This window comes from Aeromonas crassostreae (assembly GCF_054052445.1).
Genome location: NZ_JBSTYM010000003.1, coordinates 1 through 57,671 on the forward strand (window position 1 = coordinate 1; position 57,671 = coordinate 57,671).

General features: G+C 63.4%; 47 protein-coding genes and 1 other RNA gene (1 of these 48 running past the window's edge). 34 read left to right on the top strand and 14 right to left on the bottom strand.

Annotation, left to right across the window (positions count from 1 at the left end; translation table 11 throughout):
- The first annotated feature begins 38 nt into the window (after window positions 1-38).
- From ACW5W4_RS03055 to ACW5W4_RS03065, 3 genes are all read left to right on the top strand, one after another.
- Window positions 39-3,302, top strand: a complete 3,264-nt coding sequence (locus ACW5W4_RS03055; RefSeq protein ID WP_456688357.1) for a VWA domain-containing protein — start codon at window positions 39-41, stop codon at window positions 3,300-3,302.
- An 87-nt stretch (window positions 3,303-3,389) separates the two neighbouring features.
- Complete coding sequence (locus tag ACW5W4_RS03060) at window positions 3,390-3,947, top strand: hypothetical protein (protein WP_456688358.1); 558 nt, start codon at window positions 3,390-3,392, stop codon at window positions 3,945-3,947.
- Between the two features lie 54 nt (window positions 3,948-4,001).
- Window positions 4,002-4,703 (top strand): SIMPL domain-containing protein, encoded by a 702-nt coding sequence (locus ACW5W4_RS03065; RefSeq protein ID WP_456688359.1) that lies wholly within the window; start codon window positions 4,002-4,004, stop codon window positions 4,701-4,703.
- Between the two features lie 62 nt (window positions 4,704-4,765).
- Here ACW5W4_RS03065 and serA read toward each other — a convergent pair whose 3' ends face one another.
- From serA to ACW5W4_RS03085, 4 genes are all read right to left on the bottom strand, one after another.
- Window positions 4,766-5,998, bottom strand: coding sequence for a phosphoglycerate dehydrogenase (gene serA / locus ACW5W4_RS03070; RefSeq protein WP_111873025.1), 1,233 nt, complete (start codon window positions 5,996-5,998; stop codon window positions 4,766-4,768).
- A 439-nt stretch (window positions 5,999-6,437) separates the two neighbouring features.
- On the bottom strand, window positions 6,438-7,091 hold the full coding sequence (gene rpiA / locus ACW5W4_RS03075) for a ribose-5-phosphate isomerase RpiA (RefSeq protein WP_456688360.1): 654 nt from the start codon (window positions 7,089-7,091) through the stop codon (window positions 6,438-6,440).
- A gap of 181 nt (window positions 7,092-7,272) precedes the next feature.
- On the bottom strand, window positions 7,273-7,863 hold the full coding sequence (locus ACW5W4_RS03080; protein ID WP_456688361.1) for a 5-formyltetrahydrofolate cyclo-ligase: 591 nt from the start codon (window positions 7,861-7,863) through the stop codon (window positions 7,273-7,275).
- Between the two features lie 102 nt (window positions 7,864-7,965).
- Entirely contained in the window at window positions 7,966-9,315 is a 1,350-nt protein-coding gene (locus tag ACW5W4_RS03085; RefSeq protein WP_456688362.1) for a Na+/H+ antiporter NhaC family protein, read from the bottom strand.
- A 282-nt stretch (window positions 9,316-9,597) separates the two neighbouring features.
- Here ACW5W4_RS03085 and dapB point away from each other — a divergent pair, with 282 nt between their 5' ends.
- The gene (gene dapB, locus ACW5W4_RS03090; protein WP_456688363.1) at window positions 9,598-10,410 is read left to right on the top strand and encodes a 4-hydroxy-tetrahydrodipicolinate reductase; all 813 of its coding nucleotides are present in this window, start codon (window positions 9,598-9,600) and stop codon (window positions 10,408-10,410) included.
- A gap of 268 nt (window positions 10,411-10,678) precedes the next feature.
- On the opposite strand, the gene ACW5W4_RS03095 is transcribed toward dapB, so the two are convergent.
- The gene (locus tag ACW5W4_RS03095; RefSeq protein WP_456688364.1) at window positions 10,679-11,038 is read right to left on the bottom strand and encodes a hypothetical protein; all 360 of its coding nucleotides are present in this window, start codon (window positions 11,036-11,038) and stop codon (window positions 10,679-10,681) included.
- Here ACW5W4_RS03095 and carA point away from each other — a divergent pair.
- The 5 genes from carA (at window position 11,030) to ACW5W4_RS03120 (ending at window position 20,014) form a co-directional block, all read left to right on the top strand.
- On the top strand, window positions 11,030-12,160 hold the full coding sequence (gene carA, locus ACW5W4_RS03100) for a glutamine-hydrolyzing carbamoyl-phosphate synthase small subunit (RefSeq protein WP_456688365.1): 1,131 nt from the start codon (window positions 11,030-11,032) through the stop codon (window positions 12,158-12,160). The two genes, ACW5W4_RS03095 and carA, sit on opposite strands and share 9 nt — an antisense overlap.
- A 16-nt stretch (window positions 12,161-12,176) precedes the next feature.
- Window positions 12,177-15,401 carry a carbamoyl-phosphate synthase large subunit gene (gene carB, locus ACW5W4_RS03105; RefSeq protein ID WP_456688366.1) on the top strand — a complete coding sequence of 1,075 codons (3,225 nt, stop codon included), beginning with the start codon at window positions 12,177-12,179 and terminating at the stop codon, window positions 15,399-15,401.
- A gap of 521 nt (window positions 15,402-15,922) precedes the next feature.
- Window positions 15,923-17,581 (top strand): 2-isopropylmalate synthase, encoded by a 1,659-nt coding sequence (gene leuA, locus ACW5W4_RS03110; protein ID WP_456688367.1) that lies wholly within the window; start codon window positions 15,923-15,925, stop codon window positions 17,579-17,581.
- A gap of 224 nt (window positions 17,582-17,805) precedes the next feature.
- Window positions 17,806-18,711, top strand: coding sequence for a GGDEF domain-containing protein (locus ACW5W4_RS03115; RefSeq protein ID WP_456688368.1), 906 nt, complete (start codon window positions 17,806-17,808; stop codon window positions 18,709-18,711).
- A gap of 142 nt (window positions 18,712-18,853) precedes the next feature.
- The gene (locus ACW5W4_RS03120) at window positions 18,854-20,014 is read left to right on the top strand and encodes a DUF1615 domain-containing protein (protein ID WP_456688369.1); all 1,161 of its coding nucleotides are present in this window, start codon (window positions 18,854-18,856) and stop codon (window positions 20,012-20,014) included.
- A 92-nt stretch (window positions 20,015-20,106) separates the two neighbouring features.
- Here ACW5W4_RS03120 and ACW5W4_RS03125 read toward each other — a convergent pair whose 3' ends face one another.
- Window positions 20,107-21,141, bottom strand: a complete 1,035-nt coding sequence (locus tag ACW5W4_RS03125) for a DUF1176 domain-containing protein (RefSeq protein ID WP_456688370.1) — start codon at window positions 21,139-21,141, stop codon at window positions 20,107-20,109.
- A 633-nt stretch (window positions 21,142-21,774) separates the two neighbouring features.
- Here ACW5W4_RS03125 and ACW5W4_RS03130 point away from each other — a divergent pair.
- Complete coding sequence (locus ACW5W4_RS03130) at window positions 21,775-22,890, top strand: sensor domain-containing diguanylate cyclase (protein WP_456688514.1); 1,116 nt, start codon at window positions 21,775-21,777, stop codon at window positions 22,888-22,890.
- Here ACW5W4_RS03130 and ACW5W4_RS03135 read toward each other — a convergent pair.
- Window positions 22,887-23,441 (bottom strand): DUF4256 domain-containing protein, encoded by a 555-nt coding sequence (locus ACW5W4_RS03135; protein WP_456688371.1) that lies wholly within the window; start codon window positions 23,439-23,441, stop codon window positions 22,887-22,889. The genes ACW5W4_RS03130 and ACW5W4_RS03135 overlap by 4 nt on opposite strands.
- 30 nt (window positions 23,442-23,471) lie before the next feature.
- Window positions 23,472-24,377 carry an autotransporter domain-containing protein gene (locus ACW5W4_RS03140; RefSeq protein ID WP_456688515.1) on the bottom strand — a complete coding sequence of 302 codons (906 nt, stop codon included), beginning with the start codon at window positions 24,375-24,377 and terminating at the stop codon, window positions 23,472-23,474.
- 358 nt (window positions 24,378-24,735) lie between these two features.
- On the opposite strand from ACW5W4_RS03140, the gene ACW5W4_RS03145 reads away from it, so the two are divergent.
- The 5 genes from ACW5W4_RS03145 to ACW5W4_RS03165 all read left to right on the top strand — a co-directional run bounded on the left by ACW5W4_RS03145 (window position 24,736) and on the right by ACW5W4_RS03165 (window position 29,387).
- A complete protein-coding gene (locus ACW5W4_RS03145; RefSeq protein ID WP_456688516.1) occupies window positions 24,736-26,022 on the top strand; it encodes a DEAD/DEAH box helicase in 1,287 nt (428 codons plus the stop codon).
- 128 nt (window positions 26,023-26,150) lie between these two features.
- Window positions 26,151-26,789 (top strand): DUF2913 family protein, encoded by a 639-nt coding sequence (locus tag ACW5W4_RS03150; protein ID WP_456688517.1) that lies wholly within the window; start codon window positions 26,151-26,153, stop codon window positions 26,787-26,789.
- Window positions 26,790-27,075: 286 nt separating this feature from the next.
- Window positions 27,076-28,128: a M35 family metallo-endopeptidase gene (locus tag ACW5W4_RS03155; RefSeq protein WP_456688372.1), complete on the top strand. Its 1,053-nt coding sequence runs from the start codon at window positions 27,076-27,078 to the stop codon at window positions 28,126-28,128.
- Between the two features lie 40 nt (window positions 28,129-28,168).
- Window positions 28,169-28,627: a protease gene (locus ACW5W4_RS03160; RefSeq protein ID WP_456688373.1), complete on the top strand. Its 459-nt coding sequence runs from the start codon at window positions 28,169-28,171 to the stop codon at window positions 28,625-28,627.
- A 286-nt stretch (window positions 28,628-28,913) separates the two neighbouring features.
- The gene (locus ACW5W4_RS03165) at window positions 28,914-29,387 is read left to right on the top strand and encodes an SRPBCC family protein (protein WP_456688374.1); all 474 of its coding nucleotides are present in this window, start codon (window positions 28,914-28,916) and stop codon (window positions 29,385-29,387) included.
- 74 nt (window positions 29,388-29,461) lie between these two features.
- On the opposite strand, the gene ACW5W4_RS03170 is transcribed toward ACW5W4_RS03165, so the two are convergent.
- Together ACW5W4_RS03170 and suhB are read right to left on the bottom strand one after the other, a co-directional pair.
- Complete coding sequence (locus ACW5W4_RS03170) at window positions 29,462-30,442, bottom strand: Gfo/Idh/MocA family protein (protein WP_456688375.1); 981 nt, start codon at window positions 30,440-30,442, stop codon at window positions 29,462-29,464.
- A 173-nt stretch (window positions 30,443-30,615) separates the two neighbouring features.
- Complete coding sequence (gene suhB / locus ACW5W4_RS03175) at window positions 30,616-31,419, bottom strand: inositol-1-monophosphatase (protein ID WP_041999362.1); 804 nt, start codon at window positions 31,417-31,419, stop codon at window positions 30,616-30,618.
- A gap of 212 nt (window positions 31,420-31,631) precedes the next feature.
- Here suhB and ACW5W4_RS03180 point away from each other — a divergent pair, with 212 nt between their 5' ends.
- Window positions 31,632-32,096, top strand: a complete 465-nt coding sequence (locus ACW5W4_RS03180; protein ID WP_456688376.1) for a hypothetical protein — start codon at window positions 31,632-31,634, stop codon at window positions 32,094-32,096.
- Here the strand turns inward: ACW5W4_RS03180 and ACW5W4_RS03185 are convergent.
- Complete coding sequence (locus ACW5W4_RS03185; RefSeq protein ID WP_456688377.1) at window positions 32,093-32,710, bottom strand: TetR/AcrR family transcriptional regulator; 618 nt, start codon at window positions 32,708-32,710, stop codon at window positions 32,093-32,095. The genes ACW5W4_RS03180 and ACW5W4_RS03185 overlap by 4 nt on opposite strands.
- Window positions 32,711-32,799: 89 nt before the next feature.
- On the opposite strand from ACW5W4_RS03185, the gene ACW5W4_RS03190 reads away from it, so the two are divergent.
- The 7 genes from ACW5W4_RS03190 (at window position 32,800) to emrD (ending at window position 40,490) form a co-directional block, all read left to right on the top strand.
- Window positions 32,800-33,411: a glutathione S-transferase family protein gene (locus ACW5W4_RS03190; protein ID WP_456688378.1), complete on the top strand. Its 612-nt coding sequence runs from the start codon at window positions 32,800-32,802 to the stop codon at window positions 33,409-33,411.
- 62 nt (window positions 33,412-33,473) lie between these two features.
- Window positions 33,474-34,136 carry a glutathione S-transferase family protein gene (locus ACW5W4_RS03195; protein ID WP_456688518.1) on the top strand — a complete coding sequence of 221 codons (663 nt, stop codon included), beginning with the start codon at window positions 33,474-33,476 and terminating at the stop codon, window positions 34,134-34,136.
- Between the two features lie 200 nt (window positions 34,137-34,336).
- Complete coding sequence (locus tag ACW5W4_RS03200; RefSeq protein WP_456688379.1) at window positions 34,337-35,863, top strand: ABC transporter substrate-binding protein; 1,527 nt, start codon at window positions 34,337-34,339, stop codon at window positions 35,861-35,863.
- Window positions 35,860-36,822 carry an ABC transporter permease gene (locus tag ACW5W4_RS03205; RefSeq protein WP_456688380.1) on the top strand — a complete coding sequence of 321 codons (963 nt, stop codon included), beginning with the start codon at window positions 35,860-35,862 and terminating at the stop codon, window positions 36,820-36,822. The genes ACW5W4_RS03200 and ACW5W4_RS03205 overlap by 4 nt, the downstream gene beginning before the upstream one ends.
- 2 nt (window positions 36,823-36,824) lie before the next feature.
- On the top strand, window positions 36,825-37,631 hold the full coding sequence (locus ACW5W4_RS03210) for an ABC transporter permease (RefSeq protein WP_456688381.1): 807 nt from the start codon (window positions 36,825-36,827) through the stop codon (window positions 37,629-37,631).
- Window positions 37,628-39,052: an ABC transporter ATP-binding protein gene (locus tag ACW5W4_RS03215; protein WP_456688382.1), complete on the top strand. Its 1,425-nt coding sequence runs from the start codon at window positions 37,628-37,630 to the stop codon at window positions 39,050-39,052. Before ACW5W4_RS03210 ends, ACW5W4_RS03215 begins: the two co-directional genes overlap by 4 nt.
- Before the next feature lie 241 nt (window positions 39,053-39,293).
- The gene (gene emrD / locus ACW5W4_RS03220; RefSeq protein ID WP_456688383.1) at window positions 39,294-40,490 is read left to right on the top strand and encodes a multidrug efflux MFS transporter EmrD; all 1,197 of its coding nucleotides are present in this window, start codon (window positions 39,294-39,296) and stop codon (window positions 40,488-40,490) included.
- 93 nt (window positions 40,491-40,583) lie between these two features.
- On the opposite strand, the gene ACW5W4_RS03225 is transcribed toward emrD, so the two are convergent.
- Window positions 40,584-41,474 (bottom strand): LysR family transcriptional regulator, encoded by an 891-nt coding sequence (locus ACW5W4_RS03225; protein WP_456688384.1) that lies wholly within the window; start codon window positions 41,472-41,474, stop codon window positions 40,584-40,586.
- A gap of 158 nt (window positions 41,475-41,632) precedes the next feature.
- Here ACW5W4_RS03225 and ACW5W4_RS03230 point away from each other — a divergent pair, with 158 nt between their 5' ends.
- Together ACW5W4_RS03230 and ACW5W4_RS03235 are read left to right on the top strand one after the other, a co-directional pair.
- A complete protein-coding gene (locus ACW5W4_RS03230) occupies window positions 41,633-42,421 on the top strand; it encodes a formate dehydrogenase accessory sulfurtransferase FdhD (RefSeq protein WP_456688385.1) in 789 nt (262 codons plus the stop codon).
- On the top strand, window positions 42,408-44,699 hold the full coding sequence (locus tag ACW5W4_RS03235; protein ID WP_456688386.1) for an FdhF/YdeP family oxidoreductase: 2,292 nt from the start codon (window positions 42,408-42,410) through the stop codon (window positions 44,697-44,699). Before ACW5W4_RS03230 ends, ACW5W4_RS03235 begins: the two co-directional genes overlap by 14 nt.
- A 74-nt stretch (window positions 44,700-44,773) precedes the next feature.
- On the opposite strand, the gene ssrS is transcribed toward ACW5W4_RS03235, so the two are convergent.
- Window positions 44,774-44,956, bottom strand: a non-coding RNA gene (gene ssrS / locus ACW5W4_RS03240) — 6S RNA.
- 17 nt (window positions 44,957-44,973) lie between these two features.
- A complete protein-coding gene (gene zapA / locus ACW5W4_RS03245) occupies window positions 44,974-45,330 on the bottom strand; it encodes a cell division protein ZapA (protein WP_408796979.1) in 357 nt (118 codons plus the stop codon).
- Between the two features lie 172 nt (window positions 45,331-45,502).
- Here zapA and ACW5W4_RS03250 point away from each other — a divergent pair, with 172 nt between their 5' ends.
- The 9 genes from ACW5W4_RS03250 to ACW5W4_RS03290 form a co-directional block, all read left to right on the top strand.
- The gene (locus tag ACW5W4_RS03250; protein ID WP_456688387.1) at window positions 45,503-46,072 is read left to right on the top strand and encodes a UPF0149 family protein; all 570 of its coding nucleotides are present in this window, start codon (window positions 45,503-45,505) and stop codon (window positions 46,070-46,072) included.
- A 153-nt stretch (window positions 46,073-46,225) separates the two neighbouring features.
- Window positions 46,226-47,470: a 2-octaprenyl-6-methoxyphenyl hydroxylase gene (gene ubiH, locus ACW5W4_RS03255; protein ID WP_456688388.1), complete on the top strand. Its 1,245-nt coding sequence runs from the start codon at window positions 46,226-46,228 to the stop codon at window positions 47,468-47,470.
- A 3-nt stretch (window positions 47,471-47,473) separates the two neighbouring features.
- A complete protein-coding gene (locus tag ACW5W4_RS03260) occupies window positions 47,474-48,706 on the top strand; it encodes an FAD-dependent 2-octaprenylphenol hydroxylase (protein ID WP_456688389.1) in 1,233 nt (410 codons plus the stop codon).
- A 385-nt stretch (window positions 48,707-49,091) separates the two neighbouring features.
- The gene (gene gcvT, locus ACW5W4_RS03265; protein ID WP_456688390.1) at window positions 49,092-50,189 is read left to right on the top strand and encodes a glycine cleavage system aminomethyltransferase GcvT; all 1,098 of its coding nucleotides are present in this window, start codon (window positions 49,092-49,094) and stop codon (window positions 50,187-50,189) included.
- A 74-nt stretch (window positions 50,190-50,263) separates the two neighbouring features.
- Window positions 50,264-50,653 (top strand): glycine cleavage system protein GcvH, encoded by a 390-nt coding sequence (gcvH, locus tag ACW5W4_RS03270; protein WP_456688391.1) that lies wholly within the window; start codon window positions 50,264-50,266, stop codon window positions 50,651-50,653.
- Between the two features lie 144 nt (window positions 50,654-50,797).
- Window positions 50,798-53,677, top strand: a complete 2,880-nt coding sequence (gene gcvP / locus ACW5W4_RS03275) for an aminomethyl-transferring glycine dehydrogenase (protein ID WP_456688392.1) — start codon at window positions 50,798-50,800, stop codon at window positions 53,675-53,677.
- Window positions 53,678-54,249: 572 nt separating this feature from the next.
- Window positions 54,250-55,788, top strand: coding sequence for a type I restriction-modification system subunit M (locus ACW5W4_RS03280; RefSeq protein ID WP_456688393.1), 1,539 nt, complete (start codon window positions 54,250-54,252; stop codon window positions 55,786-55,788).
- Complete coding sequence (locus ACW5W4_RS03285; RefSeq protein ID WP_456688394.1) at window positions 55,778-57,013, top strand: restriction endonuclease subunit S; 1,236 nt, start codon at window positions 55,778-55,780, stop codon at window positions 57,011-57,013. The genes ACW5W4_RS03280 and ACW5W4_RS03285 overlap by 11 nt, the downstream gene beginning before the upstream one ends.
- A 1-nt stretch (window position 57,014) precedes the next feature.
- Window positions 57,015-57,671, top strand: the 5' portion of a protein-coding gene (locus ACW5W4_RS03290) for a UPF0149 family protein (RefSeq protein ID WP_456688395.1). It continues 81 nt past the right edge of the window; the window shows 657 of its 738 coding nt (coding positions 1-657); its start codon is at window positions 57,015-57,017; the stop codon falls past the right edge of the window.

Below are 57,671 nucleotides of genomic sequence, written 5' to 3' on the forward strand. Positions count from 1 at the left end.
TCTTCGATGACATTGGCAACAGTGTCACGGTGACCGGGGTGAGCGGCGTGAGCTCGGCGGCGGAGGACCTGCAGATACGCATCATGGATGATACACCACTGGCGAAAGACAACACTGTGGTGGTCGCAGAGGCAGGTCTACCTCCCTTCAATCTGGTCCTGGTAGTCGACACCTCGGGTAGTATGTTGTGGCGGATTGGAACGACGACCAATGGCTCTCCAAATCGCTTGGAGCTGGCAAAGGATGCGTTGAATCACATGATCGATTCCTATGTGGCGTTGGGGGTCCCCTTGACCATCACAGTGATCGATTTCGCCAGCAATGCTGTCTTGATCCCACAGACGAATGATCCCGATGTGGCCAAGGCCAGTATCTCCGCCTTGCCTACGGATGGCGGTGGCACCAATTACAACGCACCCCTTGTATTGGCACAGAGCCAACTCACGGCAGATCTGGCCAACCCTGCATTGGCCGGTTATGAGACCAAAGTTTACTTCTTGTCAGATGGTGCCCCTAACGAGGGCAATGTACCCGCTGGTTGGACGAGCTTTGTGAATGATAACAACGTGGAAGTGTATGCCGTTGGCCTCAATGTCAGTGGCAACGCCTCTGCCATCGGTCAACTGGCTCTGGTGGAGGATAACGGTGATGCTGTGACCCTGGTCGATAATATCAATGATCTCGATGCCACCTTGCAGGCCACTGTACCGCTACCGCTGAGCGGCAATGTGATCACGGATGTTGACGCTGGCGCCGGGGTGGACACAGTGGGTGCCGATGGCCCAGGGACTGTGTCGGAGGTCAGCTTCACAGTGACAGACCCGTCTGCTTATGTAGGGAAGGCCGATAGCATCGATGGCAATGTGGTGACCTTCCTGGTGCAAGGGGGGACGACCGGCCCCATGGTAACCCCTGCGGGAGGGCAGTTGGTTGTGAACGCCGATGGTTCCTACTCCTATACCGCCCCCAACGATGTGGCCGTTGATACACAAGAGGTATTTACCTACACCATTGTGGACTCGGATGGTGATGAATCCAGTGCTCAGCTAACCATACTGGTGCTGGATACCACGCCTATTATCGCGTCTGTTTTTGAAGACGGTTTGCCTACGGGCTTGCCGGGCAATGACCTTGCCCTGACAACAGTCGGTGGTTCTCTTGTCCACATGGTGGTCGACAGTGTGGGGGTCAGCTTCGGGATAGGTACAACGGCGGGCTTGCCCGCGCTGATGTCTGGCGGGGTGGTGATAACCTACAGCATCAGCCACAGTGTCGGGTTCGATACGCTGACGGCCATGGCCGGCAGTGACCCCATCTTCACCCTGGTGGTTGAGAGCAATGGGGATTACACCTTCACCCTGCAAGGCGCCATTGACCATGCTCAGGGAGATGGGAATGATTTGGAGCTGAAGGCGCTCAATCTCACCAGTGCGATCACGGCTCATGAAGGGGTGGATGGCGTGACCCTGATCCGTGACTTCATCGTGCAGGTGGAAGATGACGTGCCGGTCGTGATGACACCAGCCATGGGGATTTTGTTGAATCAGGCTGGCGTGACAGGCACGTTTCTGCTTGACGGTGATGGCACGCTCTCGAACAACTATGGTGCCGATGGTGGAACCATCCGTTTTGACGGTTCACTGCACGGCAGTAACAGCGGAATGACATCGGGTGGTTTGCCCATTTTCTACACGCTATCTGCGAATGGCACCCTACTGACGGCCGCCACGGCAGCCGGGACCGTGTTCATCGCCACTTTGCAACCGACGTCAGCGACCTACCAGATCCAGATGATCGGAGCGGTCGATGGCGGACAAACCGAGATCGACTTCAATAACGGTGGTTATGATTTCGTCGGTGGCAATGCGTCCTGGGCAGGTTTCTATACGGAGGAGGATGACAACAGCCAGGATCTGCTGTTAACGGCCATGGCGGGGGGAGGCGATGGCAGCACTGTCAATACAACGGCCAATACCGGCGGGATCGGTGGCGGGGCATCCGTCGGCTCTGGTGAGGCGATGCGGATCGACTTCGTCGTCGATCTGGCTGGCTCCCCGGTCAGCGGAGGGTCTTACGGCGACCCAGCCAACCAGACCCACGCCTTCGAGGCCCATTATGATGTCAATGGTGCCTCCGCCTTGTTCACCGCGATCGGACGTGGGGGATCCAGTGTAAGACTGGTCGCCCGTCAGGATGTCGACAATGACAACGACATTGGTGATGGCAACAGAGAGTCGCTGACCGCAGTGGCAATCAGCTTCAACGGTTCGACCAGGATTGTCAGCATCGCCGCCGGCATGTCACAGACTGTTGTGGTGGGTGGTCGTAGCTTCACGGTGAACTTCAGCGATGATATGCCCGGAATGGGGGTGGTTTATGTGGCGACAGTGGTGGGGGTTGTTTCCAACACCAGGCTGGCGGCATATACCGCAGATGGCTATAACAGCCTGGAGTTTCACCATGCTGCGGGGAGTGACTTCAAGATTGGGGACTTTGGTTCCAGCGTCACGACACCCGGGATTCCGGTCAATTTGCAACTGCCGGTTACCTTGACGGATGGTGATGGGGATCAGGTCCATGGCAGCATTGGCTTGAGTCTACTGCCAGAAGCTCCCTTTACCCTCGATTACACCGATGAGGCCAGTGGGGTCAATGCTACTCTGGCCAGCACCCAGGGGCATGCGATCGGTTCTGATCACAACGACATCATCACGGGCAATGCGGCGGATAACATCCTTTCGGGCGGGGAGGGCAACGATACGTTGTCTGGATTGGGGGGCAAGGACCTGTTGGACGGCGGGGCAGGCAACGATACCCTGTCAGGCGGGGAGGGGGACGACATCCTCTATGGTCAGGCAGGCAACGACATCCTGGATGGCGGCATAGGTGACGACACCCTGATCGGAGGCCTGGGTGCCGACACCCTGATCGGGGGCACAGGCCGGGATACCTTCAAGTGGCTTGCCGGTGAGGCGGATGGCAGCACAGATATCCTCACCGACTTTACTCTGGGAGCAGGCAGTAACGGCGACGTGCTGGATCTCTCCCAACTGCTGGTCGATGTGCCGCTCAGTGCCGACAACAACGTGCTGGCCAATACGCTCAACAGCTATCTGACGTTTGACACCGATAACCATACCCTGACCATAGACACCAATGGCAGTGTGGCGGGAGGGGATCAACTGATCCTCAGTTTCCAGAATGCACCCGACTTGAACCAGGGAGGCGCTCTGAGCAGCAATCAGGATATCATCCGGCAGCTGCTCGAGGATGGTAACCTCAAGGTGGACCCCAATCCGTGATGGGGGGAGAGGGGGCAGGTTGCCTGCCCCCTGTCGCTTGAGGGAGAAGGGCGTTAAGATAGGCGACACTGAGGCGGTGAGGACGGTATGGAGCCATTTAACTGGGTTGACATCGATGGCATTCGCTATAGCTGGGACGGGCAGGGCAGCATCAGTTGCTTCGGCCGCTTTGCCTATCAGACCCAGCTCGATGGCAGCAGCCTGAACGGACTCGAGATAGAGAACGAGGATGGCGAGGTCGCGGGGGTATTGAACGTGGACTTCGCCGCCATGAGTCTCTCTTTCGTTCCCTATGTGGGAGTGGAGCCACCTCATCTGGTGCTGCTGTTTGGTGATGGAGTGGGTCAGCAGGAGGCTTCCCTGCAGAGCCTGACCGCCTTGCCCCACGATCTGCTGGCCAGTGCCGCTCCCCTCGATTGGTCATCCTGGGGCGAGTCGGGTGGGGCGATAGAGGGGCTTCCCCCGAGTGAAGGACACGTTCTGTCGTGGGACTCGTTTCACTTCGATGAAGAGTCATCACTGCCCGAACTGACCGGCGCACCTGCCCAGCCCCAGCCTATGGTTCCTGCCCCGGACGAGATCAGTATCAGCCTGGACATGAGCAATCATGTGCTCGACATGCTGCCCCCCTACCACGATGTATGAATCCGTGCCTGCCACGGGCATAATGCCGCCATCATCCTGATTGAGGTATTAGCTATGTGGCGTTCAGTTCTCTCCCTGTGTCTGTTTTGCAGCAGTGCCGCCTGGGCGGTTGCGCTCCCCGAGGCCCCGCACCTGCTGGTGAGCGGCTATGCCGAGCAGAAGGTGGAGCCCGACATGCTGACCCTGCGGGTCGCCGTCACGGCGCTGGAGAAGAAGGGTATAGCTGCCAAGCAGCAGGTCGACAGCCGGGTGGCCGCCTTCTTCGGCCAGCTCGAGGGGTTGGGGATCAAGCGCAGCGATGTGGAGGCCGGCAATCTGGTGATCTCACCGGAATACCAGTATCCGCAAAACCGCAAGGCGGAGCTGGTCGGTTACCGCGCCCAGCGCCAGCTGGCGGTCAAGCTCTATCAGCTCGACAAGCTGAGTCAGTTGATGGATACCGCCCTCAAGTCCGGGCTCGAGTCCGTGTCCCAGATTGAGTTTGGCCTCAAGGATCCTCTGGCTGCCCGTGAGCAGGCCAGGATCAGTGCGGTGGAAGATGCCCGTGCCAAAGCGCAGTCGCTGGCCAAGGCATTCGGTGTGACCCTGGGCAAGGTGTACAGCATAGAGTACCGCAGTGCGACGCCGACCCCTGTGTATGCCCGTGGCCTCAAGATGGGGGCCATGGCGGCGGCGCCCGAGGCGGCCGATGCCAGTTACGAGCAGCACGAGATCAGCATCAGCGACAATGTGGAGGCCGTGTTCCTGCTCGACTGAACAAGACACGACTGACAAAAAGGGCTCCTCAAGAGGAGCCCTTTTTCATGGTACCTGTGGGATCAGTGCAGGATACGGGCCCGCAGGGTACCGGAGATCTCCTTGAGCTTGGCCAGCGCCTTCTCGCTGTGCTCTGTCTCCACGTCGATCACCACATAGCCTATCTCGCTGCTGGTCTGCAGGTATTGGCCGGCGATGTTGATCCCCTCTTCGGCGAAGATCTGGTTGATCTGGTTCATGACGCCGGGCTGGTTGCGGTGAATGTGCAGCAGGCGGCTGGAACCCTTGTGGCCGGGCAGGGAGACCTCGGGGAAGTTGACCGCCGACAGGGTGGAGCCGTTGTCGGAGTACTTGACCAGCTTGCTGGCCACTTCCAGGCCGATGTTCTCCTGAGCCTCCTGGGTCGAGCCACCGATATGGGGGGTGAGCAGCACGTTGTCCAGGCCGCGCAGGGGAGTGACGAACTCCTCGTCGTTGGACTTGGGCTCGCTCGGGAAGACGTCGATGGCGGCGCCGGAGAGGTGGCCGCTCTTGATGACGTCGGCCAGGGCATCGATATCCACCACGGTACCGCGGGAGGCGTTGATCAGGATGGAGCCCGGTTTCATCATGCGCAGCTGCTCGGCACCGATCAGATCCTGAGTGGAGGCGGTCTCGGGGACGTGCAGGCTGATGACGTCGGACATGTTGAGCAGCTCCACCAGGCTTGGCACCTGGATGGCGTTGCCGAGCGACAGCTTGTTCTCGATGTCGTAGAAGTAGACCTTCATGCCGATGCTCTCGGCGATGATGCCAAGCTGGGTGCCGATGTGGCCGTAGCCTATGATGCCGAGCTTCTTGCCACGGGCTTCTACCGAGCGGTTGGCGAGCTTCTCCCAGACACCGCGATGGCACTTGGCGTTCTTCTCGGGAATGCCGCGCATCAGCAGCAGTATCTCCCCCAGCACCAGTTCGGCGACGGAGCGGGTGTTGGAGAAGGGGGCGTTGAAGACGGGGATGCCGCGCAGTTCGGCCGCTTTGAGGTCAACCTGGTTGGTGCCGATGCAGAAACAGCCGATGGCGAACAGCTTCTGGGCGGCGTCCAGCACCTTCTCGGTGAGCTGGGTGCGGGAGCGCAGACCGACGAAGTGTACGTCGCGGATCCGCTCGATCAGATCCTCTTCGCTCAGGGAGGTCTTCAGGTAATCCACATTGGTATAACCGGCGGCGCGAAATGTCTCTACCGTGTTGGGGTGAACCCCCTCCAGCAGCAGTACCTTGATCTTATCCTTGTCGAGCGAGAACTTGACGGTCATGACGATCCCTCTAAATCAGTGCAGGTATGGTGTGTGAAGAAAACAGTAAAGTAGCAAAAACAACCGGCAGAGGGAATATTTGTGACCAAAGTCAAATTCTTTTAAGTTTTCAACGATAGTTGTAAGCCGGCTGGCGTAAGTCACTGACAGTTAAATCAAAATGATGTCGACCGGCATCAGGGCCCAGGTGCCGCCATCATAATGACGCCCTCACCCTGGAGATGCCTCGAACGGTGGCCATTCTGCCTTTAGTGGAGGCACGCCGATCACGACGAACCGCGCCGGCGACACCGCAGCGAGGTCGTCGGCGCCGTCTGTCCCATGGATTGACGGGGCGATCGCCCGTGTGCCAATCAGCCGGCATCACACCCGCATCGCGGTAAGCGCGCACAGGCCCTGGTGGGTTGCATTTCCCATGGCGGGGCTGTGCGTGATGGGCTTACTGGGTGATCACCCCGTCCGGTGTGCCAATCAGTACCACATCGGCGCCGCGGTGGGCGAACAGGCCGTTGGTGACCACGCCGACGATGCCGTTGAGCTGCTGTTCCAGCCCCTTGGCGTCTGCGATGGCCATGCCCTTGACGTCCAGAATGATGTTGCCGTTGTCGGTCACCACCCCTTCACGCCAGACCGGGTTGCCACCGAGTTTGCGGATCTCGCGGGCCACGTATTCGCGGGCCATGGGGATCACCTCGACCGGCAGCGGGAACTGGCCCAGCAGGTCCACCGTCTTGGTGTTGTCGATGATGCAGATGAACTGATCGGCCACGGCGGCGACGATCTTCTCCCGGGTCAGGGCGGCGCCACCCCCCTTGATCATGTCGCGGCTGGCGTTGATCTCGTCGGCGCCATCCACGTAGACGGAGAGGGCATCGATCTCGTTGAGGTCGAACACCTGGATGCCATAGCCCTTGAGGCGTTCGGTGGAGGCGATGGAGCTGGAGACGGCTCCTTTAATCTCATCCTTCATGGTCGCCAGGGCGTCAATAAAGTGATTGACGGTAGAGCCTGTGCCCACCCCGACTATGGTGCCGGGTACCACGTATTTGAGCGCAGCCCAGCCGGCCGCCTTCTTCATTTCATCTTGGGTCATGGTAAATCCTTAGGGAAAAAGCGGGCGCATTATAGCCAAGAGTGATCCCGGGGGCGACCATTGCGCTCACGTTATGGGGAGAAAAAACGCAAGATGTAAATCGTTTGCCTGTTTGTTGGCCGATCACCCCGCCGTGGCGCCCCGGGCGGCGCAACCCGGGAGCTTGTCGGCGGGGGGGGCGTCAGCGGGTCTCGAAACACCAGCGCCGGCTCGGCGTGATGATCTCCGGCAGTGGCACATCCCAGCTCTCGCAGGGAATGGTCTCCACCTGCTGGCAGTCGTGGGCGATCCCCAGGGGCAGGGGGCCCTCTCTGTGGCTCTGCCAGCGAGTCAGGGTGCGGTCGTAATAGCCGCCCCCCATGCCGAGCCGGTTGCCCGTGGCATCGAAGGCGACCAGCGGGGCGCAGAGGATATCCAGGTCGGTGTGGGGCAGCAGGCGCAGCTCATCGAATTCGGGCTCAGGGATGCCGAAGCGGTTCACTGTCATGGGACTGGTCGCCGTATAGTGCAAGAACAGCAGGTGACCCGGATTGAAGGGGTGCAACACCGGCAGGTAGATCTGCTTGTCCTGGTGCCAGAGCCAGTCGATGAGGGGGCGGGTGTCGAGCTCGCCATCGTTGGCCAGGTAGAGGGCGATGCGGCGGGCCGCCTCTATCCGGGGGTGTTGCTGACACTGGGTCAGCAACTGCCGGGCGGCCGCCTGCTGTTCGGCCTGGGTGAGGGCGCGCCTGCGCTCGCGAACAAGCTGGCGCAGGGATTGTCTGTCTGACATGGCGACTCCGCGAAGAAAATGGCTGGCCCTACCATAGCAAGGAGTGGGGCCCTGGCAAAAGGCCCATCCTGGATCAGCCGGCCAGGGCCAAGGCAGCGCCACTCATTTTTGACGCCATTGATGCTTGATGAAGATGGCGGCCAGGGCCGAGATCGCCAGTGCCATGGGGTAGATGCTCATGCTCACCACGGCCAGGGGGGAGAGGGCGAAGATGGAGCCCAGCAGCAGCGCCTGGGCCCCCCAGGGGATCAGCCCCTGCACCACGCAGGAGAAGATGTCGAGCAGGGAGGCGGCGCGGCGCGGGGTGACCCCGTGGCGCTCGGCCAGCGCCCGGGAGACCTTGGCGGCCACTATGATGGCCACCGTATTGTTGGCGGTGCAGACATTGGTGAGGCCCACTACACCGGCGATGCCGAGTTCGGCCGCCTTCTCGTTCTGCTCACCATCGTGCTGGCGGGTGAAGCGGGCAATCAGGGCGCTGATGCGCTCGCTGATCCAGGCGAGCCCCCCCTGACGCTCCATCAGGGCGCCGAGGCCGCCGATCAGCATGGAGAGCAGGAAGATCTCCTGCATGCCGGTAAAGCCCTGGTAGATGTCCTTGCTGAACTGGCCGAGGGAATAACCGGCCGTCATGCCCACCAGGCCGGCGCAGAGTATGCCAAGGCCGAGCACCACGAACACGTTCACCCCCGCCAGGGCCAGCCCCAGGATCAGCAGATAAGGCAGCACCTTGAGCAGGGCGATATCCCCCTGGGGCACAGGCGCGTCACCCACGTTGCCGAGGGTGAGGTAGAGCAGGATCACCAGCACGGCGGCGGGGGCCGCAATCTTGATGTTCTCGCGAAACTTGTCCTTCATCTCGCAGCCCTGGCTGCGGGTCGCGGCTATGGTGGTGTCCGAGATGATGGAGAGGTTGTCGCCAAACATGGCGCCGGAGAGGATGGTGCCCGCCATCAGCACGGGATCGATGCCGGCGGCCTGGGCCACCCCAAGGGCGACCGGTGCCACGGCGCCGATGGTGCCCATGGAGGTGCCCATGGCGGTGGCAATAAAGGCAGAGATGAGAAACAGACCCGGCAGCAGGCACCAACCCGGAATGAGGGAGAGCCCCAGGGCCACGGTGGCATCCACCCCGCCGGTGGCCTTGGCCACGGTGGCGAAGGCGCCCGCCAGCAGATAGATGAGGCACATGGCCATGATGTTGCTGTCGCCCACCCCCTTGAAGAAGGTCTCAAGGTTTTGGTTGAAGCCATCCTTGCCCAGCAACAGGGCCAGCACCACAGCCGGCAGCGCCGCCACGGGGGCAGGCAGCTGATAGAAGGCGAACTTCACCCCCTGCAGGGTCAGCCAGGTGCCGGTACCGATGAAGAGGGCAAGAAACAGCAGCAGGGGGAGCAGGGCTGCGGCATTGGGGACGCGTGGGTGCATGAGGGCCTCGGATGCGTGGTTCATGACTCCTGTCATCTGTTCGCCATTCTGGGGTGGCTGGCATCCTGCCGGGCCGCCACCCTAGTGCTTTGCCCCGTCAGGGTCAAGATAGACGTCCAGACGGTTACTATTTTCTCTGGTGTGATTCAGTTTTTGGCTTTATGTCCGCTCTTTATTCGGATATTTGATTTAAATCCGTCGATTGGTCGATGGCGTGTGAAGCCAGTCACCGGGCTTTTCAAAGGCGCTCAGGGCTGGTAGAACTGTCTCTTTCCAAAAAGCATGACAACAGATGAGAGGGTGGAGATGGACAATCCGATCCGTGTGGCCGTGATGGGCTGTAATGGTCGTATGGGTAAGGTGCTGATCGAGGCTATCACCAACACCGAGGGCGTGGTGGTCGGCGCGGCGCTGGAGCGCCCCGGCTCTGCGCTCATCGGGCTGGATGTCGGGGAGCTCAACGGCCTGGGTCGGCTGGGAGTGACCATCAGCGAGAGTCTGGACAAGGTGCGCGATGAATTTGATCTCATCATCGACTTCACCCGTCCCGAGGTGACCCTGGCCAACCTGGCGTTCGCCCGTGCCCATGGCAAGGCCATGGTGATCGGCACCACCGGCTTCGATGAGGCGGGCAAGCAGGCCCTGCACGACGCGGCCGGGGAGATAGGCATCGTCTTCGCCTCCAACTACTCGGTCGGAGTCAACCTGGTGTTCAAGCTGCTGGAGCAGGCCGCCAAGGTGATGGGGGAGTACACCGACATCGAGATCATCGAGGGGCACCACAGACACAAGGTGGATGCACCGTCCGGCACCGCCCTCTCCATGGGGGAAGTGGTGGCGAAAACCCTGGGCCGGGATCTCAAGGAGTGCGCCGTCTACGGCCGCGAGGGGATCACCGGCGAGCGGGATCGCAACACCATCGGCTTTGCCACCATCCGCGCCGGGGATCTGGTGGGGGAGCACACCGTCATGTTTGCCGACATCGGCGAGCGGGTGGAGATCAGTCACAAGGCATCGAGCCGGCTCACCTTCGCCAACGGGGCGGTGCGAGCCGCCGCCTGGTTGCGGCAGCAGCCGGCGGGTCTGTATGACATGCAGGACGTGTTGAACCTGAAGTGATGAAGAGAACCCCGGGCCGCCGGGGTTTTTTTTATGTGTTAAACAGGGCTGACGCTCAGTTTTTTATCTCAAAGCGTCATAAATCATACTCATCTGGCCTGCTCCCGCCCGCTGGCAAGCGAGTTGTCAGAAAAGGGTGAACGCAAAGGCCGCTTGATCCCCTGGCGACACGGCTTTTTTACATGATGTCAGTCAGCGTAAAAATTCACACAAAGAAAAACGTTTTCCTTGTGGCTTTTGAAATCTACTGGCATGAAACATGACGTAGTCAGCGAATTGATATTTTTATTTGTTTTTTAGTTTGTTGTTTTAAATGGTTTTTTTTGTGGTTTTTGCGATTTGGATGGCTCATGGGGTGGCCGCCGAGGCGAGGGCTGTCTTTTCTTTTGTCGCTGGGGGTTGCATTGCGATGAACTGCATAGATAATGGGTATTATTGCTTTTTTATTGAATTTAGATGCATTTCTTTTGTGGAAAGACGTTGAAATGACATCATTTTTGAGTAGAATGCGCCCAATTTGCCAGAAATCTGCCGGTTCGGCCCCCTGTTTCGACGAGGGAATCGAGCCGCAACACCCAGGTAAATTGCTGAATTTAAAGCTAAATAACTGGAGGTTGTCTTGAATCACACTGCATTGCTAGTGCTGGAAGATGGAACTGTGTTCAAAGGCGTGTCGATAGGCGCCGAGGGATGTTCCGTTGGTGAAGTGGTTTTCAACACGTCGATGACGGGTTACCAGGAAATTCTCACCGATCCCTCTTATTCCCGTCAGATAGTCACCCTCACTTACCCCCATATAGGCAACACCGGCACCAACAGCGAAGATGAAGAGTCCAGTCAGATCCATGCCCAGGGCCTGATCATCCGTGACCTTCCGATACTTGCCTCCAATTTCCGCAATCAGCAATCCCTCTCCGACTACCTCAAGTCCCACAACATCGTTGGTATCGCCGACATCGACACCCGCAAGCTGACCCGCATCCTGCGGGAGAAAGGCGCCCAGAACGGCTGCATCCTGGCTGGCAAGGATCTCGACGAGGCCCACGCCCTGAGCCAGGCCCGCGCCTTCCCGGGCCTCAAGGGGATGGATCTTGCCAAGGAAGTGACGAGCGAAGAGACCTACGGCTGGACCGAGGGGAGCTGGCAGCTCGGCAAGGGGCACGTCACCCCGAGCGACGCCAAATACCATGTGGTGGCCTACGACTTCGGCGTCAAGCGCAACATACTGCGCATGCTGGTCGACCGTGGCTGCCGCCTGACCGTGGTGCCGGCCAAGACCCCGGCTGCCGAGGTGCTGGCGATGAATCCGGACGGCATCTTCCTCTCCAACGGCCCCGGTGACCCCGAGCCGTGCGACTACGCCATCGAGGCCATCAAGACCTTCCTCGGCACCCACACCCCGGTGTTCGGCATCTGCCTGGGTCATCAGCTGCTGGGGCTGGCCTCCGGCGCCAAGACGGTGAAGATGAAGTTCGGCCACCACGGCGCCAACCACCCGGTCAAGGATCTCGACAATGGCACCGTCATGATCACCGCCCAGAACCACGGTTTCGCGGTGGATGAAAGCAGCCTGCCCGAGTGCCTGCGCGCCACCCACGTCTCCCTGTTCGATGGCTCCCTGCAAGGCATCCATCGCACCGACCGTCCGGCCTTCAGCTTCCAGGGGCACCCCGAAGCGAGCCCGGGCCCGCACGATTGTGCCGGTCTGTTCGACTACTTTATTGAATTGATTAAGCAGTATCGCGCCTAAGAGGATAAAGAGAGCCATGCCAAAACGTAACGACCTACAGAGCATTCTGATCCTCGGCGCCGGCCCCATCGTCATCGGTCAGGCCTGCGAATTCGACTACTCCGGCGCCCAGGCCTGCAAGGCCCTGCGCGAGGAGGGCTACCGCGTCATCCTGGTGAACTCCAACCCCGCCACCATCATGACCGACCCCGAGATGGCCGACGCCACCTACATCGAGCCCATCACCTGGGAAGTGGTGCGCGAGATCATCAAGAAGGAGCGCCCGGACGCCGTGCTGCCCACCATGGGTGGCCAGACCGCGCTCAACTGCGCCCTGGATCTGGAGAAGCACGGCGTGCTGGCGGAGTTCGGTGTCGAGATGATCGGCGCCACCGCCGACGCCATCGACAAGGCCGAAGATCGCCGTCGCTTTGACATCGCCATGAAGAGCATTGGTCTCGAGTGCCCGCGCGCCGGCATCGCCCACAACATGGAAGAGGCGTGGGGCGTGCAGCAGATGGTCGGCTTCCCCTGCATCATCCGTCCCTCCTTTACCATGGGTGGCTCAGGCGGCGGCATCGCCTACAACACCGAAGAGTTCGTGGAGATCTGCGAGCGCGGTCTGGATCTCTCCCCGACCAAGGAGCTGCTCATCGATGAGTCGCTGATTGGCTGGAAAGAGTACGAGATGGAAGTGGTGCGGGATCGCAATGACAACTGCATCATCGTCTGCGCCATCGAAAACTTCGACCCCATGGGGATCCACACCGGTGACTCCATCACGGTCGCGCCTGCCCAGACGCTGACCGACAAGGAGTACCAGCTGATGCGCAACGCCTCCATGGCGGTACTGCGCGAGATCGGCGTCGAGACCGGCGGCTCCAACGTCCAGTTCGGCATCAACCCCAAAGACGGCCGCATGGTCATCATCGAGATGAACCCGCGGGTGTCCCGCTCCTCCGCGCTCGCCTCCAAGGCGACCGGTTTCCCCATCGCCAAGATCGCCGCCAAGCTCGCCATCGGTTACACCCTGGACGAGCTGATGAACGACATCACCGGCGGCCGCACCCCTGCCTCCTTCGAGCCGGCCATCGACTACGTGGTCACCAAGATCCCGCGTTTCAACTTCGAGAAGTTTGCCGGTGCCAACGACCGCCTCACCACCCAGATGAAGTCGGTCGGTGAAGTGATGGCCATTGGCCGCAACTTCCAGGAGTCCCTGCACAAGGCGCTGCGCAGCCTCGAGACCGGCAAGACCGGTTTCGACCCCATGGTGGACCTCAATGCCCCGGACTCCCTGACCCGCATCCGCCACGAGCTGCAAGAAGCCGGCAGCGACCGGATCTGGTACATCGCCGATGCGTTCCGCGCCGGCCTCTCCATGGACGGCATCTTCAAGCTGACCAAGATTGACCCCTGGTTCCTGGTGCAGATTGAAGAGCTGGTCAAGCTCGAAGAGCAGGTGAAAGAGCGCGGCATGGCCGGTCTGGATGCCGACTTCCTGCGCGTCTTGAAGCGCAAGGGCTTCGCCGACGCCCGTCTGGCCAAGGTGCTGGGCGTGGCCGAGACCGAGGTGCGCAAGCTGCGCGCCCGCTACGAGATCTTCCCGGTCTACAAGCGGGTCGATACCTGCGCCGCCGAGTTCGCAACCAACACCGCCTACATGTATTCGAGCTATGACGAGGAGTGCGAAGCCGCACCCACAGGCCGCGACAAGATCATGATCATCGGCGGCGGCCCGAACCGCATCGGTCAGGGCATCGAGTTCGACTACTGCTGCGTGCACGCGGCCCTGGCCCTGCGCGAAGACGGTTACGAGACCATCATGGTCAACTGCAACCCGGAGACCGTCTCCACCGACTACGACACCTCCGACCGCCTCTACTTCGAGCCGGTGACCCTGGAAGACGTGCTGGAAATCGTCCGGGTCGAGCAGCCCAAGGGCGTCATCGTCCAGTACGGCGGCCAGACTCCGCTGAAGCTTGCGCGAGCATTGGAAGCTAACGGCGTGCCTGTCATCGGCACCAGCCCGGACGCCATCGACCGCGCCGAAGACCGCGAGCGTTTCCAGACTGCCGTCGAGCGTCTGGGCCTCAAGCAGCCGGAAAACGGCACCGTCACCGCCCTGGAGCAGGCCGTGCTGCTGGCCGAACGCATCACCTACCCCCTGGTGGTGCGCCCCTCCTACGTGCTGGGTGGCCGTGCCATGGAGATCGTCTATGACGAGCAGGACCTGCGTCGCTACTTCGCCGAGGCAGTGAGCGTTTCCAACGAGTCGCCGGTGCTGCTGGACCGCTTCCTGGATGACGCCACCGAGGTGGACGTGGATGCCATCTGCGACGGCGTGGACGTGGTCATCGGCGGCATCATGGAGCACATCGAACAGGCCGGTATCCACTCAGGTGACTCCGCCTGCTCCCTGCCGCCCTACACCTTGTCCAAGAAGATCCAGGACGAGATGCGCGAGCAGGTGCGCAAACTGGCACTGGAGCTTGGCGTGGTGGGCTTGATGAACGTCCAGTTCGCGGTCAAGAACGACGAGATCTACCTCATCGAAGTGAACCCTCGCGCCGCACGTACCGTGCCGTTTGTCTCCAAGGCCACCGGTGCGCCCCTGGCCAAGATCGCCGCCCGCGTCATGGCCGGTCAGTCCCTGCAGGCTCAAGGCTTCACCACCGAGATCATCCCGCCTTACTACTCGGTCAAAGAGGTGGTGCTGCCGTTCGCCAAGTTCCCGGGCGTCGACCCGCTGCTTGGGCCGGAAATGCGCTCCACCGGCGAGGTGATGGGGGTAGGCAGCAGCTTCGCCGAGGCCTATGCCAAGGCCCAGCTGGGTGCCGGTCACCAGGTGCCGCGGGAAGGGCGCGCCCTGCTCTCCGTGCGCCACAGCGACAAGGAGCGGGTGGTCAACCTGGCCGCCAAGCTGCTGGAGCTGGGCTATGACCTCGACGCCACCCACGGCACCGCCGTGACCCTGGGGGAGGCGAGCATCAACCCGCGTCTGGTGAACAAGGTGCACGAAGGGCGTCCGCACATTCTCGATCGCATCAAGAATGGCGAGTACACCTACATCGTCAACACCGCCGAGGGTCGTCAGGCGATTCAGGACTCCAAGCAGCTGCGCCGCGGCGCCCTGCAGCACAAGGTGGCCTACACCACCACGCTGCACGCGGCCTTCGCCACCTGCATGGCCATCAGCGTCGATGCCACCGCCAACGTGAACTCGGTGCAGGAGCTGCATCAGAAGGTGAAAAACCGCTAAGGGCAGCGCCGGCCGGGCGGGGAGATGAACTCCCGCTCTTGCACGCCGCCACGCCATGAAAAACCCCGCCAGTGCTGGCGGGGTTTTTGTTTTGCGCCGGTTTCGCCAGGGGGGCGCTGGGGGACGGCCCTCAGGCAAGGGTGTTATTCTCCCTAAATAATCAAATTGATAACCAATGGTTGCGCAATCAGTGCTTTTGATTGCAATCTTTGCAATCTCTCACCCGGACACCCTCCCTATACTGGTCTCTCATCACACAAGGTCGTCTGCGCCTGCAAGAGCGGGGTGCGAGGATCAGGGCCAGTTGCCTATCCGGCGGCGCAGGCCGGCCTCTGTCATCCACAGGGGCCACAGGAAACCGGTTGTGGGGTTACCACCCGCGCAACCGTCAGGGCCAGCGTTACCGCGCCAGCCTGCTTCCTCCTCCTTAACCCCGTCAGCTTGCCTGCCCAGTCGCGTCGTTGCTGACCCTCATCACCCGCAACGGCCGCCTCAAGGACATCAGCCAAGGGAATCAGAATATGAGCTTCGATCATCGCAAATACCGCCCGGCCCCCGTGATCGCGCTGGCGGACAGACAGTGGCCCAACCGGGTGCTGACGCGGGCGCCGACCTGGTGCGCCGTGGATCTGCGGGACGGCAACCAGGCGCTGGTCGAACCCATGACGGTGGCCCAGAAGCTGCAAATGTGGGCCCTGATGACCCACATCGGCTTCAAGCACATAGAAGTGGGCTTCCCGGCGGCCTCCCAGCCGGATTTTGATTTCGTGCGCGAGCTCATCGAGCGGGATCTTATCCCGGAGGATGTCACCATCCAGGTGCTGGTACAGGCCCGGGAAGATCTCATCGCCCGCACCTTCGAGGCCCTCAAAGGGGCGAAGCGGGCCATCGTCCACGTCTACAACTCGGTCAACCCGACCCAGCGCAACTATGTGTTCAACACAGATCGCGACGGGGTCAAGGCCATCGCCGTGCAGGGGGCGCGCTGGGTGCGGGAGTATGCCGAGCGCAATCCTGGCACCGAGTGGAGCTTCCAGTATTCCCCGGAGAGCTTCAGCAGCACAGAGGTGGCGTTCGCGGTGGAGGTGTGTGACGCCGTCATCGACCAGTGGCGTGCCGCTGCCCGCCCCATGATCCTGAATCTGCCCGCCACCGTGGAGGTGAGCACCCCCAACGTGTTTGCGGATCAGGTGGAGTGGTTCTGCCGCCACCTCAAGGCGCGCCCCGAGGTGAGCATCTCCATCCACACCCACAACGATCGGGGCTGCGGGGTGGCCGCCGCCGAGCTGGCGGTGCTGGCGGGGGCCGATCGCATCGAGGGCACCCTGCTCGGCAACGGCGAGCGCACCGGCAACATGGACATCGTCACCATGGCCATGAACCTCTACAGCCAGGGGATCGACCCCGAGCTGGACCTGTCCGACATGGACGCCATCGTCGCCACCGTGGGGGCCTGCACCCAGATTGCCTTGCACCCGCGCCACCCCTATGCCGGCGAGCTGGTCTACACCGCGTTTTCCGGCAGCCACCAGGACGCCATCCGCAAGTCTCTCGCGGCAGAAAAACCGGATCACTACTGGGACGTGGCTTACCTGCCCATCGATCCTGCAGACCTTGGCCGCAGCTACGAGGCGGTGATCCGCATCAACAGCCAGTCCGGCAAGGGAGGGGTCACCTATCTGCTGGAGCGTGACCTCGGCCTGCAACTGCCGCGCTGGCTGCAGATCGACTTCAGCCGCCGGGTCCAGGCACAGGCGGAGGCGAGCAGCAGCGAGGTGAGCCCCGAGCAGATCCGCGCCCTGTTCGAGCGGCACTATCTTGAGCCCGCCCACGGCTATCGCATCGGCCGTTTCCAGCTCGGCCACGACAGCCAGGAGAGCCTGCGCCTGGAGTTGCAGACCCCGGGCGGCAGCGTGCAACTCGATGGCGAGGGGGAAGGCGCCATCACGGCGCTGGTCAACGGCTGGCAGCGCCAGACCGGCATGCACATCGACGTGCTGGACTACTCAGAGCACGCCCTCACCGCCGGTACCGAGTCCCGCGCCGCCGCCTATGTGCTGCTGAGTGTCAATGGCCAGCGTCAGTGCGGGGTGGCCATCGGCCGCGACGTGGTCAGTGCCTCCCTGCAGGCGGTGATCAACGGCGCCGCCCAGGTCGAGGTCCTGCGCCAGAGCGCCTGACGGGTGACCCATCGCGCCTGCGAGCCGGGGGGTCGAATCAGCTTCAGGTGATACCGCTGCCGCACCGGCGGCGGTATTGTTTTTATGGGGGGAGATAGACACAATGTTTGCCATCGCTCACCGGCAAGTGCCCTGAATATCCATGGTCGCTGCGGTGGGGGTGTTGAATGGACGCTGCGGTTGGAAACGGGCGCATGTATAGACAGTTTGCGAGGTACCTGCCCATGATGAATCGCTCCCCCAGATTGCGGATAGATCCCGCCATCTTGATGACACTGCCCCTGGGCAGGCAATTGTCCATCCTCGCCTTGTTGCTCGCGCTGATGCTGGTGGCCATGGGGTGCGCCATGTTGCTCGATCCCATGCCGACCCATCATCTGTTCACCCTGGGCGCGGGGGCCGAGAGCATCAATGTGCTGACCCTGCTGTTCATGCTCTGGGTCGTGCAGTGCTCTTACCTCTATCACCAGACCCATCGTTATCTCAGCTGCGGTTTGGCCATCTGGCTCGTGTCCGGTGTCATCGATCTGATGGACGAGGCCTACCTTCAGCCCATGTGGCTCGCCACCCTGGAGGATGGTCTGAGAACCCTCGGCATGTTGGTGGTCGCCTGGGGGATATTGCTGGTGCTGCGCCAGATCAGCATGACCCATGCCCAGCTCACCTCCCTGGCGATGTCGGATGAACTGACCAGCCTCTCCAATCGCCGCTCCTTCCGCCAGGTGCTGGACTCCCAGGCGGGAGAGGGCAGCTCTCTCATCCTGCTCGATCTGGATCACTTCAAGCGGATAAATGATCACTATGGCCATGCCGCCGGGGATGGGGTATTGCAGGCGTTCGGGCAACTGCTCCGTGACGTTTGCCCGCCCGGCGGCCTGGCGGCGCGCCTGGGGGGCGAGGAGTTTGCCATGCTGTTGCCTGGGGTCTCAGGCAGCCAGGCGTGCAAACTAGCGGAACATATTCGCAGCGAGACCGAAACGCTGGGGGCGGGCGAGGATATCCGCTTTACCGTCAGTCTGGCGGTCGGGACATGCCGCGCCGGGGAAGAGGTGGGGGAGTGGATCCGGCGCACCGATCTGGCCCTCTATCGGGCCAAGGAGAGGGGGCGCAACCGGGTCGAGCTGGCGTGATGACGCCAGGGACTGGTGCCGGGCATGGGGTTGGCTGGCCTGCGCCCTTCAGATTGCCAGCACCATCCACTACAATGGCCACCAGTTTGCATTCGGGGCCCCTCATCCGGGATGAGGGGCCCGCACTTTATCGGAAGCCCTCATGATCCCCTCTCACCCTTTATCCTTCGTCCCTTGGCGCCTCTGCGCACTGCTGGCTGCCGCCGTGCTGGCGGGCTGCGCCAGCGAACCCAATGCCCCGGTACAGGATGCGGCGGCCATCGCCAAGCTGCCCAAGGCGATGCAGCCCCGTCAACCCGCGGACATGAAGAGCCGCATCGTGCGCTTCCTGCCGCGCCAGGTGCCAGACAAGCCGGGCTGGGCCAACGATGTGGTGACGGCCCTCACCACTCAGGGGCTGACGGTGAGCGATCACAATGTCTGCAGCGTGCTGGCGGTGGCGGAGCAGGAGGCCACCTATCAGGCCGATCCCGTGGTGCCCGGCCTTGGCAAGATAGCCTGGAAGGAGATCAACGCCCGGGCCGGCAAGCTGCTCATTCCGGAATTCGTGGTGCGCACCGCCCTCTCCATCAATTCCCCCACCGGCAAGAGCTATGCCGAGCGCATCGACAGTCTGCGTACCGAGCGGGAGATGAGCGAGATCTTCGAGGACATGATAGGCATGCTGCCCATGGGCAAACGGCTCTTTGGCGACCTCAACCCGGTGCGCACCGGCGGCCCCATGCAGGTGAGCGTCGCCTTCGCCGAGGCCAACGCTCGGGGTTACCCCTATCCGATCCGGGAGTCCATCCGCCACGAGGTGTTCACCCGCCGCGGCGGCATCTGGTTTGGCACCAAACACATCTTTGGCTATCCCGCCGACTACCCGGACACCCTCTACCGTTTCGCCGACTTCAATGCGGGCTGGTATGCCAGCCGCAACGCCGCCTTCCAGGCCGCGGTGAGCCGGGTCAGCGGCAAGCCCCTGGCCCTGGATGGGGATCTGGTCCGCTACGATTCGGATCTGCCCGGCAAGACGGAGCTGGCTGTCCACAGCATCGCCAGCCGCGTCAACATGAGCAAGCAGGCCATCCACCAGAGCCTGCTCAAGGGAGACAGCAGCGACTTTGCCAAGACCGACCTCTATCACAGGGTCTTCGCCCTGGCCGACCAGCAGGCGGGCAAGCGCCAACCCCGCGCCGTGCTGCCCGGCATCCAGCTGAAAAGCCCCAAGATCACCCGCAATCTCACCACCGCCTGGTTCGCCAAGCGGGTGGATGACAGGGAGCAGGCCTGCGTCAGAAAGATGGCGACCATTCGCTGACAGCCAGAGACAAGCAGGTGGGTTTACACAACCAGGGCGGCCCATGAGCCGCCCTGGTTGTTGGGCGAGCCTTGACGGTCCGGGTCGTCTCATCAGGGGGCCTTGACGACCCGGGTCGTCAGAGTGGGCAGATCCCAGGTCCCCCCTGCCGCGATCAGGCGACAGCTGCCGGTGGTGCTGATGTTGCTGGGGACAAAGGTCTGGCCATCCCAGACCCAGCGTTCATTCGACCAGCAATCCCCCAGCCCGCGTCCCTTGTGGGAGGCGGTGAGCTCACCGGAGTGGTAGCCATTGGCATCCGTGCTGATCAGAACGGCCGTCCGGGGATCCAGATCGGCGCTGATCAGCACGAATGCCGCCCCGTAGTTGTAGGCAGCCATCCAGCAGGGCAGCTCGATCAGCACGCGCGTCTCGTCAAAGGGATGGAGGATGCCATCCATGCCGCTCTCCTGGGCGCGGTCACATGTCTCTTCGCCGACTTGCTGGTTCAACCACTGCATCATGGCGTGCCGTTCGGGTTGGGTGAGGGGGCGCTGGCCGCCATCGGGCGCAACCTGTGCCCCATGAATCGTCGGGGCAGGCAATGCGGGGGGCACAGTACCGGCGGGCTGGTTGCCCCGTTTGGTCAGGGCCGTGACAGTGCCAAGGCGTCCCTGGAACTCATCCATCTTGAGCAGGACCGCATAGGCGCCCGCCCCCGAGAGGGATTCCTGATGATAGCCCCACTGAAACACCACAGTCCCCGTGCCCTTGATGGCCCGCACCAGGGCCTCGGTTTGCGCCGGGTCAAAGGGGGTGCGCTCCTTCATGGTGCCAAGGACGGCGCCCTGGATCCTCAGTTCGATCTGCCTGTCTGTGGGGGCCGGCGGTGTCTCATCGGGGTAGTCGGCGATCACCATCTCGGCGTCGAGTCTGCCGTCCGGTCCCCCTTCCCGGGTCAGCAGCACCGAGATACCGCCGCTCTGGGCGCTGTAGCCGGCGGCGCGGCAGGTGAGGGTGTTGTCACAGGCCAGCTCCCACTCCTTGTGTTGAAACGACATGCCGTCAGGCGCGGCGTGGGCGAGGGAGGGGGCAAGCAGCCATCCGGCAGCGAGGACAAGGGGGGCGTTACACAGGATTGAGCGCATCTTTGGGTCCATCGGGTTGGCGGGGGGCGCAGGGTATGGTCGGAGTGGGATTCTAACGCATCATATCTGGTGCGTCGCCCGCAGGAAGCATTACGGGCACTGAGGGTCTTGCAGTATGATGGGAAAACGAGTCTACCTTGAGGCAGGCATGAGATTTCCGCGTATTTTCAGATTGCATTTGAGCCACCTGACGCTGGCATTGGCCGTGTTTACCCTGCTCGCCGTGCTCGGCAACAGTTTCTATGCCTCCTACCGGGTGCAGCGGGAGCTGCTCATCGTCAGCACCTTGGAGTCCAATCAGGCCTACGCCGCCAAGTTGGCGGAGACGGTCGGGCTCATGCTCGAGTCGGCGCAGCGGCAGCTGGCCTTCAGCGCCGAGCTGCTGGGCAGGCAGATGGGAGACGAGGGGGTGATCACCCGCGAGGTGGAGCGTCTGTTTCGTCAGACTCCCATGTTCAACACGGTCGCCGTCGTGAGTCAGGATGCGGTGCTGCGGGCGCTCTACCCCGACAAGGCCCACCGGGCCGGGAGCCGGATGACGTCGGCGGGGGGGGGGGGGGGGGGGGGGGGGGGCGGGGCGGCCCGCCCCGCCCCCCCCCCCGCGTCCCCATCATCACGGACCCCTTCGTGGCCATGTCTGGGCGCTATCTCGTCAGCATCACTCACCCCATCTTCTCGCCGGGGGGGGATTATCTCGGCTTCATCTCGGGCAACCTCTATCTGGAGGCGGACAACATACTGTCGAGGCTGCTGGCCCATCACTACTACTCGAACGGCACTTATCTCTATGTGGTCGATCGCAGCAAGACGCTGGTCTATCACCATGAGCACGACCGCATCGGCGAGCGGGTGGAGGGTAACCCGGCGGTGGATGCCGTGGTGCAGGGGGGAAGCGGCGCCGTTTCACTCACCAACTCCCGCGGGGTCGAGATGCTGGCGGGCTATGCCGCCGTCGGCGATAGCCGCTGGGGCATAGTGGTGCAGCGCCCGGGTGAGGCGACCCTGGCCAACCTCAACACCCAGATGAGGGCCGTCTTGTTGGCCAGCATACCGGTCAACCTGCTCATCCTGGTGCTCGTCTGGCTCGCCTCCTTGTTTATCGCCCGCCCCCTGTGGCAGCTGGCGAACAATGTGGCCGACATGAGCAACCAGGATGGTCAGCAGCGGATCGCCGGGGTGCGCGCCTGGTATTACGAGGCGGCCCAGCTCAAGCGGGCCATCCTGCGGGGGATCGGTCATATCCACACCCGCTTCGATGAGCTGCATGCGGAAAACCGCAGCGATCCCCTCACCGGCCTGCTCAACAAGCGGGGTATCCAGCGGCTGCTGCGTCGCTATGAGGAGGAGAGGATCCCCTTTTCGGTGCTGACCGTGGATGTGGATCACTTCAAGCACGTCAACGACACCCATGGTCACGACGTGGGTGACAGGGTGCTGGTGGCCCTGGCCGGGCTGATGCAGCAGAGGGGGAGGAAGGATGACGCGTTTTGTCGAAGCGGCGGGGAGGAGTTTCTCATCTTCCTGCCGGATACCCCGAAGGCGGTGGCCGGGGAGATAGCGGAGCGGCTGCGCCGCCTGGTGGCCGCCACCCCCATGGCCGGGGTGGGCACCATCACGCTGTCGGTCGGCGTGTCCGCCTGGACGCCGGAGAGCGGCCATCACCAGGATGATGCCATCAGGCAGGCGGATCTTGCCCTCTATCGTGCCAAGCAGGCCGGTCGCAACCGCATCGAGCTGGACGAGACCTAGACCCGCAACAGGCCGCGAAAGCCCCTGGCGGCATAGTAGGACTGGGGGCCGTTGTGGTACACAAACACGCTGTCGTAGCGGCGATCGCAGAACAGGGCGCCGCCGAGCGCCCTGATTTCCTCTGGGGTCTGTATCCAGCTCGATGTCTTGGCATCGAAGCAGCCCAGGGTCTGCAGCGCCCGATATTCGGCCTCCGTCAGCAGTGTTATGCCCATCTTGGCAGCCAGCTCGATCGCGCTGCCTGCGGGCTTGTTCTCCTTCCTCGACGCCAGAGCCGCGCCGTCATAGCAGAGGCTCCTGCGGCCACTTGGGCTCTCGGCGCTGCAATCACAGAACAGCAGCTGCCCGGTCTGCCGATCCTGGCCGATGACATCGGGCTCGCCGCCGCTGCTCTCCATCTGGTGGAGCGAGCGCAACGACTGGGGATGGGCATCGAGCCTGGCGCGCACCTGTGACCAGGTTATGCCCTGGTGGCGAGGCCGGTGCCGCTCGAAGCGGGCCTGCAAGGTGGCGAGCAAGTCGTCAACCTGCACATTCGTCACTGTCATCATGCTGCCTCGTTGTGGTTCAGGTTTGCGCCGTCAGAAACTCATGGCCAGGCCGATGGCGTAGCCCTGGGTGTTGTTGCCGAACATGAAGCGGTACATGAGGCGGGTGCGGGTGACCCACACCGGGTATTTGCTGGAGTCGAGCTCGAAACCGGCCCCGATGGAGTTGAGGGCGTTGAAGCCGAGCAGGCCCCGCTGATCCCCCAGGTATTCGGTGCGGGCTCCCTCCAGCACGTAGCGCAGCGGCCGATCGAGCAGGGTCCAGTCAAACAGGGGGGCGCGGCGGCGCAGATAGAGGCCGATGTTCTCGGCGTTCGCCTCGCCCCTGACACTCGGGCTGGTGCCAAAGGTGCTCTGCAGATGGAGGAAGGAGTAGCGCAACTCGGCGTCGATATCCTGGCTGTCGGAAAACAGCTCGTAGTCGAGCATGAGGGAGCCGCCGAGACCATAGACGTTGAGCTGGCCGTTATCGAGAAAGTCCAGGCCACGTCCCGTCTTGCGATTGAGGTACCAGTTGCCTATCTGGATGTCACTCGCCACCGTGCCGAGGGAGACATTGGCGATGGGACGCAGCACCCAGTTGGGGGCCAGGGTGAAGTCCCAGCCGATGCCGCCGGTGGCGGTCAGGCTGTTCCACTTGGCGGGGATGGTCCGGCTCTCAGCCCCCTGGCTGATGACGAACTTGGGGTCGTAGCGGCTGTAGCCCAGGTTGCCCTCCAGATAGATGGGCACCTCCTTGCTCATGGTGGCCCCCCCGCCGAGCTGGCTCATGGTCAATGCCGCCTGTTGACCGCTGCCCCCCGAGATATCCAGATTGCTGGAGGTGATGTCGGGGATCACGTTGAAGGTCATCAGGGCGACCACGGCGTTGGCACGCTCTTGCAAGCGCGCATCGATGGCGCCGTCGGCGGCCAGGGCGGGCAGGGCCCACCAGGTCATGGCCAGCAGCGAGACGCGCCCGGCGGCGCCATGGCGCGGCGCGCGTCTATTGTGGTCAAATGGCGTTGCTCCCATACCCCTTCCCCGTGGCAGCGCCCAGTCGGGCACGGATGGTTCGAGTCTACCTCAGGAACCGGCGGCGTCCATGGCCGCGCCGCGTCCTTGTCCGCAAGATGGGGCCCGGGTCTGGCCGGGGCGATTATTTGCCACGCATTGGCGCCGAAAATTTGTTACACTCCGCGCCCGCCATTTTCCGGCTCGCCTGCAGACCCTGTCAGGCCAGGCCGATCCCTGGCATTCCCAGTGGCCCGCCGGGCCGCAGACAACGACAGCTTTGCTGGAACACAGGAAACCCATGATGAAATTTGAATCATTCGATTTTGCCCCCGAGATTTTGCGCGCCGTCTCGGAGTGTGGTTATCAGGAGATGACCCCTGTGCAGCAACAGGCGATCCCGTCCATACGCCGTGGTCAGGATGTGCTGGCCAGTGCCCAGACCGGGACCGGCAAGACGGCCGCCTTCGCTCTGCCCATACTGCAGCGCCTGCTGGATCAGCCGGCCGCCGTGCAGCCGTCCAACGCCCGGGTGCTGATCCTGACCCCGACCCGCGAGCTGGCGGCCCAGGTGGCGAGCAATATCAGCGATTTTGCCAAGTATCTGGACATCAGCGTGCTGACCATCGTCGGCGGCGGCAAGCAGGACGTGCAGGCCCGTCGCCTCAAGGCCGGTGCCCACATCATAGTGGCGACCCCGGGTCGGCTGCTCGAGCACCTCACCGCTTGCAACCTCAGCCTCTCCGGGGTCGAGACCCTGGTGCTGGACGAGGCGGATCGCATCCTCGACATGGGGTTCAGCGCCGATGTGCAGCAGATCCTGCAAGCGGTCAACAAGACGCGCCAGGGCCTGCTCTTCTCCGCCACCTTCTCCGATGGCGTCAAGAAGCTGGCCAAGGTGATGCTGGACAAGCCGCAGATCGTCAGCGTCAACAAGCAGAACTCCACCGCCGACACCGTGAGCCACACCGTCTATCCGGTGGAGCAAAAGCGCAAGCGCGAGCTGCTCTCCGAGCTCGTCGGCACCAAGAACTGGCAGCAGGTGCTGGTGTTCGCCAGCACCCGCGACAGCTGTGACGAGCTGGTGGCAGAGCTCAACCTCGACGGCATCAAGGCCGCCGTGGTGCACGGCGAGAAGGCCCAGGGCAGCCGTCGCCGCGCCCTGCGCGAGTTCATGGAAGGCAAGGTGCGGGTGCTGGTCTCCACCGAGGTGGCGGCCCGTGGTCTGGACATTCCGAGCCTGGAGTACGTGGTCAACTATGATCTGCCCTTCCTCGCCGAAGATTATGTCCACCGCATCGGTCGCACCGGCCGCGCCGGCAAGAGCGGCATGGCCATCTCCTTCGTCAGCCGCGAGGAGGAGCGTACCCTGCTGGAGATAGAGGCGCTGATCGGCCAGAAGATCCGCCGCGTCATGGTGCCGGGCTACGAGGTGAGCAGCCGCGACGAGCTGATCAAGCAGTTGCAGGAGCGCCGCCGCTTTGGCAAGAAGCCCCAGCGCGCCGACAACGCCGCCGCCCAGGTGATGGCCGAGGCCAAGCTGCAGAGCCAGCGCGCCCGTCTGCGCAAGACGGCCCGCAAGGCCAAGTAAGCCAGGTGCCGCCGGGGACTCGCCCCGGCCGGCTGGTGTTTCCCCTGTTCAAAGGCGCCTCGGCGCCTTTTTGATGAGGAGGCTGATGAGAGCCTCCCCGGATCTGCCCAGGAGTCGTGATGAGCGATGTGAGAGTGCAAACCTATAACCAGGCCCTGCTCGAGATGGCCAGCGCCAGTCTGGCCGAGCTGGCCCGCACCGGGGCGGGGCGTGCCCCCCGCACCCAGGCTCAGGAGAGCCACTTCCTGAGCCTCTGGCTCGCCGACTCCCTCAAGGAGAAGCGCTTCTCCCGCCTGGTGATGGAGGATCTCAAGGGCTGGGTGCAGCAGGCGCGCACCCAGGGGGCGGGGGCCGATCTCAAGGGATTGCTGTCGCGCATCGTGCGTCACTACAGCCAGGCGGCGAACGAGGGGCTGGGGGCGCGCCTGATGGCGCTGCTGGACGACTGCGAGCAGGCGGGCTGGCAGCGGATCACCGAGTGCGTGCTCGATGGCAAGGCGAGGCTCGCAAGCCAGGGACAAGCCTCCATCGTCATCTGCGCCGCCGAGCTGGCCCGCGTCCTGGCGGGGGATGAGCTGGTGGCGCCGCTCACCCTCTATGTGCGCGGCGACGAGCAGCAGCTGGCCCGGTTCGCGGAGCGCCACGGCCTGCTCATCGGCCAGGGCAACAAGAAACAGACTCGGGTGAAGCATCACAAGGGGCACCTGCTGATGCCCGCCAACGCCCTGCCAGCCCTGGCCCTGCTGGCGCAAGAGCGAAGCGCCTGAGCCAAGGCCTGCGCCTCCCCTGACCCATGCCACCCCGATCCCGTATCGGGGTTTTTTATGATGCGTGGCCCGCCAGCCTGGCATCGCGCTCTGCCGTCCCCCCGCATCCTTCGTTCCCCGTGCCCGCATCCTGGCGCCTTGGCCCCGCCATCTGGGGGGCCTCTGCCGAGCCCCCCGTACGGAGGGGCTACCCCCATATGGAGGGCGGGGGCAGGGGCGCATCTGCCTTAGGGTGGTTGGGCCCCAAAGAGGGCCGGAAGCAAACCAATCATTCCAAGGAGAGAAGATGAAAGCGACACCGATAGCCCTGCTGCTGGCGGGCCTGCTGGGTTCCCCCCTCTGCGTCGCGAGTCTGGATGCCAGCCTGACGCTGCAAGAGGGAGCAGGGGAGGATGTGAGGGTACGGGTGACCCTGACCAACCAGGGCAACAAGCCGGTGCGGCTGCTCAAGTGGCAGCTGCCGGGCGGGGACGATGCCCCCCTGTTCGTGGTGGAGCGCGATGGTCAGCCCGTGGCCTATCAGGGCGCCCTGATCAAGCGTGCCCAGCCGGGGGCACAGGACTACCAGCGTCTGGCCGCCGGCGAGAGCCTGGTGCTGGAGGCGGAAGTGTCCGGCCTCTATGACATGAGCGCCCAGGGGGAGTACAGCATCCGTTATCGTCTGCCCCGGCTGCCGGGGGAGGGGAGTCCCAGGACCGGGCGCAGCGCCAAGGCGGCCCCCGAGGCCGGGGAATCCAACGCCGTTAGCCTCTGGCTGGACGGGGTCGCGAGCGATGAGCGGGTACTGGCCAAGGCCCAGGTGGCCGAACCGGCCGCCGCCGGGGGCTCGGTCAGTTTCACCGGCCGCTGCACCAACAGCCAGAAGAGCCAGATCGTCTCCGCCCTGGATGCCGCCGCCACCATGACAGGGGACTCCCTCGCTTATCTGGCGGTGGACAAGCCCGATGGCCAGCGCTATCGCAGCTGGTTCGGTGCCTATGATGCGAGCCGCTGGAGCCAGGCCGAGGGCCACTTTGACAAGGTGAGGGACGCTATCGCGGACAAGCCGCTCACCTTCGACTGTGGCTGCAAACAGAGCTACTTTGCCTACGTCTACCCGGATCAGCCCTACAAGGTCTACCTGTGCAAGAGCTTCTGGAGTGCGGCCAACACCGGCACGGATTCCCGCGCCGGCACCATCATCCACGAGCTGACCCACTTCAATGTGGTGGCAGGCACGGATGATCTGGGTTACGGTCAAGCCAATGCCCGCCACCTGGCGAGCACGGACCCGGTTGCGGCGCTCAACAACGCCGACAGCCACGAATACTTTGCCGAGAACACCCCGAACGAACAGTGAGTCCACAGGGGGCCTCGGCCCCCTTTTTGATGGAGGCAACATGATGGCACTCCTGCTCGGCAGCGCCCTTGGCCTGGGCGCCTTGCAGTGCGAGCTGAACGTCAGGGCCCAGAGCCGGGTCGATGAGCCCCTGGCCCTGGCCATGGCGCTCAGCAATCAGGGGGAGGATACCCTGGAGGTACTGAGCTGGTTTACTCCCTTCGAAGGCTGGTTTGCCGACGCCATCGACCTGACCCTGGATGAGCAGGTCGTCCCCTACCAGGGACCGCTGGCCAAGCGGGGCGCCCCCGGCGCCGACGACAGGCTGATCATAGGCCCCATGCAGCGGATCAAGGCCGAAGCCGAACTGACCCAGGTCTATGATCTGAGCCGCCCCGGTCACTACCGGCTCAGTTATCGCTCCATGCCGGTGCAAGACGATCAGGGGCTGAGCCCCAGGTGCCCCCCCGTGAGCTTCGAGCGGCTGGCGCTGCCCGCGAGCGAGGAGGCGGCGCAGTGATGCAGGCCGCTGTTGGCCCTGCTTGCTTCATTGACCCGAGATGGCGCCGAGGGAACTTGCCCCAAACCGCGGTGCGGCGGCCCGGCGGGGAGGCAGCCCCTCTCATCGCCTGAGTCGTGGCCGCTCGTCCTGCCCACTCTGCGGTCCGACGCGCTCGACGCCCTTGCTTATACTCTGTGCTGGCTCTGGGGCCAGCCCGTTTATTCCTGTCCCCGCGAGTCAGCTGACGGCGCCCCGTTTGCGCCCCTTCTCACCGGCCCTGCCCGGGCCACAAGGGAGCACTGCCATGATGGATGAAGAGTTTGACGAGCAGCGGGATCTGCTGCTGGAGCGGCTGATCGCGGCCTCGCCGCAGGCGCTCTATCGTTGCTGGACCGAGCCCGAATTGCTGATGCGCTGGTTTGCCCCCCTGCCCTGGCGCACCCTGAGCGCCGAGCTGGATCTGCGGGTGGGGGGCGCCAGCCTGGTGGTGATGGGAGGCCCCAATGGGGAGAAGATCCCCTGTCCCGGCGTCTACCTGGCCCTGGAGCCGGGACGGCGCATCGTCTCCACCGATGCCTATGTGCGCCCCTGGCTGCCGTCGGCCCGCCCCTTCATGACCCTGATCCTGAGCTTCACCCCCGAGGGGGAGGGAACCCGCTACCGGGCATGGGTGCGCCACTGGAGCGAAGCGGATCGCAAGGAGCATGAGGCCATGGGTTTTCACAGCGGCTGGGGCCTGTGCACCGATCAGCTGGCCGGGCTGGCGGCGACCCTCTAGGGACCCGGCGACAGGGCAGAGGCAAAAGAAGAGGCCCCGCTGGGGGGGGCCTCTTCGTGTCGGTGAGCATCCAGTCAGGCTTGATCGGCCGGGAAGCGTACCCCGACCTGTTGCCGCACCTGGGTGATGACCCTGGCGGTCTCGATGGAGCGCGCCACGGCGGCCTCGTCCATCTGGCCCGCGGCTATCTGGGCGGCGAAGGCGCCGGCCTCATAGATCATGCTGTTGGCGGACTGGGGCTGGCCCAGATCTTCGCGCCGGCCATCCCGCCCGACCCAGGTCAGGCCGGTGCTCTCGGAGAGGTGCTCTATGAGGAAGGCCCCCTCGCTGCCCTGGATCTCGCTCGGGATGAAGGAGTCGGACACCTTGGAGTGGCTGATCACCAGTTCGAAGGCCGGGTAGTGCAGCAGCACGGTGCCATGGATGTCCACCCCGGTTTCCAGCAGCTCGCCGCTGGCCGTGACCCGATCGGGTGCACCAAACAGGGCGACGGCGCTCGCCACGCAGTAGTAGCCGATATCCATAATGGAACCGTTCGAGAAGGCGGGGTTGAAGGTGTTGGGGTGCTCGCCGGCCAGGTATTTGGGCCAGCGGGAAGAGTATTGGCAATAGCTGAAGCTGGCGCGGCGCGCCTGACCGAGCCGGGGCAGCTGTTCGGCCAGCAGGCGGAAGTTCGGCAGGTAGGCGGTCTTGAACGCCTCGAACAGCACCACACCCTGCTCCCGGGCGCAGCGGTACATGGCCTCGACTTCGGCCAGGTTGGAGCCGAGCGGCTTCTCGCAGATCACGTGCTTGCCCGCCTTGAGCAGTTGCAGCGTATGGGGGCAGTGCAGGGAGTTGGGACTGGCGATGTAGACGGCATCGAAGCAGGGGCTGGCGGCGAACTCGGCGAGATCGTCGAAGCAGGCCGGATCATCGTACTGGGCGGCGAAGGTCTCCGCGCTGGTCCGCTGCCGGGAGTAGACGGCGGTCAGCTGAAAGGCCTTGCTCAGCAGCGCCGCTTCGATGAATTTTTCTGTGATCCAGTTGGTGCCGATCACCGCGAGTCTGATCATGGGGTTGCTCCTTGTAACGACATGCAATTGCAAGAGGGGGCAGGGTGGGCGCCCATCATAGCCCAAGTTGTCGCTCGGCCCTACCATGGCGGCCCGTGGGCTGGGAAAAATGAGACGAGGGGGGCGGAAATAAAAAAACCCGGCCTGGGCCGGGTTTGGAGGAGTGGGCTGGCTTACTTGGCCAGGGACTCCGGCAGGTTCTCACGGATCTTGCCGAGCATCTCCTTGAGGACGCGCGGGTTGGCAACGACGATGTTGCCGGAGTTTTCGTAATTGTGACCACCGACGAAGTCGGTGACGATGGCGCCGGACTCTTTGGCCAGCAGCTCACCGGCGGCGGTGTCCCAGGGTTTCAGACCGATTTCCCAGAAACCGTCGATACGACCGGCGGCCACATAGGCCAGATCCAGGGCGGCGGAGCCGGCGCGGCGGATGTCGGCACACTCCACGAACATGCTCTGGAACATCTTGAGGTAAGGCTCGATGTGGTGCTTCTGCTTGAACGGGAAGCCGGTGGCCAGCACAGTGCCGGAGAGGTCTTTCGCCTTGCCGACGCGGATGCGGTAACCGTTCAGCTGGGCGCCGTTGCCACGGGTCGCGGTAAAGAGCTCGTCACGGATGGGATCGTAGACGACGGCCTGTTCGGTCTTGCCCTTGACGCGCAGGGCGATGGAGACGGCAAAGTGCGGAATGCCCTTGACGAAGTTGGTCGTGCCATCCAGTGGGTCGATGATCCATTGGTAGTCCGGATTGGTACCGGCAATCTCACCGGACTCTTCAGCAACGATGCTGTGTTCCGGGTACGATTTTTTGATGGTGTGAATGATGGCCGCTTCGGCGTCACGGTCAACGTTGGTCACGAAGTCATTGCTGCCTTTCTGGATAGCCTCGATGTTCTCAGGCTGGGAGAAGGCTTTTACTACTACTTGACCGGCGTTGCGCGCAGCGCGCACGGCGATATTCAGCATCGGATGCATAGGTTCACCACTGGATGTTAAAGAACGGGGGATAAAAGGACGCGAAATTATAGCAGCCTGCCCGAGGATAGCAACTCATATTACCGAGGCGGGGGGGTAGAAGCATAGTGCGCAGCGAGAGCTGACTTTACATGACTATTTGGTCTAATCTTGTCTCGCCAGACCACTGGCGCGTGTAATAACAAGCTCCATCACTCATAGGGATGTGTCGAATGAACTTGTCATTAGTCAGTCAAAAACCGTCGTCAGTGGCGGTCAGCGGGTTGTTGCGGGCGTTGCAAGAGTCCGTCGATGTCGAACCCTATTTCAATCGCATCGTGGTGACAAGCCCGGGTCAATGGAAGCCGACTCGGGATGAGGCCGCCATCTTGCTGCTCGACGACGAGGCCGGTTGGCCGGCGCCGGCGCTGGGGGAGGCAGGGGAGGCCATAGGCCTGCCCGTGCTGCCCCTGCTGGTGCGCGATGGCGAAGGTCCGGGCGGGGCCAGTTCCCGGCGGGGGCCGGATGTGCGCGATCCCCGCTACTACTTCGTCTCCAACGGCATCGTCATGGATGGCCACGAGTGGGCAAATCCGGCCAGCAGCCAGTTGCTGGTGGACAAGCTGGCATCCTACTTTCCGTTGTTGTCCCGTCTGAGCCTGCTTCGTCAACGCAGCCCCCAGGGTCCCCTCAACTAGCGCTCTCGTTCCCCTGTGATGGGGTGACGCTGCCACAGGGCGAGCTGTTGCCTGAGGGTGGTCATGTCGGCGCGCAGGGTGTCGCCATGACCCCCCCCTTTCCCGAGCAGGACCCAGCCCTGCACATGGACGAACAAAAAGCGCGCCAGGGCCTGCACATCTGTCTTGGGGGCCAGATCTCCCTCCCGCACAGCCACCTGACAGGCATGGGCCAGAGCCTGTTGCAACTCGCTATGCATATCCAGGATGCGTTGCCGCACCCGGGGTTGATCCATGGCGCCTCCCAACTGGGCGTTTTGCAAGAAGCAGCCGGGATTGTCGGGCTGGCTCAGGCGCAGCGCCAGGGCATCGAGCCAGCCGTGCAGCGCCGCCAGGCCGCCCTTGTCGCACAGCAGGGGCGCCATGCGTTTGCGCGAGACCTGCTCCAGATAGTGATCGAGTGCCAGCTGAAACAGAGCCTGCTTGTCACCGAAGCTGTTGTAGAGACTGAAACGGTTGATGCCCAAGGCATCCACCAGATCCTGGATCGACGTCGCCTCATAGCCTTTTTGCCAGAACAGTGTCATGACTTGCTCCAGCTTTTCGGCTGGATCGAATGCGGTTTTGCGTGCCATGTTTCCTCCTGCCGTGACTATAACAAATTCTTGACCGCTCGTTTAGATAAGACTAGTTTCTAACTGTTCGTTTAGGAATGGAGAGCAGGATGAAAGTCTATGAATTGCGGCGGGCCCCCAATGCGCGCAGGGTGCGGATGTTTCTGGCGGAGAAAGGGGTCGACATGGTCTATGAGCAGGTCGATCTCGGGGGTGGCGAGAACCTGAGCCCGGCGTTTCTGGCCAAGAACCCGGCCGGGCGCATCCCCGTGCTGGCCCTCGACGATGGCAGCTATCTGAGCGAGTCGGTCGCCATCTGCCGATACTTCGAGGAGCTCTATCCCGAAAACAACCTGTTTGGCACCACGGCGCTGGAGCGGGCCCAGATAGAGATGTGGAGCCGCTTCATCGAGTTCAATCTCTGGCTGCCGGCCGGCATGGCCTTTCGCCACATCACCGGCTTTTACAAAGACCGTGAAACCTGTTTCCCCGAGTGGGGTCAGGAGTGCAGGCAGCTGGCGAGCCAGTGGTTTGCCAAGCTGGAGGAGAGGCTGCAAGCATCCGCCTATATTGCCGGCGATCGCTTCACCATCGCCGACATTCTTGCCATATGCGCCATAGACTTTGCCGCCAGAACGCTGGAGCTGCACATCGCCGATGAGCAGACCGCCCTCAAACGCTGGTATGATACGGTCTCAAGCAGGCCCAGTGCCCAGGCCTGAGTCGCTATCCTGTCACGTGCTTCCCTGGCACCCTCGCCGTGCCAGACAACAAGGAGAAGATGATGATCGATTTTTACACGGCCGCCACCCCCAACGGGTTCAAGGTGTCGATCGCCCTCGAGGAGCTGGGACTGCCCTACAAGGTCATTCCCCTCGATTTCTCGACCATGGAGCAGAAGAAGCCCGAGTTTCTGGCCATCAACCCCAATGGCCGCATTCCAGCCATCGTCGATCGGGATAACGGCGATTTCGCGGTGTTCGAATCCGGCGCCATCCTGCTCTATCTGGCGGAGAAAACCGGCAAGCTGCTGCCGCAAGATCCCAAGCGCCGCTCCCAGGCCATCCAGTGGCTGATGTTCCAGATGGGCGGCGTCGGCCCCATGATGGGGCAGGCCAACGTCTTCTATCGCTACTTCCCCGAGAAGATCCCGGCCGCCATCGAGCGTTACCAGAAAGAGGGGCGCCGCCTGTTCGAGGTGCTCGACGGTCACCTGGCACACCATGAGTACCTGGCCGACGAGTACAGCATCGCCGACATCGCCACCTGGCCCTGGGTGCGGATCTATGACTGGAGCGGTATCTCCATCGAGGGGTTGGTGCATTTGCAGGCCTGGATGGCGCGCATGGAAGCCAGACCCGCCTGCCAGAAGGGCATCACCATTCCACCGCGCAACGAAAGCCCCGATGATCTGGTCAAGCGGGCGCAGCAGATGGTGACCCGCTAACGCCATCATGATGGCCCGGCGACGGGCCATCTCTTTTTGTCTGCACGTCTCCTTGCTGCCCGCCTCTCACCTCCTGTCTGCTCACGCCTTTCCCTTTTAAATAAGCCATTTATCAAGTATCAAAAGTCATTTTTCTTGATTAACTGTTATGTTATAACGCTCCACTTTGGTCGCTGACCGTTATTATCTGGATGGAAAGGATGACAAAAAAATACGCCGCTGCCGGGTGGTGCGCCCTGGTGTTGATGGCCGGAATGAATGTTGCCCACGGCAAGCCGCTGGCCATGGTGGGGCCCTGGGAGATCCACAGTATCGACCCCGCCAGCAACGGGGTCTTCTTCACCCGCATGCAGGTGGCGGAGACCCTGGTGGATGTGGATGGCCAGGGCAATCTGCAACCCGGGCTCGCCAGCCAGTGGTCTCACTCCGAGGATGGCCTGCAGTGGCGATTCACCTTGCGCCCCGGTGCCCGCTTTCACGATGGCAGCGAGGTGAGCGCCGAGCAGGCCGCTTTTGCCCTGCAACAGGCTAGGCGCAAGCCCGGCGTCATGACCAGCGCGCCCATTGCGTCCATCGAGGCTAACGATGGTGTCTTGCTGGTCACCTTGAGCGAGCCCTTCGCCTCCCTGCCCGCCGTGCTGGCTCACCCCAGCACCCAGATCCTGGCGAAGGCCGCCTACGATGCCAAGGGGGAGGTGACCCAGGTGATAGGCTCTGGCCCCTACCGCATCGCCCGCCTGCAACAACCCCAGCGGATAGAGACTGTGGGTTTCGACGGTTGGCAGGGGGCCAAGCCTGCCATCTCGCAGGTGAGTTACCTGACGGTGGGCCGCCCCGAGAGCCGCACCCTGATGGCCGAGAGCGGTCAGGCAGACATCGCCTGGGGGCTGGATCCGGTCAGCATCCGCCGCTTGCAGCAGGCGCCCCGGGTCGCCATCGCCTCGGTCACCCTGCCGCGCACCATACAGCTCAAGCTCAACGGGGCCGATCCTCTTCTGAAGGATCCAGCGGTGCGCCGCGCCCTGAGCCAGGCCATCGATCGCCGCGGCATGGCGGCGGCCCTGCTGCGGGATCCCGAGATGGCGGCGACTCAGCTCTTCCCCCCCACCCTGGGGGAGTGGCACCAACCCGGGCTGACCCCGCTCGCCCATGACGTCAAGGCGGCCCGGGCGGCCTTGGCGGCGGCCGGCTGGCTGCCGGGGGCGGATGGCGTGCTGCGCAAGGGGGAAGATCGCTTCGCCCTGACCCTGCGCACCTTCCCGGATCGCCCGGAACTGCCGCTGCTGGCCACGGCACTGCAGGCGCAGTGGAAGGCGGTGGGGGTGGATTTCAAGGTGGCGGTGGGCAACTCGAGCGAGATCCCGGCCGGTCATCAGGACGGCTCGCTCCAGCTCGGTCTCTATGCCCGCAACTATGCCCTGGTGCCGGATCCCCTGGTCACCCTGCTGGGGGATTTGGCGCCCGCCGGTGCCGACTGGGGGGTGATGAACTGGCACTCCCCGGCCATGACGCAAACACTGACCCGCCTTGCCACGCAAACCTTGTCGCCTGCAGACGCCGCCGCGGCACGCCGTGACATCGCCACGACGCTGCAGCAGGAGCTGCCCCTCCTGCCCATCGCCTGGTATCGCCAGAGCGCGGCGGTCAGCCGTGAGCTGAAGGGCTTTGAACTCGATCCCCAGGAGCGCAGCTACCGTCTGGACACACTGACATGGAGCGCCCAATGACAGCGACGCCCTTCTCTGCCGTCATGGGGATCCTGGGTCAGCGGCTGGTGCAGGCGCTGATGGTGGCCCTGCTGGTGGCCGGACTCTGCTTTGTGATGGTGCAATCCCTGCCCGGAGACATCGCCTTTCGCATCGCCGCGGGCCGCTATGGCTATGACTATGTCACCGCCGAGGCGGCCAACGCGGTGCGCAATGAACTGGGGCTGGCCGGCTCGGCCCTCTCCCGTTTCGGCGACTGGCTGGGCGCCCTGCTGCAGGGGGATCTCGGCAGCTCCCTGGTGACCGGGGCACCTGTGGCCAGCGAGGTGGGCCACCACCTGGGGGCCACCCTGTCCCTGGCGCTCGCCGCCGTGGTGCTGGCCCTGGTGGTGGCGCTGCCCCTTGGCAGCCTGAGCGCCCTGCGTCCGGGGGCATGGTGCGATCGCCTGACCCTGGGCTGGAGCGTGCTGATGCGCGCGCTGCCCCCCTTCCTGCTCGGCCTGGTGCTCATGGTGCTGCTCTCGGTGGAGCTGGGTTGGGTCAGCGCCGCCGGTCACGGGGAGGGGAGCAACCTGCTGTTGCCCGCCCTGACCCTGGGGCTGGGGCTCTCGGGGGTACTCTCCCGGGTGGTGCGCGAGAGCGTGCTCGCCGTGGTGCAGTCCGGCTATTACCGCTTCGCCCTCACCAAGGGGCTCTCGCCCGCCCGGGTCTTCAGGCGTCACGGCCTGCGCAACAGCGGGGTCAGCGTCATCGCCTATACCGGCGTGCAACTGGTGCTGCTTATCGAAGGGGTAGTGGTGGTGGAGAGCCTGTTCGCCTGGCCCGGCATCGGCCATGCCCTGGTGCACGCGATCTTCTGGCGCGACATCCCCATGGTGCAGGGCACCGTGCTGGTGCTGGCGGCGCTGTTCGTGCTGCTCAATACCCTGACGGATCTGCTCTGTCTCGCCATCGATCCCCGCGGTCCCAAGGAGTCCTGATCATGTCTTTCTCTGTCAAGGCGGGAGCAAGCCTGCTCCTGCTGGTGGTGCTGTTTGCCCTGCTGGGCCCAATGCTCTGGCCTGACCCCGCCGCCCAGGATCTGGTGCAGTTCCTGGCCGACCCCTCCTGGCAGGAGCCGCTCGGGCGCGATCAGATGGGGCGCAGCCTGATGGTGCGCCTCGCGGCTGCGACCCGGCTCTCCCTGCTGCTGGGGATCTTGTGCGTCATCACCGCGGCCCTGCTGGGATCCTTGCTGGGCTGGCTCTCGGCCTGGCGCGGTGGCTGGGTCGACGGCCTGCTGCGCAGCCTGGCCGACGGCGTGCTGGCCCTGCCGAGCCTGCTGCTGGTGCTGCTCTTCTCCGCCATGGCCCAGGGGGGCTTCGCCATCCTCTATATCGGGCTGGCCATGGCCCAGTGGGTGGAGTACTACCGGGTGGTGCGGGCCCGCAGCCGGGTGCTGCTCGTCTCGCCCCAGGTGGAGGCCTCCCGCCTGCTGGGATTTGGCAACGGCCACATAGTGCGGCGCCACCTCTGGCCCGAGCTCGCCCCCCAGCTGCTCACCATGATGGCCTTCGGCCTAGCCGGGGCCATCCTCACCCTCTCCACCCTTGGCTTCGTCGGAGTGGGCATGCAGCCGCCCACCCCTGAGCTCGGCCTGATGATGACGGAGGCGCTGCCCCACTATCAGGAGGCGCCCCGCCTGCTGCTGGCTCCCATCCTGGTGATGGGGCTGATGCTGCTGGCCCTGGTGCTGCTCAACCAGGGGCGCAGTCCCCACACCCCATCCGCACAAGGAGTGACCCCATGACGGCCATTCATATCAAGGGCCTGCAGGTGGATGACGGCCGGCAGACCCTGTTGCAGGCGCTGGATCTCACCCTGCACCCCGGCACCGCTCTGACCCTGATCGGGGAGAGCGGATCGGGCAAATCCCTGCTGGCCCATGCCCTGATGGGGACGCTGCCGACCCCCCTGCGCGGTCGGGGCGAGATGGTGTCGGGTGGCCGGCGCCACAGCCTGGCCGAACCCCAGGCCCTGCGCGCCCTCTGGGGACGGGAGCTGGCCATGCTGCCCCAGGAGCCGGTGCTGGCGCTGGACCCCACCATGGGGCTGCTTGCCCAGGTGGAGGAGGGGTGGCTGCCAGGGGGCGAGGAGGCCCGATCGCGCGCCCGCGCCGCCCTCGAGCGGCTGGGGCTGGCGGGGCGAGAGCGCCACCTCCCGCACCAGCTCTCCGGGGGTATGGCCCAGCGCGCCGCCTTTGCCGCCGCCACCCTGGGGCAGGCCCGTCTGCTCATCGCCGACGAGCCCACCAAGGGGCTCGACAGCCGGGCCGCTGCCAGGCTGCAAACATTGCTCCAGGGCTATCTGACCGAGGGGCGTCACCTGCTGACCATCACCCATGATCTCTCCCTGGCCCGGGCGCTGGGGGGCTGGGTGCTGGTGGTCAAGGGGGGGGAGATAGTGGAGCAGGGGCCCGCCGAGCGGGTGCTGCATCAGCCGACCCATGCCTACAGCCGCGCCCTGCTGGCGGCAGAGCCCTCCGCCTGGCCCGAGGCGACCGCCCCCGCCACCGGCGACTGGCTCATCCGGGGAAGCGGGCTTGCCATGGGCTACGGGGAGCAGACCCTGTTCGCGGGGCTGGATGTGTCGCTGGCGCAGGGGGAGCGGCTCGCCATCATGGCGCCGAGCGGCGCGGGCAAGAGCACCCTCGGCAACCTGCTGCTGGGATTGCAGCGCCCCCTGCGAGGGGAGGTGCTGCGCCGGGAGGGCATAGCGCCCCACCGCTGGCAGAAGCTCTACCAGGATCCGGTGCAGGCCTTCGCCGGCCGGGTCCCCCTCGCCACCCAGTTTGACGACGTGCTGCGTTTGCACAGGCTGCCTCGCCAGCCCCTCACCGACTATCTGGCGCGGCTCGGCCTCGACGAGCGGCTGCTGGCCCGGCTGCCGAGCCAGGTCTCCGGGGGGGAGCTGCAGCGGCTGTCGCTCATTCGGGCCCTGCTGCTGCGCCCCGTGCTGCTGTTTGCCGACGAGCCCAGCTCCCGGCTCGATCCCCTGAGCCAGCAGCAGACCATCGCCTGCCTGCTGGGGGAGCTGGGGGAGATAGGCTGCGCCCTGCTGCTGGTGACCCACGACGAGGCACTGGCGGGCAAGGTGGCCGGGCGCTGCCTGCGGCTGGGGGAACCCCATCCCGCTCCAGCGGCAGCGCCGCCGCTGGCGCGGGCCGGGTGAGGTTGGAGGCCAATACGACGGACGGGGCATCTGCCCCGTCATATTAGAAAAACTAAGCCAAGCCGATTACAAAGATTCGTTCGTGTTTCGTGATCCGAATCACTAACATGGCGGCCATGAAAGGGAGCTGATCTGCTCCCTGTCAGCCCGGGTCCTCCGGGTTGCCACTACTCATCCAGATCTGACAATCACTCCTCCCTCGCGGTGAGGAGCGCCCTGCTTTTGATGTCGTGGAGCGCACATGAATCGGCACAGCTTTTATCCCCTGTTTTTCCTGACCATCCTCATGGTCGCCGTGGGCCAGATGACCCAGACCCTCTATGTCCCCTCCATCCCTGTGATGGCGGTGGATCTGGGGGTGAGCTCCGCCTCCTTGCAGGCGGTGATGGCCTGCTATCTCATCCCCTACGGCCTCTCCCAGTTTGTCTATGGCCCCGTCTCGGACAAGTGGGGGCGCCGCCCCGTGCTGCTGGTCGGCATGATGGTGTTTCTGCTGGGGACCCTGACCATACAGCTGATCCCGACGGCGACGGCCCTGCTGGTGGGCAGCTTCATTCAGGGGCTGGGCACCGGGGCCGGTGGCGCCATGAGCCGCACCCTGATGCGGGATCGCTACAGCGGCGCCGAGCTCAACCGCGCCAACAGCCTGGTGAGCATGGGGGTGATCTTCTCCCCCCTGCTGGCCCCCGTGCTGGGGGGCTGGCTCACCGAGCTGCTTCACTGGCGCGCCGGTTACTGGTTCCTGTTCGGCTTCGGCGCCCTGACCACGCTGGCGCTGCTGGCCTGGTTCGTCGAGACCCTGCCGAGGGAACGTCGTCAGCCGCTGCGGGTGCGGGCGGCCTATCGCCACGTGCTCGGCAACCCGCGCTTTCAGGGCAACCTGCTCTGTCTGATGGCCACCTTCGCGGGGCTGGCGGTGTTCGAGGCGGCGGCCGGGGTGCTGCTGGGCGACGTGCTCAAGCTGAGTGCCCGCACCGTCAGCGTCTTGTTCGTGCTGCCGCTGCCCGGCTACCTGTTTGGCGCCTGGCTCTCGGCCCGCCTCAGCTTTCGCCTGAGCCAGGGCAGGTTGATGCGCCTTGGCATCGCCTTCCTGGCCCTGGGGGCCCTCATCATACTGGTGCCCGGGCTGCTGGGGGTGGTGAACGCGGCCTCCCTGGTGGGGGGCGCCGCCGTCTACTTCATCGGCAGCGGCATCCTCTACCCCACCGCCACCTCCTGCGCCATCGAACCCTTCCCGGGTCAGGCGGGCACCGCCGGTGCCATCCTGGGGGGCATGCAGAACCTGGGGGCCGGCGTGGTGACCCTGCTGGCCGCGAGCTTCCCCATGCAGGGGCAGCTGGGGCTCGGCATCATCATGACCCTGATGGTACTGATCGTCGCCCTGAGCTTCGCCTGGCTGCGCCACCACGGCGCCCCCCACGAGCAGATGGCGATCTGACGCCACCGGGTGCCTCCCATACTTGAGCCCGCCATTGGCGGGCTTGTTTTTTTGCGGGATACGGGGTCAAGGGGCGTCTGTCGCCGGCGCGCGTCAGGGGGAGAGGGGGGCCTCCTGGGTCAGATCGAGAAAGGCCCGCATGGCGGGGGTGATGCTGTGCTGGCGCGTCATGAAGACGGTGCGACCCGCCTCGAGGGGCTCGAGGGGATGGCAGACGAGATCCGCGAGCTGGCTGGCGGAGTGGGCGAGGCCGGCGCTGACGACGGCCCAGCCCAGGCCGTGGCGCACGGCGCTCACCAGATGGAACAGGGAGTCGGTCTCCAGCACCAGGTCCAGCGTGATCCCGGCCCGCTCGGCGGCGAGATCCAGGTAGGCGCGAAACTGCATGGTGCGACTGGGCAGCACCAGGGGTCTGTGTTGCAGGCTGGCCAGGGTCATGGGGCCCGTCTGGGGCAGTGCATTGGCCCGGCTCATCAGCACCGCCATCCGGTTGTCACCTTGGGGATAGAGATGAAAGGCGCGCTTGCCACCCCCCAGGGGATCGTCAAATCCCAGCCCTATGTCGCACTGGTGCAGCTCCAGCTGGGCGATGAGCGCCTCGTTGCTGAGCACCGCCAGGCGGATCACGATATCTGGGTAGCGCTGCTTGCACCGGGCGATGAGCGGCATGATGTCGACATTGGACTGGGGCACTATGCCGATGCGCAGGGTGCCGGACAGCTCGCCATGAAACAGTGCCAGCTCCTGCTTGAGCGCCTCCTGCTCCAGCAGCATCCGCTCGGCGTAGCGGCGCACCAGCTCGCCGGCCTCGGTGAGGGCGACGAACTGGCTGGTGCGCACCACCAGATCGGTGCCGACGTTCTTCTCCAGGGCCGTGATGCTGGCCGACAGGGTGGGCTGGGTGATGTGGCAGGCCTTGGCGGCCTTGGCAAAGTGGCGGTGTCTGGCCAGTTCATGAAAATAGTGCAGCTGCTTGATGTTCATGGCGAGGGGGCGACGAGGGGAGAATGGCGTTAAAAATTAATCAATTGAAATCGCAAGGTCAATAGAATGACTCTATCGGGATATAGATTTATTTCATTGGTTTTGCACCGCATGGCTCTCTAAACTTGAATGCAATCTGCATTTTTAGGTCAACCCTTATGCCCGAATACAGTCCCGTCCCGGCCTTGCCCCCGCTGGATCATCTGGTGGAGGAGGTGGCGGTTGCCATCAACGTCAATGGCATCAACCATGCCGTGATGATGGCGACCCCGGACGATCTGGACGACTTCGCCATCGGCTTTCTGTTTGGCGAGTCCATCATCGCCCACAATCACGAGGTGCATGATATCCGGGTCGCCACCGCAGAGCAGGGGCTGGTGCTGGATGTGACCATCGCCAATCGCTGCCTGGCCCGGCTCCAGTCGCGCCGACGCAGGTTGACCGGGGCGACCGGCTGCGGCATCTGCGGGGTGGAGGCCGTCGAGCAAGCCTTTCCCGAGGTGATCCCGCTGCCCCCTGTGCCTCCCCTGGATGGCGAGCTGCTGGCCGGATTGCGACCGCAGATAGCCCGCTGGCAGCTCAAGGGGCAGCGCCACGGGGCCCTCCATGCGGCGCTGGCCCTGGATGGGCAGGGACGGATCCTGCACTGCCGGGAAGATATCGGGCGCCACAATGCCCTCGACAAACTGATCGGCCTGCTGCTGCGCCGGCAACTGGCCTGCGACACCCTGGTGGTGACCAGCCGCTGCGGCAGCGAGCTGGTGCAAAAGGCGGCCCAGTACGGCGCCCGCCACCTGGTCTGTCTCGCTTCCCCCAGCCAGCTGGCGGTCAGGCTGGCCCTCAAATACCACCTCAATGTCGTCCATATCCCCAAACTTGATGCCCCGGTCAGCTATTCCAGCTATTCCCCGGCAGATCCCATCGGAGCGTGCCATGAGCCATATTGACAAGCCTGCCAAAGCAGGTGGTTTTTCCTCCCTGCAATCCACCATGAAGCAGGTACTGCGCAGCCAGAAGACCCGGCAGAACATCAAGAACCTGCTGAGGGTCAACCAGACCCATGGCTTCGACTGCCCGGGCTGCGCCTGGGGGGACAATGACCATGGCGCCTTCCAGTTCTGCGAGAACGGCGCCAAGGCGGTGGCCTGGGAGTCCACCGGCAAGACGGTGGGGGCCGAGTTTTTTGCGGCCCACTCGGTGCGCCAGCTCGCCAGGCAGAGCGACTACTGGCTGGAGTATCAGGGGCGATTGACCGAACCCCTGCGCTACAACCCGGCGACCGATCACTATGAGCCGGTGAGCTGGGACGACGCCTTTGCGCTGATTGCCGACACCCTCAAGGGGCTGGCCAGCCCGGACGAGGTGGAGTTCTACACCTCGGGGCGGGCCAGCAACGAGGCTTCTTATCTCTATCAGCTGTTTGGCCGCCTGTTTGGCACCAACAACTTCCCCGACTGCTCCAACATGTGCCACGAGGCGAGCGGGGTGGCGCTGACCCAGTCGGTCGGCGTCGGCAAGGGCACTGTGGTGCTGGATGACTTCGATCGGGCCGACGCCGTGTTCGTCTATGGCCAGAACCCGGGCACCAACCATCCCCGCATGATGAACGCCCTGCGCAAGGCGGCGAAAAACGGCTGCAAGATCGTCAGCTTCAACAACTTGAAAGAGGTGGCCCTCGAACGCTTCGCCAGCCCCCAGAGCCCGCTGGAGCTGCTGACCCCGGCGGCTACCACCATCAGCCATCAATACCTGACCCCCAAGCTGGGTGGGGACATGGCCGCCATCCGCGGCATGGCCAAATACCTGCTGGAACAGGCGCCGGAAGCGGTGGACAGAGACTTCATCGCCCGCCATACCCGCCACTTCGATGAGTATGAGGCGCAGGTGCGCGCCACCGGTTGGGACGAGATAGAGCTGCAGTCCGGCCTGACCCGCGACGAGATAGTGCAGGCGGCCCGGGTGTTTGGCGCAAGTTCGCGCGTCATCAGCTGCTGGGCCATGGGGCTGACCCAGCATCTGCACTCGGTCGACACCATTCGCGAAGTCGTCAACCTGCACCTGATGCGCGGCCAGCTGGGCAAGCCGGGGGCGGGGCTCTGCCCGGTGCGTGGCCACAGCAATGTGCAGGGCAACCGCACCATGGGCATCAACGAAAAGCCGACCTCGGCCTTTATCGAGCGCCTCGAGCGCCACCTGCAGGTGAGCCTGCCCAAGGCCCCTGGCCACAACGTTCATGAGGCGCTCAAGGCGCTGCACGAGGGCAGGAGCAAGGTGCTCGTCTGCCTGGGGGGCAACCTGGCGGCGGCGGCGCCCGATACCGCGTTTACCTGCACGGCGATGAAGCGGGCCGAGCTCAATGTGCAGATCAGCACCAAGCTCAACCGCAGTCACCTGCAGGTGGGCAAGGCGGCGCTGATCCTGCCCTGCCTCGGTCGCACCGAGCTGGACATCCAGCGCACCGGCAACCAGCAGATCACGGTGGAGGACACCTTCAGCATGGTGCACGCCTCGACCGGGGCGGCCGAGCCGGTGTCGCCGCTCTGCCTGTCGGAGACCGACATAGTGGCGCGCATGGCCCATGCCACCCTGGGCCGCGAGCGGGTCGACTGGCTCGCCCTGCGCGATGACTACGGCCGCATTCGCTGCCTTATCGAGCAGACCATCGCCGGCTTTGCCGATTTCAACGCCCGCATCCAGCAGCCGTGCGGTTTTCATCTGGAGAACGCCGCGGCGCTGCTGACGTGGAATACCGCCAGCGGCAGCGCCGAGTTTCGGGCAAGCCGTTTGCCGCGCTCCGTGCTGCCGGAGTGTACCCGCCACGCCGAACAGATGAGCGATCAGCCGGTGCTCTTGCTGCAGAGCCTGCGCTCCCACGATCAGTACAACACCACCATCTACGGCATGGATGATCGCTATCGCGGCATCAAGGGCCAGCGCAACGTGGTGTTCATGAACGAGGCGGACACGCGCCAGCTGGGCGTTGAGGAGGGGACGCGCGTCGACCTGGCCGCCATCTGCAACGATGGCCGCGAGCGCCGCGTGACCGGTTTTGTGGTGGTGATCTACGAGATACCGAGGGGCAACATCGCCGCCTACTACCCCGAGACCAACCCGCTGGTGCCCATCGACAGCATAGGAGAGGGCTCCTTTACCCCCACCTCCAAGTCCATCCCCGTGCTGGTGACCGCCTCCCGCGCCGAGGAGGCGCTGCTGCGAAGCCGCTGAGGGAAGGGGCGGCCGGTGCGGGGCCGCGGCCAAAAAGAAAAAGCCCGTCACGCAGGTGACGGGCTTTTTGCTGTTGGTACCCCGGAGATGCCGTTGCCGGTTTGGGCCCTTGAACCGTTGGTTCAAGGCGGGAATCGAATCTGACCGCAGGCTTCTCGGTCGTGCCGAGCATGCGCAATAGCCAGAAGGCCGATCCCCTGTTGGGTATGATTATCGGCTCGGGGACTTGAACCGGCTGACAAACACTCCAGGGAATTTTAAAACGGGTCGCGAATTAAGGCTGCTCGCCCTCTTCGTCGCTGACGACACCACTTTGTTCACTGCTGTCGCCATAGTGACCGTGCTCGATCAGTGCCGCCTCTATGGTGCGTTGCAGCATCTTGATCCGCTTGTCCATGGTCTCAGAGTATTGGTGGTTCTTCTCTTTTTCAAGGCAAAGCTCGTGGCAAAAGTTGAGCGCCGCCATGATGGCCAGCTGCTCGTTGCTGGAGACCTTGGAGCGCTGACGCAGCTCCACAAGCTTGCTGGATAACTGGTCGGCGGCCTGGCGCAGGGCATCCTGCTGTCCCAAGGGACAAGATACCTTGTAGGGACGTCCCAAGACGACGATTTCTACGGCCTCTGTGCTCATGCCTTCCTCAATACGGCGGGATTGTTTCCGCCCTTATCCGTGTGGACAACTGGCCGGGACTATATAGCGCAGATGCAGAAGTTTCAAGGCCTTGCTGGCTCTGACCGGGTGAGAATGCTAGGATCTTCGCCATCAATTCCGGCTATTTGACTGAACTTTGAGCGGATCCCAGATGAGCAAGACAACCCCCCCCAATTACGCGGCCCTGGCCGACCTGATGGAGCAGCACGAGCTGATGGCCACGGCGGTAGAGGCCCATGGCGTTATCTGCGGCCTCGTCTGCGGTGGCGTGGCCCTGGATGACAAGAGCTGGCTGGCGCCGTTCAACGACCTGGTCAACGATGGTTTCGGCCTGCCGGCCCAGGTGCGCCAGGCGATGTCGGAGCTCTACCAGAACGCCATCGAGAGCCTGATGGCTCAGAAGGGGGTGGAGCTGTTGCTGCCCGGCGACGATGCCCCCCTGGACGAGCGCATCGATGCCCTGGTGGATTGGTCCCAGGCCTTCCTGGCCGGATTTGGCGTGGTGCAGCAGGAGCTCTCCAAGGCCTCCGAGGAGCTGCAGGAGATGATCCAGGATATCGCCAACATCACCCAGGTCTCGGACGAGTTCGATCAGGAGGACGACGAGAACGAGGCGGCCTTCCTGGTGCTCTACGAGCACGTCAAGCTGGGGGTCATGATGAGCTTCGAGGAGTTTGGCAAGCGCCCGGATACCCCGGTCGCGCCGCCCACCCTGCACTGATCCCAGCCCGCCCGGGGATCCCAGGACGGGGCCACCGCGCCCCGTCGGGCTGCCCGGGCTGGCGGCGGTGGCCATTTTTGCCCGTGGCCTCCCATTGCGCCTGGGGCAACTGTGATAGCATGCCCCCACGTTTTATCGGATTCTCTTCATCCCATGTCTCACATCGATCCGACAGTTCCTCCTTCATTGCAGGCCGACGTCACCCTGGTCGGCGGCGCCATGAGCGGCGCCGTGCTGGCCCTGGCCCTGGCCGCCCTGCGTCGCCCCGATGGCACCCCTCTGCAGATAGTGCTGCTGGAGGCGAGCGCCCCCGAGCAGGGCCCCCATCCCGGTTTCGATGCCCGCGCCATCGCCCTGGCCGCCGGCAGCTGCGAGGCCCTGGCCCGTCACGGGATCTGGCCCAGGCTCGCTCCCCATGCCAGCCCCATCACCCAGATCCACGTCTCCGACAAAGGCCACCCGGGCCAGACCCGGCTGACGGCGGCGGAATACGGCTTGCCCGCCCTGGGCCAGGTGATCGAGCTCAGCGCCGCCGGTCAGGCCCTGCAGGAGGCCATCGCCCAGACGGCCAACATTCGCATGCTCTGCCCGGTGCAGCTCACCGCCGTCATCCCCGGGGAGCAGGCCGTCGACCTGATCCTGGCATCGGGGCAGTCGATCTCGACCCGGCTGCTGGTGGCGGCCGATGGCGGCCACTCCTTCGTGCGCCAGGCCCTCAAGATCCCGGTGCGCCGCCACGACTACGGCCAGAGTGCGGTGATTGCCACGGTGAAAACCGCCGAGGATCCCGCCGGACGCGCCTTCGAGCGTTTCACCCGGGGGGGGCCTTTGGCGCTGCTGCCGATGCAGCAAGGGCTCAGCTCCCTGGTGTGGAGCCTGCCGGGGGACGAGGCAGAGACCGTCATGGCCCTCGATGACCAGGGGTTTCTCGACCGGCTGCAGCAGGCCTTCGGCTGGCGGCTCGGCCGCTTCCTGCGCACCGGGGTACGCCACTGCTACCCGCTGGCGCTCACCGCCGCCGACTATCCCCTGGGCCAGCGCACCGTGCTGGTAGGCAACGCCGCCCATCTGCTGCACCCTATCGCGGGGCAGGGCTTCAACCTCGGCATGCGCGACCTCGATGCCCTGTGCGCCGCCCTCTGCCATGCCCTGATCCTGGGGGAGGACATTGGCGGCTACCCGGTGCTCGCCCGCTACTGGCAGTGTCGCCAGGGCGATCAGGAGGCGACCATCTGGCTCACCTCCTCCCTGGCCCGGCTCTTCTCCAATGACCTGGCCCCCCTGGTGGCCGGTCGCAACCTGGCCCTCGCCCTGATGGCGCGGCTGCCCTGTCTCAAGGAGCCCCTGGCGCGCCAGACCCTGGGATTCCAGCCCCCGTTTCCTGCCCGCAAGGAGTAAGCCATGGCCCATTACGATCTGATCATTGTGGGGGGCGGCATGGTGGGGCTGGCCCTCGCCGCCGCCCTGAAAGAGAGCCGCCTGCGGGTCGCCATCGTCGAGGGGCAGCTGCCCGACCCGCAGCTGGGGGAGGCGCCGGACAACAGGGTCAGTGCCCTGAGCCTGGCCAGCCAGCAGATCCTGCGCGGGGTCGGCGCCTGGCAGGGGATCTGCGCCCGCCGCCTGCAGGGCTACGGCCGGATGCAGGTGTGGGAGCGCGACAGCTTCGCCCGCATCGAGTTCGATGCCGCCCGTCTCGGGCTGGCGCACCTTGGCCACATCGCCGAGAACCGGGTGATCCAGCTGGCGCTGCAAGAGGCCATCGCCCACCAGCGCCATATCGAGCTGCTGGCCCCCGTCAGCGCCAATGCCCTGAGCCTGGGGCCCGATAGCGCCCTGCTGACCCTGAGCGATGGCCGCGTGCTGTCGGCCAGGCTGGTGGTAGCCGCCGATGGTGCTCACTCCTGGGTGCGCAAGCAGGCCGACATTCCGCTCACCAGCTGGGATTATGGTCATCACGCCCTGGTGGCCACGGTGCGCACGGGGGAAGCCCACGGCGCCGTGGCGCGCCAGATCTTCACCCCCGAAGGGCCGCTCGCCTTCCTGCCCCTGTGGCAGCCGGATCTCTGCTCCATCGTCTGGTCGGTGTCCGCGGCGCGGGCCGAGGCGCTGTGCGCCCTGGATGAGGAGGCGTTCAACCGCCAGCTCACGGCGGCGTTCGATGCCAGGCTCGGCCTGTGCAAGGTGGAGGGGGCGCGCAGTGCCATCCCCCTCACCGCCCGTTATGCCCGCGACTTTGCCCGGGAGCGGCTGGTGCTGGTGGGGGATGCCGCCCACACCATACATCCCCTGGCGGGGCAGGGGGTCAACCTGGGGTTGCAGGACGCCGCCGCCCTGGCGCAGAGCCTGCTGGCCACGCTCGCCAGGGGCAAGGACATAGGGGCCCTGGCGGAGCTGCGCAGCTATGAGCGTTGGCGCAAGACGGAGGCCGCCCGCATGCTGGCGGCCATGGAGGGGCTCAAGCGGCTGTTCGGGGGGAGTCATCCCCTCAAGAAACTGGTGCGGGGCCTGGGGCTGAACGGGGTCGATGCCATGGCACCGCTCAAGCAGAGCCTGATCCGCAGCGCCATGGGGCTGGAGGGGGAGCTGCCGGCCCTGGCCCTGGGGGCGAGGGCATCCTTGGCTGAAAAAAACTAATCCTAGTCGCCATATTTAACAATAAAAGTAATCCGAGAGGCTGGTGTGCTCATCTGAGCCGTCAGCCTTTAATATGGGAAGGTGGCGAAACGTTTTCCTCTAAATTGTGACGAGACGGTAAAAATCAAAATTTAACTCTGTAAAATGCCGGTCAATACTGTTTTTTCCGCTGTTTTTGTCATAGTGTTTGGCCGCTATCAGCATGTTGTGGATTAGTTTTTTTTAAGCAGCGCTTCGCAGCGCTTGTCTTATAATCCGCGCCATCGAAGGAACCAGTCCCGCGTCGCCCCCAGGGAGGCCGGGAGCGAGCCCAGGCCCAGTGGCCGCCGGCCCAAGCCGCTCAAGGTGGGGCTGAGCCGGTCCAGGTTTTAAGGAAAAAACAGCGATGACCCAGACTACCGTATTGCACCCCAAGCACCTGGAAGCCGGCGCCAAGATGGTCGATTTTCACGGCTGGGAGATGCCCATCAACTACGGCTCCCAGCTGGAGGAGCACCACGCGGTGCGCACCCAGGCGGGCATGTTCGACGTCTCTCACATGACCATCGTCGATTTGACCGGCGAGCGGGTGAAAGCCTTCCTGCAATATCTGCTGGCCAACGACGTGGCCAAGCTCACCACCCCGGGCAAGGCGCTCTACAGCGGCATGCTGGCCGAAGATGGTGGCGTCATCGATGACCTCATCACCTATTACCTTGGCGACACCTTCTATCGCATGGTGGTCAACTCCGCCACCCGTGAAAAGGATCTGGCCTGGATCCGCCGGCATGCAGCGCCCTTCGCGGTGACGGTGACCGAACAACCCGAGCTGGCCATGATTGCCGTGCAGGGCCCCGAGGCCAAGACCCTGGTTGCCAAGGTGTTCACCCCCGAGCAGAACGCCGCCGTGGCCAGCATGAAGCCCTTCTTCGGGGTGCAGGCCGGGGATCTCTTCATCGCCACCACGGGTTACACCGGTGAAGAGGGATACGAAATCGTGGTGCCAGAGCACCAGGCCTGCGATCTGTGGCAGGCACTGCTGGACGCGGGCGTGGCCCCGTGCGGCCTGGGTGCCCGCGACACCCTGCGCCTCGAGGCGGGCATGAACCTCTATGGCCAGGACATGGACGAGGGGGTCAGCCCGCTCGCCGCCAACATGGCCTGGACCATCGCCTGGGAGCCTGCCGACCGCGATTTCATCGGCCGCGCCGCCCTGGAAGCCCAGAAGGCCGCCGGGGATCAGCCCAAGCTGGTGGGTCTGCTGATGGAGGAGAAGGGGGTGCTGCGTGCCGGCATGCCGGTCAGCTTCACCAGCGCGTCCGGCGCACTCCGGGAAGGGGTGATCACCTCAGGCTCCTTCTCGCCCACACTGGGCCTCTCCATCGCCCTGGCCCGGGTGCCTCGCGACATCGGCGAGCAGGCCCAGGTCGAGATCCGCAAGAAGCTGGTGACCGTACAGGTGACCAAGCCGGCCTTTGTACGCAACGGTCAGAAATTGGTGTAACGTTTAGCGTTTCGGGCCCGGGGCCTGCCCGGGGCCGTTCTGTTCAATGATTCAAGTGAATAAAGGAAGCACAAATGAGCCATATCCCGAGCGAACTGAAATATGCCACTTCCCACGAGTGGATCCGCGTCGAAGCCAACGGCGAGGCCGTGGTCGGCATCACCGAGCACGCCCAGGATCTGCTGGGGGACATGGTGTTCGTTGACTTGCCGGAAGTGGGCAAGCAGGTCGGTGCCGGTGATGACTGCGCCGTGGCCGAGTCCGTCAAGGCCGCCTCCGACATCTACAGCCCGGTGAGCGGCGAGATCATCGCCGTCAACGAAGAGCTGGAAAGCAGCCCAGAGCTGGTCAACTCCGACCCCTACGGCGCCGGCTGGTTGTTCCGCATCAAGCTCGATGACGAAGGCGAGCTCGCCAACCTGCTGGACGCCGACGGCTACCAGAACGTGGTTGACGAAGAGTAATGTCGCCCCGGGCCCTGCATCGCGCGGGGCCCTTTGCTATGGCCCCTCCCATCGCGCGAGGCGGCGCCGGGCCAGCCCCATCCCCCGCGGGCGGCCGCGACCATCAAGAACTGCTATCAGGCATAGCCACTAGGAAATAGGGAAATGACCCAGTCACTGTTTGAACTCGAGCAAAAAACCAATTTTCTGCGCCGCCACATAGGCCCGGGCGAGGGCGAACTGCGCGCCCTGCTGGCCGAGGTGGGGGCCGAGAGCCTGGACGATCTGATTGAGCAGACCGTCCCCGCCGCCATTCGCCGCGATGGCCCTCTGGGCATCGGCGCCCCCATGACCGAAGTGGAGGCCCTGGCCAAGCTCAGGGGCTACGCCGGTCAGAACCAGATCGCCAAGAGCTACATCGGCATGGGCTATCACGACACCCACGTGCCCCACGTCATCTTGCGCAACGTGCTGGAGAACCCGGGCTGGTACACCGCCTATACCCCCTATCAGCCGGAGCTGGCCCAGGGCCGTCTCGAGGCGCTGCTCAACTTCCAGCAGCTGACCCTGGACTTGACCGGCATGGATCTGGCCAGTGCCTCCCTGCTCGATGAAGCCACCGCCGCCGCCGAAGCCATGGCCCTGGCCAAGCGCATGGCCAAGTCCAAGTCCAACCTCTTCTTCGTCGCCGACGACGTCCACCCCCAGGTGATCGACGTGGTGCGCGAGCGCGCCGTCCATTTCGGCTTCGAGCTGGTGGTGGCCCCGGCCGAGCAGGCCTGCGCCGAGGAGGTGTTCGGTGCCCTGTTCCAGTACCCGAGCACCACGGGCAAGGTGACCGACCTGCGTGCCTTGATCGCCGCGGTCCAGGCCCAGAAGGGGCTGGCCTGCGTCAGCGCCGATCTGCTCTCCCTGCTGCTGCTCAAGTCCCCGGGTGAGCTGGGCGCCGACGTGGTGCTGGGCTCGGCCCAGCGCTTTGGCGTGCCCATGGGTTACGGTGGCCCCCACGCGGCGTTTTTCGCCACCCGCGACGCCTACAAGCGTTCCATGCCGGGTCGCATCATCGGCGTCTCCAAGGATGCCCGCGGCAAGAGTGCCCTGCGCATGGCGATGCAGACCCGCGAGCAGCACATCCGCCGCGAGAAGGCCAACTCCAACATCTGTACCGCCCAGGTGCTCTTGGCCAACATGGCGAGCTTCTACGCCGTCTACCACGGCCCGGTGGGACTCAAAACCATAGCAAGCCGCGTCCACCGTCTGACCAGCATCCTGGCCCTGGGGCTGACCGCCAAGGGGCTGATCCTCAAGCATGACAGCTGGTTCGACACGCTCACCGTGCAAACTGCCGACAAGTCGGCGCTGATCGCCAAGGCCGAAGGGGTGGGCATCAACCTGCGCGCCGATCTCGACGGTGCGGTAGGTGTCTCCCTCTCTGAAACCACCACCCGCGCTGATGTGGCCGAGCTGTTCGACCTCTTCCTGGGCCAGGATCACGGTCTGGATATCGAGACCCTGGATGGCAAGGCCCAAACCCATCAGGGCATCCCGGCCGAGCTGCTGCGCACCGACGCCGTGCTGACCCACGAGGTGTTCAACAAGTACCACTCCGAGACCGAGATGCTGCGCTACATCCACCGTCTCGAAGCGAAAGATCTGGCCCTGAACTACGCCATGATTTCCCTCGGTTCCTGCACCATGAAGCTCAACGCCACCGCCGAGATGATCCCGGTGACCTGGCCCGAGTTTGGCAAGCTGCACCCCTTCGCGCCGCTCAAGCAGGCCCAGGGTTACCAGCTGCTGCTGGCGGACCTGGAAGAGTGGCTGGTCAAGATCACCGGCTATGACGCCGTCTGCATGCAGCCCAACTCCGGCGCCCAGGGCGAATACGCGGGCCTGCTCGCCATCAAGAAGTACCACGAGTCCCGCGGCGAAGGGCATCGCGACGTCTGCCTGATCCCGGCCTCGGCCCACGGCACCAACCCGGCCTCCGCCCAGATGGCGGGCCTGAAAGTCATCGTCACCGCCTGCGACAAGTCCGGCAACGTTGATCTCGATGATCTGCGGGCCAAGGCGGCGGAAGTGGGGGACAGGCTCTCCTGCCTCATGGTCACCTATCCCTCCACCCACGGGGTGTACGAGGAGACCATCAAGGAGGTGTGCGACATCGTTCACCAGTATGGCGGTCAGGTCTACCTGGACGGCGCAAACATGAACGCCCAGGTGGGTGTCACCGCCCCCGGCTTCATCGGTGCGGACGTCTCCCACCTCAACCTGCACAAGACCTTCGCCATCCCCCATGGCGGCGGCGGTCCCGGCATGGGCCCCATCGGTGTCAAGCAGCATCTGGCGCCGTTCGTGGCCGGCCACGCCGTCATCAAGACCGGCAAGGAGAGCCGCGACAATGGCGCCGTCTCCGCCGCGCCGTTCGGCTCGGCCAGCATACTGCCCATCAGCTGGATGTATATCGCCATGCTGGGGGACGAGGGACTCAAGAAGTCCACCCAGGTGGCCATCCTCAACGCCAACTACCTGGCCAAGAAGCTGGGGAGCGCCTTCCCCGTGCTCTACACCGGTCGCAACCATCGCGTCGCCCACGAGTGCATCCTGGACATACGCCCGCTCAAGGAAGTCTCGGGGATCAGCGAGATGGACGTGGCCAAGCGCCTGATGGACTACGGCTTCCACGCGCCGACCATGAGCTTCCCGGTGGCGGGCACCCTGATGGTCGAACCGACCGAGTCCGAGTCCAAGGCCGAACTGGATCGCTTCATCGAAGCCATGACCGCCATTCGCGCCGAGATGGACAAGGTGCAAGAAGGGCACTGGAGCCTGACCGACAACCCCCTGGTCAATGCGCCCCACACCCAGGACGATGTGATGGACGAGCAGTGGGGCCGCGCCTACACCCGCGCCGAGGCGGTCTTCCCCTCCAGCGCCGTGCGTGCCGCCAAGCTGTGGCCCTCGGTCAACCGCATCGATGACGTCTACGGCGATCGCAACCTGTTCTGCTCCTGCATCCCGACCGAGGATTACGTCGGGGAGTGAGGCAGCTGATCACGGCCATTCAAGTTGGAAACCGTGACATTGACGTTGGAAACACAAAGACCCTGCATCGCAGGGTCTTTCTATTTGTGCTGTGCATGTTGTGCATTGATTGCGCAATATAAGTGACGCTGGTTAGCGCCGATGGCCCGCTCGCGGTCGGCTCTTTATAGCGATCATGGCGATAGAGGCAAAATGCGAGCTGGCACTATTGACGCACCTGCGCCAGTTGCGACAGACTGCCGCCGCATCATTGGCGATAACGCGATGTTTTGTGAACTTGCCGCGGCTTGCCACCCTCTGTGTCGGATTTCACTCTCAGTGTCGGGCTTTAACCCGTGCCGCAAGATCCCATTGCTATCCGATGCTGGCAACCCAGCAGGTCATCATCACCATGCGCAAAGCGCAGCCGCTGCTGCAACACGAACTGCAACGCAGCAACGAACAGAGCCGAACAGCGCTCGAAAAAGAGTGCCTGCCATGGCGGCCAGCGGGCTTGAACGATCACTCCAGCACCCCGCTCAAGCGCCAGCGCTTTCCCGTTTATCCGGCCACTGCCCAAGGAATTGTGACTTATGACTACCTCGATAAACCAGGACGATATCAACAAGGCCCTCTGGTCTGCCTGCGATACCTTCCGGGGCACCATCAGCGCCGATACCTATAAAGACTTCGTGCTTACCATGCTGTTCCTGAAATACATCTCAGATGTCTGGCAGGATCACTACGACGGCTATCAGGCGCAGTACGGTGACGCGCCGGAGCTCATTGAAGAGATGCTTAAAAACGAGCGCTTCGTGCTGCCCAAACAGGCCAGTTTCTACAGCCTGTTCGAGCGTCGTCACGAGCCGGGCAACGGCGAGCGGATCGATCAGGCGCTGCACGCCATCGAAGAGGCCAATGGCAGCAAGCTCAAAGATGCGGGCAAGAGCGTGTTTCAGGACATCAGCTTCAACACCGACCGCCTCGGCGAAGAGAAGCAGAAGAACACCATACTGCGCCACCTGATGGAAGACTTTGCCAAGGATGAGCTCAACCTCAAGCCCAGCCGGGTCGGCACCCTGGATGTGATCGGCAACGCCTATGAGTATCTCATCAAGAACTTCGCCGCCAGCGGCGGCCAGAAGGCGGGGGAGTTCTATACCCCGCCGGAAGTCTCCGATCTCATCGCCGAGCTGCTGGAGCCGATGCCGGGCGACACCATCTGCGATCCGGCCTGTGGCTCGGGGTCGCTCTTGATGAAGTGCGGCCGCAAGGTGGTGGAAAACCATGGCGAGAAGCGCTACGCCCTCTACGGGCAGGAGGCCATCGGCTCTACCTGGTCGCTGGCCAAGATGAACATGTTCCTGCACGGGGAAGACAACCACAAGATCGAGTGGGGCGACACCATCCGCAACCCCAAGCTGCTGGATATTAACGGCGATCTGATGCGCTTTGATATCGTGACCGCCAACCCGCCCTTTTCGCTGGACAAATGGGGTTATGAGGAGGCGGGGAACGATAAGTTCGGTCGCTTCAAGCGCGGGCTCCCGCCCAAGACCAAGGGAGATTACGCCTTTATCCTCCATATGATTGAAACCCTGAAACCGGCTTCTCGTGGACAAAAAGGCGGCCGCATGGGGGTGGTGGTGCCTCACGGCGTGCTGTTTAGGGGCTCCAGCGAGGGGAAAATTCGCCAGCAGTTGATCGACGAAAACCTGCTCGATGCGGTGATCGGCCTGCCGGAGAAGCTCTTCTACGGCACCGGCATTCCCGCCGCCATCCTGATCTTTAAAAAGCAGAAGGTGGACGACAATGTGCTGTTTATCGACGCCAGCCGCGACTTCAAGGCGGGTAAAAATCAGAACCTGCTGAGCCCGGACAATATCGCCAAAATCGTCGCCACCTATCGCAACGGCGGCAATGTCGATAAATACGCCTATCTCGCCTCGCTTAAAGAGATCAAGGAGAACGACTACAACCTCAATATCCCTCGCTATGTGGATACCTTCGAGGAGGAAGAGGAGATCGATCTGCTGGCGGTACGTGCCGAGCGCGAGCTGCTAAAAACCCAACTGGCCGAGCTGGAAACCGAGATGGCCCAGTATCTGAAGGAGTTGGGATATGGCGCGTAGTTTAGCTAAAGACAGTCTTCCGGCTGGATGGAAATACGATCTATTAGACAAATTTTCAACCCGTTGTAGCGGTCATACGCCTAGTAAATCTTTTCCGCAGTACTGGAATGGAGGCATTAAATGGATTTCTCTGGCAGATAGCCACCGCTTAGACCAAGGCTATGTTCATCAAACTGATAATGAGATATCTGAAGCTGGAATAGCTAATAGTTCAGCGGAGCTGCATCCAGCAGAGACTGTCGTTTTATCTCGCGATGCAGGTATAGGAAAAAGTGGTGTAATGGCTGTGCCTATGGCAGTTAGCCAACACTTTATTGCATGGAAGTGCGACAACAAGGAAATACTAAATAGTTGGTTTTTGTATAACTGGCTTCAGTTGAATAAGGCTGAGTTTGAACGTCAAGCTGTTGGCTCAACCATTAAGACTATTGGGTTGCCGTATTTCAAAAAGTTAAAAATCGCGGTACCACCCTACCCAGAGCAAAATAAAATAGCCCAAATCCTCTCCACTTGGGACAAGGCCATCACCACCACCGAGCAACTGCTGGCCAATAGCCAGCAGCAGAAAAAGGCGTTGATGCAGCAATTACTCACCGGTAAAAAACGCCTAGGTGGATACTCTGGGGCGTTTAAACGATATCACTTCTCCGATCTATTAAAGATAGATGCCAAAAACCTAGGAACAAAAATAGCCCCAGATTTTGCATTTGATTACATATCTCTTTCTGATGTGGAGTTAGGACGGATTGGTTCAGTTTTAGAGCGTCACGTATACAAAAATGCGCCTAGTCGTGCTCGGAGAGTGGTAAAATATGGAGATATTTTACTATCGACTGTTCGACCAAATCTAAAGGGGTTCGCTAAAATTTCTCATCATCATGAGAATTGCATAGCTTCAACAGGGTTTTCTGTTCTTACGCCCAAAAATGGTACCTGTGGTGATTATATATACCACTGCCTTTTTAGTGCTCATATTACTGGGCAAATCAATTCTCTCGTTGTAGGAACAAATTATCCAGCCATTAACTCATCTGATGTGTCTGGTCTCTGTGTTTATTGCCCTTGTTATGATGAGCAAGTTAAAATTTCTGAGATTCTAAATAACTGTGATGCCTCTATCGACGCACTTCAACAGAAACGTGATGCCCTAAAGCAAGAGAAAAAGGCATTGATGCAACAACTGCTGACCGGCAAACGGCGGGTCAAGGTCGAGGAGGCCGCTTAAGATGAACCCACTCATGATAGATGCCGCCGATGAGGCGGAGAACCGCTGGCTGGAAGCGCGCTTGCGCGAATATGGCAACGCCAATGCCATTCGCAACCTCTCCGAGCTGGATGGCTTTCTGACCGCCGTTATCTCCAGCCCACAGCAGCCGCCCATGGACCGCTGGTGGCTCGCCATCTGGGGTGGGGTCGAGCCCGCATGGCGTGATCGGGCCGAGCGGGATCGCTTTATGCAACAGGTGATGATCCAGTTGGCATTCCTCTCCTATGCCCTTACCGAGCAGCATGACGAGTTCGAGCCCATTTTTACCCTTGCCCCCAATATGGAGCCCCCCATCGAGATCGCCAAATGGTGGTGTGCGGGTTATCTGCGCGGCGTGGCATTGGGCAACTGGCCCGAACTACTGCCCGGGCAGCAATCCGAACAAAAATCCGAGCAGGAATCCGCGCTGCAAGAGGCGCTGGCGCTTATTCGCCTGCATGGCAGTGATGAGCAGCTGGCGCAGTTGACCCGTCTCTCGCTGACGCAATACCAACAGAGCGTGGCCGAGGTGGCCCCCGCCGCGCTGCGGCTGCACGGCCATTTTCAGGCCCTGCAGGGGGCAAATACGATGCCGGTAGCCGCACTCGCGTCAGCACTCTCGACCATCCTGCCGGCC

Coding starts and splice junctions, on each gene's coding strand:
- ACW5W4_RS03060 (WP_456688358.1), top strand. CDS start 3,390: ATGGAGCCATTTAACTGGGTTGACATCGATGGCATTCGCTATAGCTGG.
- ACW5W4_RS03065 (WP_456688359.1), top strand. CDS start 4,002: ATGTGGCGTTCAGTTCTCTCCCTGTGTCTGTTTTGCAGCAGTGCCGCC.
- serA (WP_111873025.1), bottom strand. CDS start 5,998: ATGACCGTCAAGTTCTCGCTCGACAAGGATAAGATCAAGGTACTGCTG.
- rpiA (WP_456688360.1), bottom strand. CDS start 7,091: ATGACCCAAGATGAAATGAAGAAGGCGGCCGGCTGGGCTGCGCTCAAA.
- ACW5W4_RS03080 (WP_456688361.1), bottom strand. CDS start 7,863: ATGTCAGACAGACAATCCCTGCGCCAGCTTGTTCGCGAGCGCAGGCGC.
- ACW5W4_RS03085 (WP_456688362.1), bottom strand. CDS start 9,315: ATGAACCACGCATCCGAGGCCCTCATGCACCCACGCGTCCCCAATGCC.
- dapB (WP_456688363.1), top strand. CDS start 9,598: ATGGACAATCCGATCCGTGTGGCCGTGATGGGCTGTAATGGTCGTATG.
- carB (WP_456688366.1), top strand. CDS start 12,177: ATGCCAAAACGTAACGACCTACAGAGCATTCTGATCCTCGGCGCCGGC.
- leuA (WP_456688367.1), top strand. CDS start 15,923: ATGAGCTTCGATCATCGCAAATACCGCCCGGCCCCCGTGATCGCGCTG.
- ACW5W4_RS03115 (WP_456688368.1), top strand. CDS start 17,806: ATGATGAATCGCTCCCCCAGATTGCGGATAGATCCCGCCATCTTGATG.
- ACW5W4_RS03120 (WP_456688369.1), top strand. CDS start 18,854: ATGATCCCCTCTCACCCTTTATCCTTCGTCCCTTGGCGCCTCTGCGCA.
- ACW5W4_RS03125 (WP_456688370.1), bottom strand. CDS start 21,141: ATGCGCTCAATCCTGTGTAACGCCCCCCTTGTCCTCGCTGCCGGATGG.
- ACW5W4_RS03130 (WP_456688514.1), top strand. CDS start 21,775: ATGTCTGGGCGCTATCTCGTCAGCATCACTCACCCCATCTTCTCGCCG.
- ACW5W4_RS03135 (WP_456688371.1), bottom strand. CDS start 23,441: ATGATGACAGTGACGAATGTGCAGGTTGACGACTTGCTCGCCACCTTG.
- ACW5W4_RS03140 (WP_456688515.1), bottom strand. CDS start 24,377: ATGACCTGGTGGGCCCTGCCCGCCCTGGCCGCCGACGGCGCCATCGAT.
- ACW5W4_RS03145 (WP_456688516.1), top strand. CDS start 24,736: ATGAAATTTGAATCATTCGATTTTGCCCCCGAGATTTTGCGCGCCGTC.
- ACW5W4_RS03155 (WP_456688372.1), top strand. CDS start 27,076: ATGAAAGCGACACCGATAGCCCTGCTGCTGGCGGGCCTGCTGGGTTCC.
- ACW5W4_RS03160 (WP_456688373.1), top strand. CDS start 28,169: ATGATGGCACTCCTGCTCGGCAGCGCCCTTGGCCTGGGCGCCTTGCAG.
- ACW5W4_RS03165 (WP_456688374.1), top strand. CDS start 28,914: ATGATGGATGAAGAGTTTGACGAGCAGCGGGATCTGCTGCTGGAGCGG.
- ACW5W4_RS03170 (WP_456688375.1), bottom strand. CDS start 30,442: ATGATCAGACTCGCGGTGATCGGCACCAACTGGATCACAGAAAAATTC.
- suhB (WP_041999362.1), bottom strand. CDS start 31,419: ATGCATCCGATGCTGAATATCGCCGTGCGCGCTGCGCGCAACGCCGGT.
- ACW5W4_RS03180 (WP_456688376.1), top strand. CDS start 31,632: ATGAACTTGTCATTAGTCAGTCAAAAACCGTCGTCAGTGGCGGTCAGC.
- ACW5W4_RS03185 (WP_456688377.1), bottom strand. CDS start 32,710: ATGGCACGCAAAACCGCATTCGATCCAGCCGAAAAGCTGGAGCAAGTC.
- ACW5W4_RS03190 (WP_456688378.1), top strand. CDS start 32,800: ATGAAAGTCTATGAATTGCGGCGGGCCCCCAATGCGCGCAGGGTGCGG.
- ACW5W4_RS03195 (WP_456688518.1), top strand. CDS start 33,474: ATGATCGATTTTTACACGGCCGCCACCCCCAACGGGTTCAAGGTGTCG.
- ACW5W4_RS03200 (WP_456688379.1), top strand. CDS start 34,337: ATGACAAAAAAATACGCCGCTGCCGGGTGGTGCGCCCTGGTGTTGATG.
- ACW5W4_RS03205 (WP_456688380.1), top strand. CDS start 35,860: ATGACAGCGACGCCCTTCTCTGCCGTCATGGGGATCCTGGGTCAGCGG.
- ACW5W4_RS03210 (WP_456688381.1), top strand. CDS start 36,825: ATGTCTTTCTCTGTCAAGGCGGGAGCAAGCCTGCTCCTGCTGGTGGTG.
- ACW5W4_RS03215 (WP_456688382.1), top strand. CDS start 37,628: ATGACGGCCATTCATATCAAGGGCCTGCAGGTGGATGACGGCCGGCAG.
- emrD (WP_456688383.1), top strand. CDS start 39,294: ATGAATCGGCACAGCTTTTATCCCCTGTTTTTCCTGACCATCCTCATG.
- ACW5W4_RS03225 (WP_456688384.1), bottom strand. CDS start 41,474: ATGAACATCAAGCAGCTGCACTATTTTCATGAACTGGCCAGACACCGC.
- ACW5W4_RS03230 (WP_456688385.1), top strand. CDS start 41,633: ATGCCCGAATACAGTCCCGTCCCGGCCTTGCCCCCGCTGGATCATCTG.
- ACW5W4_RS03235 (WP_456688386.1), top strand. CDS start 42,408: ATGAGCCATATTGACAAGCCTGCCAAAGCAGGTGGTTTTTCCTCCCTG.
- zapA (WP_408796979.1), bottom strand. CDS start 45,330: ATGAGCACAGAGGCCGTAGAAATCGTCGTCTTGGGACGTCCCTACAAG.
- ACW5W4_RS03250 (WP_456688387.1), top strand. CDS start 45,503: ATGAGCAAGACAACCCCCCCCAATTACGCGGCCCTGGCCGACCTGATG.
- ubiH (WP_456688388.1), top strand. CDS start 46,226: ATGTCTCACATCGATCCGACAGTTCCTCCTTCATTGCAGGCCGACGTC.
- ACW5W4_RS03260 (WP_456688389.1), top strand. CDS start 47,474: ATGGCCCATTACGATCTGATCATTGTGGGGGGCGGCATGGTGGGGCTG.
- gcvT (WP_456688390.1), top strand. CDS start 49,092: ATGACCCAGACTACCGTATTGCACCCCAAGCACCTGGAAGCCGGCGCC.
- gcvH (WP_456688391.1), top strand. CDS start 50,264: ATGAGCCATATCCCGAGCGAACTGAAATATGCCACTTCCCACGAGTGG.
- gcvP (WP_456688392.1), top strand. CDS start 50,798: ATGACCCAGTCACTGTTTGAACTCGAGCAAAAAACCAATTTTCTGCGC.
- ACW5W4_RS03280 (WP_456688393.1), top strand. CDS start 54,250: ATGACTACCTCGATAAACCAGGACGATATCAACAAGGCCCTCTGGTCT.
- ACW5W4_RS03285 (WP_456688394.1), top strand. CDS start 55,778: ATGGCGCGTAGTTTAGCTAAAGACAGTCTTCCGGCTGGATGGAAATAC.